Annotated in this window: 44 protein-coding genes (1 of these 44 running past the window's edge); 27 read left to right on the top strand and 17 right to left on the bottom strand. The window is 64.8% G+C overall.

Annotated features, from left to right (window positions below):
• Positions 1-777, top strand: the 3' portion of a protein-coding gene (gene purM / locus ZAL01S_RS07865) for a phosphoribosylformylglycinamidine cyclo-ligase (RefSeq protein WP_110467155.1). The gene continues 339 nt to the left of window position 1, outside the view; only the last 777 of its 1,116 coding nucleotides appear in the window; its start codon lies off the left edge, out of view; its stop codon occupies positions 775-777.
• Between the two features lie 399 nt (positions 778-1,176).
• Here purM and ZAL01S_RS07860 read toward each other — a convergent pair whose 3' ends face one another.
• Together ZAL01S_RS07860 and ZAL01S_RS07855 are read right to left on the bottom strand one after the other, a co-directional pair.
• Entirely contained in the window at positions 1,177-1,551 is a 375-nt protein-coding gene (locus ZAL01S_RS07860; RefSeq protein WP_066081985.1) for an SdpI family protein, read from the bottom strand.
• Positions 1,552-1,562: 11 nt separating this feature from the next.
• Entirely contained in the window at positions 1,563-1,778 is a 216-nt protein-coding gene (locus ZAL01S_RS07855; RefSeq protein WP_066081984.1) for a DUF3073 domain-containing protein, read from the bottom strand.
• Positions 1,779-2,108: 330 nt separating this feature from the next.
• On the opposite strand from ZAL01S_RS07855, the gene ZAL01S_RS07850 reads away from it, so the two are divergent.
• Positions 2,109-3,314, top strand: coding sequence for an NAD(P)-binding domain-containing protein (locus tag ZAL01S_RS07850; protein WP_066081982.1), 1,206 nt, complete (start codon positions 2,109-2,111; stop codon positions 3,312-3,314).
• Between the two features lie 33 nt (positions 3,315-3,347).
• On the opposite strand, the gene ZAL01S_RS07845 is transcribed toward ZAL01S_RS07850, so the two are convergent.
• The 4 genes from ZAL01S_RS07845 to ZAL01S_RS07830 all read right to left on the bottom strand — a co-directional run bounded on the left by ZAL01S_RS07845 (position 3,348) and on the right by ZAL01S_RS07830 (position 5,966).
• Positions 3,348-3,800, bottom strand: coding sequence for a fluoride efflux transporter FluC (locus ZAL01S_RS07845; RefSeq protein WP_066081980.1), 453 nt, complete (start codon positions 3,798-3,800; stop codon positions 3,348-3,350).
• Entirely contained in the window at positions 3,797-4,249 is a 453-nt protein-coding gene (locus tag ZAL01S_RS07840) for a fluoride efflux transporter FluC (RefSeq protein WP_066081979.1), read from the bottom strand. Before ZAL01S_RS07840 ends, ZAL01S_RS07845 begins: the two co-directional genes overlap by 4 nt.
• Before the next feature lie 127 nt (positions 4,250-4,376).
• On the bottom strand, positions 4,377-5,015 hold the full coding sequence (locus tag ZAL01S_RS07835) for a PadR family transcriptional regulator (protein ID WP_066081977.1): 639 nt from the start codon (positions 5,013-5,015) through the stop codon (positions 4,377-4,379).
• Between the two features lie 3 nt (positions 5,016-5,018).
• Entirely contained in the window at positions 5,019-5,966 is a 948-nt protein-coding gene (locus ZAL01S_RS07830; protein WP_066081976.1) for a DUF4097 family beta strand repeat-containing protein, read from the bottom strand.
• Positions 5,967-6,113: 147 nt separating this feature from the next.
• Here ZAL01S_RS07830 and ZAL01S_RS07825 point away from each other — a divergent pair, with 147 nt between their 5' ends.
• The 9 genes from ZAL01S_RS07825 to ypfJ all read left to right on the top strand — a co-directional run bounded on the left by ZAL01S_RS07825 (position 6,114) and on the right by ypfJ (position 20,395).
• Entirely contained in the window at positions 6,114-9,935 is a 3,822-nt protein-coding gene (locus tag ZAL01S_RS07825; protein ID WP_066081974.1) for an efflux RND transporter permease subunit, read from the top strand.
• A 197-nt stretch (positions 9,936-10,132) separates the two neighbouring features.
• Entirely contained in the window at positions 10,133-12,166 is a 2,034-nt protein-coding gene (locus ZAL01S_RS07820) for a DEAD/DEAH box helicase (protein ID WP_083523192.1), read from the top strand.
• A gap of 222 nt (positions 12,167-12,388) precedes the next feature.
• Positions 12,389-13,927, top strand: a complete 1,539-nt coding sequence (locus ZAL01S_RS07815; RefSeq protein ID WP_066081972.1) for a sensor histidine kinase — start codon at positions 12,389-12,391, stop codon at positions 13,925-13,927.
• A gap of 35 nt (positions 13,928-13,962) precedes the next feature.
• A complete protein-coding gene (locus ZAL01S_RS10730; protein WP_306301600.1) occupies positions 13,963-14,307 on the top strand; it encodes a response regulator in 345 nt (114 codons plus the stop codon).
• Positions 14,308-14,364: 57 nt separating this feature from the next.
• Positions 14,365-14,730 (top strand): response regulator transcription factor, encoded by a 366-nt coding sequence (locus ZAL01S_RS10725; protein WP_306301599.1) that lies wholly within the window; start codon positions 14,365-14,367, stop codon positions 14,728-14,730.
• A gap of 185 nt (positions 14,731-14,915) precedes the next feature.
• On the top strand, positions 14,916-15,800 hold the full coding sequence (locus ZAL01S_RS07805) for an ABC transporter ATP-binding protein (RefSeq protein WP_066081970.1): 885 nt from the start codon (positions 14,916-14,918) through the stop codon (positions 15,798-15,800).
• Complete coding sequence (locus tag ZAL01S_RS07800) at positions 15,797-16,984, top strand: ABC transporter permease (RefSeq protein ID WP_066081968.1); 1,188 nt, start codon at positions 15,797-15,799, stop codon at positions 16,982-16,984. The genes ZAL01S_RS07805 and ZAL01S_RS07800 overlap by 4 nt, the downstream gene beginning before the upstream one ends.
• Before the next feature lie 272 nt (positions 16,985-17,256).
• Positions 17,257-19,353: an acyl-CoA dehydrogenase family protein gene (locus ZAL01S_RS07795; protein ID WP_066081966.1), complete on the top strand. Its 2,097-nt coding sequence runs from the start codon at positions 17,257-17,259 to the stop codon at positions 19,351-19,353.
• 163 nt (positions 19,354-19,516) lie between these two features.
• A complete protein-coding gene (gene ypfJ / locus ZAL01S_RS07790; protein ID WP_066081964.1) occupies positions 19,517-20,395 on the top strand; it encodes a KPN_02809 family neutral zinc metallopeptidase in 879 nt (292 codons plus the stop codon).
• An 850-nt stretch (positions 20,396-21,245) separates the two neighbouring features.
• On the opposite strand, the gene recQ is transcribed toward ypfJ, so the two are convergent.
• Positions 21,246-23,321: a DNA helicase RecQ gene (gene recQ, locus ZAL01S_RS07785; RefSeq protein WP_083523198.1), complete on the bottom strand. Its 2,076-nt coding sequence runs from the start codon at positions 23,319-23,321 to the stop codon at positions 21,246-21,248.
• A 170-nt stretch (positions 23,322-23,491) separates the two neighbouring features.
• Here recQ and ZAL01S_RS07780 point away from each other — a divergent pair, with 170 nt between their 5' ends.
• Genes ZAL01S_RS07780 through ZAL01S_RS07770 form a run of 3 tightly spaced genes read left to right on the top strand, consistent with a single transcriptional unit; the run spans position 23,492 to position 26,177 of the window.
• Positions 23,492-24,451: a metal ABC transporter substrate-binding protein gene (locus tag ZAL01S_RS07780; RefSeq protein WP_066081962.1), complete on the top strand. Its 960-nt coding sequence runs from the start codon at positions 23,492-23,494 to the stop codon at positions 24,449-24,451.
• Positions 24,448-25,344, top strand: coding sequence for a metal ABC transporter ATP-binding protein (locus ZAL01S_RS07775; protein ID WP_066081960.1), 897 nt, complete (start codon positions 24,448-24,450; stop codon positions 25,342-25,344). Before ZAL01S_RS07780 ends, ZAL01S_RS07775 begins: the two co-directional genes overlap by 4 nt.
• On the top strand, positions 25,341-26,177 hold the full coding sequence (locus ZAL01S_RS07770; RefSeq protein WP_066081957.1) for a metal ABC transporter permease: 837 nt from the start codon (positions 25,341-25,343) through the stop codon (positions 26,175-26,177). Before ZAL01S_RS07775 ends, ZAL01S_RS07770 begins: the two co-directional genes overlap by 4 nt.
• A gap of 51 nt (positions 26,178-26,228) precedes the next feature.
• Here the strand turns inward: ZAL01S_RS07770 and ZAL01S_RS07765 are convergent, their stop codons facing one another.
• The 3 genes from ZAL01S_RS07765 to ZAL01S_RS07755 form a co-directional block, all read right to left on the bottom strand.
• Positions 26,229-27,149 carry an endonuclease domain-containing protein gene (locus tag ZAL01S_RS07765; protein ID WP_066081955.1) on the bottom strand — a complete coding sequence of 307 codons (921 nt, stop codon included), beginning with the start codon at positions 27,147-27,149 and terminating at the stop codon, positions 26,229-26,231.
• A 234-nt stretch (positions 27,150-27,383) separates the two neighbouring features.
• Positions 27,384-28,052 (bottom strand): metal-dependent transcriptional regulator, encoded by a 669-nt coding sequence (locus ZAL01S_RS07760; protein WP_083523197.1) that lies wholly within the window; start codon positions 28,050-28,052, stop codon positions 27,384-27,386.
• A 250-nt stretch (positions 28,053-28,302) separates the two neighbouring features.
• Positions 28,303-30,933 carry a hypothetical protein gene (locus ZAL01S_RS07755; RefSeq protein ID WP_066081950.1) on the bottom strand — a complete coding sequence of 877 codons (2,631 nt, stop codon included), beginning with the start codon at positions 30,931-30,933 and terminating at the stop codon, positions 28,303-28,305.
• Positions 30,934-31,112: 179 nt separating this feature from the next.
• Here ZAL01S_RS07755 and ZAL01S_RS07750 point away from each other — a divergent pair, with 179 nt between their 5' ends.
• From ZAL01S_RS07750 to ZAL01S_RS07740, 3 genes are all read left to right on the top strand, one after another.
• Positions 31,113-31,403 (top strand): rhodanese-like domain-containing protein, encoded by a 291-nt coding sequence (locus ZAL01S_RS07750; RefSeq protein ID WP_174519462.1) that lies wholly within the window; start codon positions 31,113-31,115, stop codon positions 31,401-31,403.
• 139 nt (positions 31,404-31,542) lie between these two features.
• Positions 31,543-32,607 (top strand): LCP family protein, encoded by a 1,065-nt coding sequence (locus ZAL01S_RS07745; protein WP_066081947.1) that lies wholly within the window; start codon positions 31,543-31,545, stop codon positions 32,605-32,607.
• 23 nt (positions 32,608-32,630) lie between these two features.
• The gene (locus tag ZAL01S_RS07740; RefSeq protein ID WP_066081944.1) at positions 32,631-33,881 is read left to right on the top strand and encodes a glycosyltransferase family 4 protein; all 1,251 of its coding nucleotides are present in this window, start codon (positions 32,631-32,633) and stop codon (positions 33,879-33,881) included.
• Positions 33,882-33,995: 114 nt separating this feature from the next.
• Here ZAL01S_RS07740 and ZAL01S_RS07735 read toward each other — a convergent pair whose 3' ends face one another.
• On the bottom strand, positions 33,996-35,690 hold the full coding sequence (locus ZAL01S_RS07735) for a glycosyltransferase family 4 protein (RefSeq protein ID WP_066081943.1): 1,695 nt from the start codon (positions 35,688-35,690) through the stop codon (positions 33,996-33,998).
• 105 nt (positions 35,691-35,795) lie between these two features.
• Here ZAL01S_RS07735 and ZAL01S_RS07730 point away from each other — a divergent pair, with 105 nt between their 5' ends.
• Positions 35,796-36,794 (top strand): DUF6270 domain-containing protein, encoded by a 999-nt coding sequence (locus tag ZAL01S_RS07730; RefSeq protein WP_066081940.1) that lies wholly within the window; start codon positions 35,796-35,798, stop codon positions 36,792-36,794.
• Between the two features lie 93 nt (positions 36,795-36,887).
• Complete coding sequence (locus ZAL01S_RS07725; RefSeq protein WP_306301598.1) at positions 36,888-38,780, top strand: glycosyltransferase family protein; 1,893 nt, start codon at positions 36,888-36,890, stop codon at positions 38,778-38,780.
• Positions 38,781-38,869: 89 nt separating this feature from the next.
• On the opposite strand, the gene ZAL01S_RS10345 is transcribed toward ZAL01S_RS07725, so the two are convergent.
• Both ZAL01S_RS10345 and galE read right to left on the bottom strand, forming a co-directional pair.
• On the bottom strand, positions 38,870-39,373 hold the full coding sequence (locus ZAL01S_RS10345; RefSeq protein ID WP_159421648.1) for an endonuclease domain-containing protein: 504 nt from the start codon (positions 39,371-39,373) through the stop codon (positions 38,870-38,872).
• 589 nt (positions 39,374-39,962) lie between these two features.
• On the bottom strand, positions 39,963-40,973 hold the full coding sequence (galE, locus tag ZAL01S_RS07715; protein WP_066081937.1) for a UDP-glucose 4-epimerase GalE: 1,011 nt from the start codon (positions 40,971-40,973) through the stop codon (positions 39,963-39,965).
• Between the two features lie 295 nt (positions 40,974-41,268).
• On the opposite strand from galE, the gene ZAL01S_RS07710 reads away from it, so the two are divergent.
• The 6 genes from ZAL01S_RS07710 (at position 41,269) to ZAL01S_RS07685 (ending at position 49,448) form a co-directional block, all read left to right on the top strand.
• On the top strand, positions 41,269-42,768 hold the full coding sequence (locus tag ZAL01S_RS07710) for a hypothetical protein (RefSeq protein WP_159421647.1): 1,500 nt from the start codon (positions 41,269-41,271) through the stop codon (positions 42,766-42,768).
• Positions 42,769-42,905: 137 nt separating this feature from the next.
• Positions 42,906-44,171, top strand: a complete 1,266-nt coding sequence (wecC, locus tag ZAL01S_RS07705) for a UDP-N-acetyl-D-mannosamine dehydrogenase (protein WP_066081932.1) — start codon at positions 42,906-42,908, stop codon at positions 44,169-44,171.
• 123 nt (positions 44,172-44,294) lie between these two features.
• Positions 44,295-46,169 carry a glycosyltransferase family protein gene (locus tag ZAL01S_RS07700; protein ID WP_159421646.1) on the top strand — a complete coding sequence of 625 codons (1,875 nt, stop codon included), beginning with the start codon at positions 44,295-44,297 and terminating at the stop codon, positions 46,167-46,169.
• Between the two features lie 44 nt (positions 46,170-46,213).
• Positions 46,214-47,143: a glycosyltransferase gene (locus tag ZAL01S_RS07695; RefSeq protein WP_159421645.1), complete on the top strand. Its 930-nt coding sequence runs from the start codon at positions 46,214-46,216 to the stop codon at positions 47,141-47,143.
• A 47-nt stretch (positions 47,144-47,190) separates the two neighbouring features.
• Complete coding sequence (locus ZAL01S_RS07690; protein ID WP_159421644.1) at positions 47,191-47,991, top strand: ATP-grasp fold amidoligase family protein; 801 nt, start codon at positions 47,191-47,193, stop codon at positions 47,989-47,991.
• The gene (locus ZAL01S_RS07685; protein WP_306301597.1) at positions 47,988-49,448 is read left to right on the top strand and encodes an APC family permease; all 1,461 of its coding nucleotides are present in this window, start codon (positions 47,988-47,990) and stop codon (positions 49,446-49,448) included. Before ZAL01S_RS07690 ends, ZAL01S_RS07685 begins: the two co-directional genes overlap by 4 nt.
• A 468-nt stretch (positions 49,449-49,916) precedes the next feature.
• Here ZAL01S_RS07685 and wecB read toward each other — a convergent pair whose 3' ends face one another.
• From wecB to fabG, 4 genes are all read right to left on the bottom strand, one after another.
• On the bottom strand, positions 49,917-51,110 hold the full coding sequence (wecB, locus tag ZAL01S_RS07680; RefSeq protein WP_066081924.1) for a non-hydrolyzing UDP-N-acetylglucosamine 2-epimerase: 1,194 nt from the start codon (positions 51,108-51,110) through the stop codon (positions 49,917-49,919).
• Between the two features lie 69 nt (positions 51,111-51,179).
• On the bottom strand, positions 51,180-52,088 hold the full coding sequence (locus ZAL01S_RS07675) for an ABC transporter ATP-binding protein (RefSeq protein ID WP_083523189.1): 909 nt from the start codon (positions 52,086-52,088) through the stop codon (positions 51,180-51,182).
• Positions 52,075-52,812 carry an ABC transporter permease gene (locus ZAL01S_RS07670; RefSeq protein ID WP_159421643.1) on the bottom strand — a complete coding sequence of 246 codons (738 nt, stop codon included), beginning with the start codon at positions 52,810-52,812 and terminating at the stop codon, positions 52,075-52,077. The genes ZAL01S_RS07675 and ZAL01S_RS07670 overlap by 14 nt, the downstream gene beginning before the upstream one ends.
• A gap of 385 nt (positions 52,813-53,197) precedes the next feature.
• Entirely contained in the window at positions 53,198-53,962 is a 765-nt protein-coding gene (gene fabG / locus ZAL01S_RS07665) for a 3-oxoacyl-ACP reductase FabG (protein ID WP_066081920.1), read from the bottom strand.
• A gap of 276 nt (positions 53,963-54,238) precedes the next feature.
• Here fabG and ZAL01S_RS07660 point away from each other — a divergent pair, with 276 nt between their 5' ends.
• The gene (locus tag ZAL01S_RS07660) at positions 54,239-56,185 is read left to right on the top strand and encodes an FAD-dependent monooxygenase (RefSeq protein ID WP_066081918.1); all 1,947 of its coding nucleotides are present in this window, start codon (positions 54,239-54,241) and stop codon (positions 56,183-56,185) included.
• 547 nt (positions 56,186-56,732) lie between these two features.
• On the top strand, positions 56,733-57,671 hold a 939-nt coding region (locus tag ZAL01S_RS07655), incomplete at its 3' end, for a thioester-forming surface-anchored protein (RefSeq protein WP_159421642.1).

Genomic DNA, 57,671 nt, shown 5'->3' with positions numbered 1-57,671 from the left:
TGCGGCAAGGTCGTCCCCGAGCGCATTGCCGACATTGTTCGCGGTATCGCGGAGGCCTGCGAGGCGACCGGCACGGCCCTCACCGGTGGTGAGACCGCGGAACACCCCGGCCTCCTTGGCCCCGACGACTACGACGTGGCTGGCGCGGCGACCGGTGTTGTGGAAGCCGACCGCGTGCTCGGCGCTGAGCGCGTCCAGCACGGAGATGTCGTCATTGCGATGGAGTCGTCGGGCCCCCACTCGAACGGCTACTCGCTCATCCGCCGCATCCTCGCTGACCGCGGCATTTCGTACACGGACCACTCGGCTGAGCTCGGCGCGAGCTGGGGTGAGGCTCTCCTCGAGCCGACCCGCCTCTACACGGGTCCGCTCGTGAAGCTCCTCGCCGACGAGACGCTCGGCGGCGCCTTCCACGCCATGAGCCACGTCACCGGTGGCGGTATCGCCGCGAACCTCGCCCGCGTCCTCCCGCAGGGCGCGTGGGTTGAGCTTGACCGCGGTGCCTGGTCGCCGGCTCCGGTGTTCCGTGTGCTTGCCGACATGGCTGGTGCGGAGCTCACCTCGACCGAGGGCACCTGGAACCTTGGTATCGGCATGTTCGCGATCGTGGATGCTGCGCAGGCTTCCCAGGTCACCTCGGCGCTCAACGCTGCGGGCATCCGCTCGTGGGAGGCCGGTGCGATCTCGACCGAGGCGCGCGACTTCACCGGCTTCGAGCAGGGCGCGAAGGGCGTCGACGGCGGCGCCGTCCGCCTCGTCGGCAACTACGCGGCGTAGCGCGCGGGGCTGCCCGCCGGAGACGTGTCGGGTTTCGGCTATATGTGGCGTATCCCGCGTGGGGAGCGGGATAGCCGCCATATGACGAAAACCGGACAGGCGAACTTGCGCCGGTGGTCTCGATACACGCGCTTCGCGCGCACCGCCGGATCGAGTGCGGGCCGCAGGCCCGTGTATCGAGATCTCGACCACCTCACCCCTGAGCTGCGTGCGCCTGTGGCGGGCCGACCTTAGCAGCGTTTGCCATCGAAACGGACGTTCGCCATCGAAACGGACGCTCGCCATCGAAACGGACGTTCGCCATCGAATAAACGGTGGCAGATGTCCGAAACGGTGGCGGACACCGTGACGTTTCGAGGTAAGGCAGCGGTCACGGACGCCGGGATGCCGCGCTGCGGGCTAGCGGAGGGTGCGCTTTGCGGCGCGGTGCGCGAGGATCATGGCGCCGACCGTGCCGACGAGGGAGGCCAGCACGGCAAGGCCAATCACGATGAGGTAGCTCAGCGGCGTCTCGCGCACGACGAGCGTCGCGGCGGCGGAAACGACGGCGATACCATTCACGACAAGCGACCACGGGAACGCGGCCTCATGGCCCGCCTCCCACGCATCCTGGGAACGATTCGTTGCGGGCGTGCGCAAGCCAGCGAATCCACCCACGGGCAAGACTCCGCGCTTCGCGAGCCAGATCTGCAGGATGACGAGGCTATTCCCGATCACCAAAATCGCAGCGGTGACCACCGCCGACATGACGGGCGGAGCCTGCAAGCCGTCCATGCGAGCGGAAACTAGGCGAGCTTCTGCTGAGCAGAACCCTCGTAGTCGTCGTAATCGTCCTCGTCGAGGTACTCAGCCCACTTCGAGATCTCGTCGGCGGGAGCATCCTGCTGCTGACGAGCACCGGCCAGCTCACGCTCGAGCTGGTCGTAGTTCGTCTCCGGAACGGAGTACTTCAGCTCGCGAGCGACCTTGGTGTGCTTCGCCTTCTGACGGCCACGCCCCATGCGTAACCCCCTTATGACTCGAAGATGACCCACGCGATCTCAACATCAAGCGGCAGGTCCGGCTATGGACAAAAATTCTCGAGATAGCCTACCATGACCCACCCCTCCGGTGGGGTGCAGGATGCCAGATGGGCGGCACTTCTCCCGCTCTGAGCGAACACGGCCCAGCCGCCGCGATGGCTCACAGCACGCCGTGCCACGAGGTCATCCAGCGCCTCGCATCCGGAATCTCAAAGCCCCCGCTCCGTAGACTGAACATGCCTACAGCGTGTCCCCGGTGCTCCCACGAGTCCATGGCATGCAACCGCCCAGCTCAATGAAGGAGTCCCCGTGCGAGACGAAATCGACATCGTCGTCATCGGGGCTGGCACCGCGGGTCTGACGGCGGCCTACACGCTCAAGGCGCTCGGGCTCGCCCCCTTCGAAGACTTCATCGTGCTGGATGCTGAAACGGCGCCCGGCGGCAGCTGGCAACGCGGCTGGGACTTCGCCACGATCGGCCGCTCGGCCGAAGTCATCGAGCTTCCCGGGATGGCCGAGCTCGGCCTCGAATACCGCCGCCTCGACCCCGACACTCCCACGCGCGAAGCGGTCCCCATGTTCCGGCGCCGCTACGAGGACGCCTACGAACTCTTCGTTATGCGTCCCGCCAAGGTCGAGCGCGTCGAATCGGTGCCGCGTGAGCAGGCGCTGCGAGTGCACTATCGACTCGGCGCCGGCGAGCTTGCCCACGAACGATCCATCCGAGCTCGCATTGTCGTGAACGCGACCGGCCACTGGGCGAGCCCTTTCGTGCCGTGGGTTCCCGGCACGCGCGACTTCGGTGGCCCGCAGCGACACGTGGCAACGCTCGAAAGCCTCGACGAGTTCCGCGGGATGCGGCCGCTCGTTGTTGGCGGTGGACGGAGTGCCCTCGCGGTGCTGCGTCGCCTCGAGCGGATCGCGCCCGAGACGCTCTGGTCGACGCGACGGGCGCCCGACTTCATCGAGCCTCCCCGCATGGGCCTGCGTGCGGACCGCGCCGTGCCTGCGAACGAGGAGGCGCGGGCGCGCGCGGAAGAGCTCCTTGAGCGGGGCGCGGCGTTCCCTTCGGATGTGAGCCTCGTCGGCATCCCGCTCACTCGCGGCATCCACGACCTCGTTCGCAGCGGGTTCCTGGCCTCGCGCGGCCCCATCGAGCGACTGATCCCCGGCGGTGTTCGCTTCGCCAATGGCAGCGAAGAACGCATCGATGCAGTGCTCTGGGCAACGGGATTCCGTGAAACTGTGCGGCATCTCGCTCCGCTCCACCTGCGCGAAGCAGGCGGAACTGCTCGCGTGCAGGAGGGGTGGTCGCGCAAGGATCGCCGCATTGCCTTCGTCGGCTACGGCCCCGGACGCACGCCCCACGAAGCGCTTGAGGATGCCGTTCGCCTTGCCGAGCAGCTCATTGAACGACTCGGTGAGCTCCCGCCCGTACGTGCCGAGCAACCGAGCTGGGAGCGTGCGGAGTGGGTACGCGGCGCGAACGTCGAATCGACGAGTGACCGGCGCTAGGGCATCCACGCACCGCTCGCCTGATGTTGTCGCCTAGCTGGTGATGAGGTCGCCGAGGCGGAGGCCGATCGCTGCGGCCACGAGCGCGAGCGCGAGCGTCAGCACGATACAGCTCACGGCGCGCACATAACGTTGCGCTTCGATGTGTTTGCGGGTGTCGTTCATGAGCGTCGACCAGGTGCTGAATCCGCCGCAGAAGCCGATGACCGCGAGGGCGCGCAGCTCGCCCGTGAGGCTTGTCGCGGCGAGCCCGGCCAAGAACGACGCGAGGATGTTCACGATGCCGAGACGCACATCCGCCATCGCCCACCAGAGGCCAACACGGCGCGTGATTCGGCTCGCGGGTGTTGAAGATGGCGTTGCGGACGTCGTCCCCTCGGCTTCCGTGATCGGGCGCTCACGGCTCACACCACTGTGGATGACAAAGCGCAGGACCGAGCCAAGTCCGCCGAGCGCTACGAGCCCCGCGATCATGAGCGGGCTCATGCCTCAGCCTCCGTGCGTGCCGCTGCGTGTTCCTCGGCCGCAGCGCGTGCCCGTGCCTCTGCTGCGCGCTCACCAGGCCGAGGCACGAAGCAGCTCCCTGCCCAGCTCGCGACAAGCCCACCCGCAACCGCCAGGACGAGCAATCCAAAGCCCATCATCGGATCCACGGCCGGAAAGCTTGCGCTCGCCGGGGCAATGGCGAGGACAACTGCCGAGAGGGTCGTGAATCCACCACAGAAGCCCGTGCCGACGCCCAGGCGAAGCAGCGGCTTCTCGATGATCGGACTCAGGCCGAGCAGGAACGAGCCGATGAGGTTGCAGGCAACCATGGCCCCGAATCCGACGTTCGGGTGGGCGGTCGCGAAGGGCAGGCCGACGAGCCAGCGGGCGAGTGTTCCGAGCGCGCCGCCGACAAAGACGGCGATGAGCTCGAGCCCGAAGCGTGGCATGCGCGGTCCTTCCTGTGTGCGCATGCAGGTTAGCGCGCTCGGGGGAGCACGCGGTGTTGATCGGGCCTGCTCGAAGCGGCGCAGGCTGCAGTGATGGCTGCCGGACGGGGCGGTGCTCGCCTGCAAACTATTGGCGTGGGCGGTGTCCCAGCGCGGTGAGCACGGTCGACTCGAGATTGCTCAATTCGTGGTCGAGGAGCGAGAGGATGGCGGGGGAGAGACGCTCCTCGCGGGCAGCCTGTCGCAGCTCCTGCGTGAGCAGGTGCATGCTCGTCTGGACGCGCTCGTGGGCTTCGGCAATGAGCGGTCGTGGCTGACCCTCCCGGGTTGTGCTGCGAGTCTCGGGTGGGACGGGGTTCGCCTGCGGCTGCGGTTCTGGCATCCGCCCGCTGTCGCCCCAGCGCACGCCGCTGAACTCGCGCTTGAGCTGTTCGCCAGCGCTCTGCACGCCGTCCCGAAGCTGCTCTGCAACCTTTCGAAGCGAGTCTTCAATGCCCTCGTCGATGTGCTGGAACTCGTGCTGGCGGGTGTGAAGTTCCGCGCGGCCGCGCTCCGTGATGGCGTAAATCGTTTTACGTCCGTCCGGTGTCTTCGTGACGAGTCCTTCTGCTTCAAGCTTCGCGAGGCGCGGGTAAATCGTTCCAGCACTCGGCGCGTAGCTGCCGTCGAAGCGGTCGCTCAGGGCACGGATGAGTTCGTAGCCGTGGCGTGGCTGCTCGTTGAGCAGGTGCAGGAGGTAGAGGCGGAGGTGTCCGTGCTGGAACATCGCTTACGCCTCGCTCTCGGTGTCGTACTGGGTCTCGGTGACGCCGAGGCGTTCGGAGAGTTCGGTGACGCGCGCCGACATCTCTGCGGAGAGCGCTGCCTCGGCGGGGCTCTGCGGTGCGGTCGGGCCCTCAAGCTCACGCGGCTGGGCGGACGGTCCGCGAACCACGCCGATCCGCCCCGAAACGGTGCCGAGACGGATGTCGCTGAACTCGGCCTCATGCTCGGCATGCGGTGATCGCCAGCTTGTGCCTCGCGTTGCGGGGAACTGCTGCCCATCGAGCTGGTACGGGTGGACAGCGGACGTGATCGCATACATCGGATGCGCGTCACTCGGCAGACGCAGCGTGATCTTGCCCGTCGTGCTGCGGAGGGACACGTGGTCGGGGAGAACTCGACGCACATCGATGAGTGTCTCGCCGGAGACCGTCATGGTCTCGGCGTGGTCGATGCGTCCGCTGGCGATGATGTCGCCCGATCCGGTGCGGGCCGTGAAGGTGCCCTCGTGATTGCGGGCATAGACGTCACCCGAGACACTCTTCGCGCGAACGGGGCTGTTGACGGCGTCAAAGAGGAGGCGCCCGCCGGTTGTTGCGAAGTCGAGCGGCGCGCGAAGGCCGGACACGAAGAGATCGGCGTTCACTGAACTTGCGTGGATGCGGGTCGTGCGCGGGAGGACGATCGACACCTCTGCCTCGGCACCCTCGATGAGGGAGCGAAGCGAGGAGCCGAAGCCGCGGTGGCGCACCTGCGGGTGGTCGACGATGAGGCGATTACCGTCCATCGCGATGCGGAGCGGTGCGCCGGAGGTGACACGGGCTTCGACGCGGGTGTGCGGCGCATCGTGGGTGAGGACATTGAGGCTGCCGCCGATGAGCGTCACCTGCAGTTCGTGGACGTGCTCAATGTCGAGCGTCTTGGGGCTCGTGACGAGCCACTGTTCGATGGCCACGCGGTCCGCCTTTCCGTCGGGTGCTCGGCGTGGAGGTCTGGCATCCGAGCTGCACTCACGATATATCGCGAGTTGTGTGTGGGGAAGGGGTGCCACATCCGGAGGGCTGACAATCTCCTGTAAAGCAAAGGTGAGAGACTTCGCACTGTGGACCGTCTTACCGCGCTCAGCCTCAAGAACCGCGCCCTCATCGCGCTTGTGACGCTCGCGATTGGCTTCTTTGGCCTCGTCTCGATGTCGTCCCTCAAGCAAGAACTCTTCCCGGAGCTCTCCCTCCCGGTCGTGTCCGTCACCGCCGAATATCGCGGCGCGGCACCGGACGTCGTCGATCGCGAGGTCGCGCAGCCCATCGAGGCAGCGCTCCAAGGTCTCGAAGGGCTCAAGGGCACACAGTCCACCTCCCGCTCCGGCTCCGCAAGCGTCATGGTGGAGCTCGACTACGGCACCGACCTCGTCTACGCCGAGCAGCGCATCCAGCAGGCCATCTCGCGTATTGACGACCGCCTCCCGGACGGTATCCAAACGACCGTCATGTCGGGCTCGATCAGCGACTTCCCGATCATGCAGCTCGCGGCAACCGGTGGCGACCAGGAAGCGCTCGCGTCGAAGCTCCGCACCCAGACGATCCCCGAACTGCTCAAGCTCGAGGGAGTGCGTGACGCGCAGCTCTCGGGTGCACCCGAACAGCGCATCGCGATCCGACCCAACACCGCGGCGCTGCAGGAGCGTGGCCTGACGACTCAGGCCATCCGCGACACCCTCGACAACGCCGGCGTGCTCGTCCCGATCGGTGAAGTGACCGACGGCGACTCCGCGCTCACCGTGCAGGCGGGCGACCTCCTCACCTCGGCAGACGCCATCGCGAAGCTCCCCATCGCTGCGGGTGCTAGCGCCGCTCAAGGAACGGCCGGGCAGGGCACCGGTACAACGACGCAGACCACCACCAACGGCACCACGACGATCGGCGATGTTGCCGAGGTGAAGCTCGAAACGGCGCCGGTCGAAACGATTTCGCGCGTGAATGGCGAGGACGCTCTGACGATCGCGATCACCAAGGTGCCCGCTGAGAACACCGTGGATGTCTCGCGCACGGTCCGGGATGCGATGCCCGAGCTCGGTGCCGAGCTCGGCGACGGCGTCACGCTGCAGTCCGTGTTTGACCAGGCGCCCTACGTCGAGCGCTCCATCCACACGCTCCTGGTTGAGGGTCTTCTCGGCCTCCTCTTCGCGGTCATCGTGATCTTCGTCTTCCTCCGTTCGGTGCGCTCGACGCTCGTCACCGCGATCTCGATTCCGGCGTCTCTCCTCGTCACCTTCATCGCGCTGCAGGGCGCGAAGTACTCGCTCAACATGCTCACGCTCGGTGCGCTCACGATCGCGATCGGTCGCGTCGTGGACGACTCGATCGTCGTCATCGAGAACATCAAGCGGCACCTTGGCAAGGACGGTGAAGCCGATCCGGCCCGTCGTCGCGAGCGCATCACCCGCGCCGTGCGCGAGGTCGCGGGTGCGGTCACCTCATCCACGATCGCAACCGTCGCCGTCTATCTGCCGATTGCCTTCGTGGGTGACATCGCGGGCGAGATGTTCCGGCCCTTCGCGCTAACGAGCGTGATTGCGCTCCTCGCGTCCCTCGTCGTCTCGCTCACGATTGTGCCGGTGCTTGCGTACTGGTTCCTCGGGGCAGGACGCCGTGCTCGCCGCCGCGGCGCTGCTCAGGATGCTCCGGCGCCGTCGGCCGCGCCGGTCGAGGTGGCGCCCGAACCCGTGCTCGTCGGCGCCCCTGGCGAGGCAGCGGCTGCTAGCGATGTGCTGCGCCGCAAGCGTCCGAAGGAGCTGCGCGCTGAGCGTGACCGTGCCTACTTCGCCCCGCTCGCCCTCCGCGACGGAGACGACACAGGCGGGGATGCCGCGGAACTGCGCGCCGACGAGCCCATCCAGGCGCCCGCCGGATTCGCGTCTGACGATGCCCCCGAGGAAGTGCTCACCAACACCTCACCGCGTCGCACCCGCAGCGCCCGCTTCGACCAGGCCCTTGACCCCGAACAGCTCGCGCTCGAGTTCGCCGCGAACGGGGAACAGCCCGATGTGGCCTCCCTGGAAGTAAGTCTCACCCCGCACCAGCGGCAGCTGCTCGACGCCGACGCGGCATCACTCACGCGCCGCGAACGTCGTGAACGCGACCGCCTCGTGAAGCGTCTCGCCGAGGAAGAGGCCGAGCGCGCCGCCGCCCACGAAGTGATCGACGCTGATGAAGCCCACGCGCCCATGAGTGCGCGTGATCACGGGGTGGGTCTGAACGGTGAGCCGATGCTCGGCGACCGCGTCGTCGCACCGGAGCCCGATGGCGGCACCGCCCCGACGGCATCCACGTCGGCACCCGCCACGCATGACGTCACCACTGAACGCGAGGGCTTCCACGCGCACGACGAGCGCCCCGACGGCCTCCTGCAGCGCCTCTACCTGCCGATCCTCAACTGGACGCTCGCGAAGCCCCTCATCACCCTCGGCGTGGCAGCCCTCATCCTCGTCCTCACCGGTGCGCTCGCGCCGCTCATGAAGACGAACTTCCTCGGCAGCTCCGGCGAAGACACGATCTCCATCCAGCAGACCTTCGCCGACAACGCCACCCTGGCCGTCGCTGACCAGCAGGCTGCCAAGGTCGAAGAGGCGATCATGGCCGAGGCTGGCGTGAAGACCGTCCAGCTCACCTACGGTGGCAACTCGCTCATGAGCATGTTCACCGGCAGCCAGGGGCGTGCAAGCTACTCGGTCACGCTCGAGCCGGGCGCGAAGGCGGACGACATCCGGGCCCGCCTGCAGGAAAAGCTCGGCGCCATGCAGGACGTCGGCAAGGTCGTCGTCGGCGCTCGCGGCGGCAGCGGCTTCTCGACCGACCTCGAAGTTGAACTCGATGCCCCGACCACGGATGCGCTCAAGGACACGAGCGCTGCGGTCATCGCCGCGCTGGAAGGCCGCGAGGGGATCCGCGAAGTGCGCTCGAGTCTCAACGAGACCCGCCCCTACATTCAGATCGACATCAACCGTCAGACCGCAGCAGACCTCGGCCTCTCCGAGTTCGCGGTTGGTGCGATGGTCGCCGAACAGGTCGGCGAGCAGCCGATCGGTGAAGTCATCATCGAGGGCGAATCGGTGCAGGTGAAGCTTGTGCCGTCGAAGCCTGTCGAAACCCTCGACGAGCTCAAGAAGCTCAAGATTCAGACGATGCAGGGCGAGCGCTCGCTCGTGAACATTGCGCGGATCAACGAGGTAGATGCCCCGACCGCCGTCACCTCGGTGCGTGGCACTCCGACCGCCACCGTGACGGTCGTTCCGGAGGGCGACGACCTTGGTGCCTCGAACCGCATCGTGAGCGAGGCGCTCGCGGCGGTGGATCTTCCGGACGGCTCGCACGCTGAACTCGGCGGCGTTTCGCGGGACCAGCAGGAGTCGTTCACGCAGCTCGGTTTCGCACTCCTCGCTGCGATCCTCATCGTCTACATCATCATGGTGGCGACGTTCCGTTCGCTCCGGCAGCCGCTGCTCCTGCTCATCTCGGTGCCGTTCGCGGCAACGGGCGCGATCCTGCTGCTCATCGTGTCGCAGGTGCCGCTCGGACTGCCGTCGCTCATCGGTGTGCTCATGCTCATTGGCATCGTCGTGACGAACGCGATCGTGCTCATCGACCTCGTGAACCAGTTCCGGGATGAGGGCTTCTCGGTGCGGGATGCGCTCATTGAAGGTGGTGCGCGACGTGTCCGCCCGATCATCATGACGGCGCTTGCCACGATCCTCGCGCTCACGCCGATGGCGCTCGGTATTACGGGTGAGGGCGGCTTCATTTCGCAGCCGCTCGCGATCGTTGTGATCGGTGGTCTGCTCTCGTCGACGCTGCTCACGCTTGTCGTCCTGCCAGCGCTCTTTTACTTCGTCGAGGGTCGCAAGGAGCGCCGCGCCGCCCGCCGCTGATCGCGTCGACTGCACGGTTTTGCAGATATTTCACTCATCCACCGCATAACGGGGCATGCGGAACATATCTGCACATCTGTTCGCCGCGGTTGCAGGCGACGCGCCGCAGCGAGGGTGTGGGGCGTAGTGTGGACCCCACGTAGGTGTGCGCCGTTTCCAGTGTGGGCAATGCATGCCGTCAATCTGGAGAAGAAGCCATGCCAAAGGGCAAGGGCGGGTTTAAGCCTGCCAAGAATTATGTTCCCCGCAACGGAAAGGGACGCTCGTACCGTCCCGCCCGTCCCGGTGATGCATCGCGTCGCGCACGTCCCATCGAGGATGGCGGCACCCCGCGCGAAGGTTTCGACCGGGCTGATCGCGGCGGTTACGCACGCCAGGGTCGTCCCGAGCGTGACGGATTCCGCGGCGGCAACGACCGCGGCGGCTACCGTGGCGGTCGCGATGGCCGTCGCGGCGAGCGCGGTGGCTACCAGCGCGACGAGCGTCGTGGCTTTGGTCGCGACGACCGCTTCTCGCGTGATGACCGCGGCTTCGACCGCGGCCGTGGCGGCTTCCAGAGCCGCCGCGATGACCGGGACGACCGCCGGAACGACTCGCGTGGCTACGGCCGCCGGGATGACCGCGGCTTCAACCGCGATGGCCGGCGCGAGCGTCCCGCACGTTGCAACCGCGGCGAGCGCTTCGAGCGCAACAACCGTCCGGAACGCGGCGAACGCTTCGAGCGTGGCAACCGCTTCGACCGAGCTGAGCGCCCGGATCGATTCGACCGTGCCGAGCGCCCGGAGCGCGCACCTCGCGAAGACCGTCCCGAGCGCGCCCCGCGCCGCGACGAGGACTTCCAAGCAACGCGTGAACGCATCCGCGAAGAGCGCCGCGACCGGGGTCCGCGCCGGCAGTCGAACCGTCGTGACGACCGCCGCGACCGCGCCGAACAGGCCCGCCAGCTGACTGAGGACCAGGTCCTCGCCCGCTTCCAGGCCACCCAGATTTCGAAGGAAGACGCCGAGGGCGTCGAGTTCGAAGACCTCGGTCTCGGCCGGAACATTGTGGGCGCGCTTGCCGATCTCGGCGCTGCGCACCCCTTCCCGATCCAGGTTGCGACGATCCCGGACGTGCTCGGCGGACGCGATGTGCTCGGCCGTGGCCGCACCGGCTCCGGCAAGACGATCGCCTTCGGCGCGCCGCTGGTTGAGCGCCTGCTCCTCATGCGTGGGGATGACCGCAACGCTCGTCGCCGCATCGGCCGCTCGCCCCGTGCGCTCATCGTCGCCCCGACCCGCGAGCTCGCGCTCCAGATCGACCGCACCATCCAGCCGATCGCCCGCTCGGTGGGCCTGTTCACGACGCAGGTTTACGGCGGCGTCCCGCAGCAGCGTCAGGTGACCGCGCTTCGTCGCGGCGTCGACATCGTCATCGGCACGCCGGGCCGTATCGAAGACCTCGAGCGTCAGGGCCACCTCGATCTCTCCGACATCCGCATCACCGTCCTCGATGAGGCCGACCAGATGTGCGACCTCGGCTTCCTCGAGCCCGTGCAGCGCATCCTTCGCATGACGAAGGAGGGCGGCCAGAAGCTGCTCTTCTCGGCAACCCTTGACCAGGCCGTGTTGCAGCTCGTCGACGAGTTCCTCGTGGATGCTGCCGTGCACGAAGTCGCCGGTGAGGAAGAGCAGCACGCCGACATCGACCACCGCGTCCTCGTGGTGGAACGCGGCGACCGTGACCCGATCATCGAGCAGCTTGCCCGCTCGGGCGGCCGCGTGCTCGTGTTCACCCGCACCCGCCTCGGCGCCGAACGTGTGGCGATGGACCTTGAGGATGCCGGCGTGCGCGCCGTCGCCCTCCACGGTGACCTCAACCAGGCGAAGCGCCAGCGCAACCTCAGGCAGCTCGAATCGGGCCGCGTCGATGTGCTCGTGGCGACGGACGTCGCGGCTCGCGGCATCCACGTCGATGACATCCGTCTGGTGCTCCAGGCCGACATGCCGGAGGAGTACAAGACCTACCTGCACCGCGCTGGCCGTACGGGCCGTGCCGGTCAGCGAGGCACCGTCATCACCTTCATCGCGCCGAGCCGTCGCCGCAAGATGGCGGCACTGCTCGACCGTGCCGGTGTGGATGCCCCGATGATGCCCGCACGCCCGGGTGGTCCGGAGCTCGACGAGTTCATGCACGACTCGCTCATGGCATCCGCTGCCGCGCTCGCCACCGACGCCGCCACCACCGCGTAGCCGCCGCCCCATCCGCGCCCGTCCGCGCAAGAAATAGGTCGCAAACTGTTCGTCCGGTCGCAACATTTGGCGTCCAACGAACAGTTTGCGACCTATTTCCCGTGGGGCCGGGGATCTGGGACCGGGGCCGGGAGGAGGGATGCAGGGGGACGGATGCAGTCGGTCGCGCGGCTCGGCTGCGCGGATGATGCCAGCGGGTGCTGCAACGGATAGCGTTGCGGGGTGAGCATCCCGACGCCAGCAGACGAGCGCACCCCGGATCACGCCGGGACAAGCGCTCAAGCCACGACGACCGATGGGGACTCGCGCGCGAACGCCTCCACTGCGGACACCCACAGCGCAACCATCCCCACCGGCATCACGAGCGAAGACCTCATCGGCACCCCCATCGGGACCCGACTCTGGCGCAACATCGCGGGCATCCCGGAACCTGCCCCGGAAGGCTGGGTTCGCCGGAAGCCCACGCGCGCCGAACGCCGCACCGACGTCGTCCTCGGTCTCATCCTCGCGATCGCGATGGCGCTCAGCGAATGGTCTGCCAATGCGGCAGGGGTCTACGGCGACCTCGGCGAGAGCGCTCTCTGGGTGCGCATCGCCTACCCGAGCATGGCGCTCATCATCGTCTCCTTTCGTCGACGCACCCCGATCATTGCCCTGCTCGTCGCCACCGTGGTGTTCATCGGCGGGTTCTTCATCCCGTATCACGAACTGTTCTTCACGCAGATGCTCTACTTCGTGGTCTTCTATTCCGCGGGGGCTTGGAGCCGACACCGGAACGCCTCCGCATGGGTCCGCCTCACCGTTGCGGGCGGCACCATCTCGTGGGTCATGCTCGGCATCGTCGTCTCCTTTGTGATGAACGAGCCAATCGACCTTCCCACGCCGACCGCTAACACGGGTGCGTACGCGGTCTTCACCATCCTCGCGAACTTCACCTACTACGTCGGTGCGTACGTCCTCGGCAATATCGACTATGTCCGCACCGGGCATGCAGCCCTCGCGACGGAGCAGGCGCGTGTCCTCCGTGAGCAGCGCACGAAACTCGCTGATCAGGCAGTGAAACTTGACCGCGTCCGCATCGCCCGCGAGCTCCACGATGCGGTCGCGCACCACGTCTCGCTCATGGGCCTGCAGGCTGCTGTCGCACGCCGATCGTTGCCGGCGGGGGAAGAGAGTGCCCGCGCCCGCGAGCAACTCGAAGCAGTCGAAGCGAATGCCCGCGAAGCCATCGAGGAGCTCCAGGGCATCCTCGCGACGCTCCGCGCTTCGGAGTCGGACACCGGCATGGTTCCGGTCGTGGGTGCTGAGCCGGACCATCGCACCGTGTCGCCGTCAACGCGCGGTGTCGCGCAGCTTCCGGAGCTTGTTGAGCAGCTTCGCCAGGCGGGGATGTCGCTGAGCTTTGCCACCGTCGGTGATCCGCAGCCGCTCACGCAGAGTGCGGACCTTTCGGCTTACCGCATCGTGCAGGAAGCGCTCACGAACGTCCGAAAGCACGCGGGCGCCAGCGCAACGGCCGAGGTGCGTCTTCGCTACGGCAGGGAACGCCTTGAGATCGACGTCACGGATGACGGTTTCGGCCCGATCGGCGGCGCCACTGCATCGACGCAAGTCGAACTGGCGAGTGGTGGTCGCGGCATCCTCGGCATGCGCGAACGCGCGAGCGCAGTCGGGGGCACCCTCGAAGCAGGGCCTCGATCGGACGGTGGATTCCGTGTCCGCGCAAGCTTGCCGCTCAAGGGCAGCCGCGGTCTCAGCTAGCCTCGAAGCACTCGCGCACCACGATGGGGGATGACATGGCCGACACAGCGATCCGCGTGCTGCTCGTGGACGATCAGCAGCTCGTGCGGACGGGATTTCGCCTGCTACTCGAAACCGAAGACGGCATCGAGGTGGTTGGCGATGCGGTGAATGGCGAACAGGCAATCGAGCGGGTGCGCGAACTGCATCCCGATGTTGTCTGCATGGACCTGCAAATGCCGGTCATGGATGGTGTGGATGCCACTTGCGCGATTACGAGCGACCCGGAGCTTGCCGCCAGCCGCGTGCTCGTGCTCACGACCTTCCGCGATGACGAATCGGTGCGTGCCGCCCTCGCGGCGGGCGCGAGTGGATTCCTCGTCAAGAACGCGCCGCCGTAGACGCTCATCGAGGCGATCCGGGTCATCCACGCGGGCGAGGCTCTCCTTGACCCTGCCGTGACGAAGTCCGTCATTGCGCAGATGCGCGATGGATCGGGCGGATGGGTGCCGCAGGATGGCAGTCTGAGTGAAGCGGCACATGCGGGCGATTTGGCGGCCCGTGCCGCTGTGCCTGCCGCTGCATCCGAGCCGTCCCCTCAGGCGATGCCCGCCGAGTACGAGCGGCTCTCCGAGCGAGAACGCGAAGTGCTCCTTGGGCTTGCCGAAGGCCTCTCGAACGCAGCGATTGCGAAGCGGCTGTGGGTGTCAGACGCGACCGTGAAGACACACGTGTCGAATGTGCTCGGCAAGCTGGGCCTGCGTGACCGCATCCAGGCCGTTATCTACGCCTACGAACACGGCATCGTCGAGCCTCAGGCCTGACCAGATTTGGGAATATAGCGGCTATCCCGTCCCCAGCGAGGGATACGAGTTATATGACCAAATTCGGTCACGCATCCTGCTGAACGAATCCCCCGCACGGACCGGCCGCCCGGGCGATCCCATCCGCCGCGCGGATCTCTAGCGTTGAAGACAACGCCGGAGGACCCGGCACGGAAGGGGACACAATGCTCGAGATCCAGGGCATTACGAAGACATACGGCGACCGCCGCGTGCTCGACGGTGTGAGTTTCACCGTCAAGCCCGGCCGCCTCACCGGCTTCGTCGGCGCAAACGGCGCCGGCAAGACGACGACGATGCGGTCGATCCTCGGCCTCGTCGAGCCGGAAGCAGGCCAGGTGCTCGTCGACGGCAAGCCCATCGGTCCGCGCGACCGCGCGCGCTTCGGCTACATGCCCGAAGAGCGCGGCCTCTACGCCAAGATGCGCATCCTCGAGCAGGTTGCATACTTCGGCGAACTCCACGGCCTCCCCACCGCGAAGGCCACGAAGAACGCGAAGAGCCTCCTCACTGAGCTTGGCCTCGGTGAACGCCTGAACGACAAGCTCCAGGACCTCTCCCTCGGTAACCAGCAGCGCGTGCAGATCGCCGCAACGCTCGTCCACGAGCCCCAGTACCTCATGCTCGACGAGCCGTTCTCGGGCCTCGACCCGGTCGCCGTCGATGTCGTCCTGTCGGTCCTGCAGCGCTTCGCGGCCGCCGGCGTCCCGGTCCTCTTCTCGAGCCACCAGCTCGATGTCGTTGAGCGTCTCGCGGATGATCTCGTCATCATCGCGAACGGCCAGATCCGCGCCAGCGGCGCCCGCCTCGAACTGCAGGCCGAACACTCGCGCGGCCTCTACGACATCGCCACCGACGGGGATGCCGGTTGGATGCGCGAAGCCGCCGGCATCGAGGTCATCGACTTCGACCGCGGCAAGGCGACCGTCCGCGCCACCGACGAGCACAGCATCCAGGCGCTCCTCCGCGAGGCCATGAACCGCGGCCAGGTCCTCTCCTTCGGCCCCCGCATCGAAAAGCTCTCCACGATCTACAAGGAGGTCGTCCGATGACCACCACGACTACTCCCGCCACGGAGCGCAGCTACGGCGTCTCCACCATGCAGGGCGTGTGGCTCGTCGCGAAACGCGAAGTGCTCACCGAGGTGCGTCAGAAGTCGTTCCTGTGGAGCCTCGGCATCACGGTCGCGCTTGTCGTTGGCATAGTGCTCCTCACGAATTTCATGAGCAATGGCGGATTCGGCGGCGGCCCGCAGAACGTCGCCGTCACGAACGCCGCAAACGCGCTCCTCCCGAGCGAGCTGCCCACCGAGAAGTTCACGGTGCAGAACGTCGAGAGCGCCGCAACTGGTGCCGACCTCGTCACGAGCGAACAGGCGGATGCCCTGCTCGTTACCCGCGAGGAAGCCGCTGGCCTCACCCTCTTCGACAGCACGGCCCAGCCCGCGCAGCTCGGCGACTCGAGCGAGCTCGTTATCGTCACCGCGAACGGCACGAACGACGGCCTCAGCTCGGCGGTGAGCGTGAAGCCCGACACCTTCCAGCTCGGCAACGAGCCGGACGACACGGGCCTGCGTTACGGCCTCGGCTTCCTCTTCGGCATCACCTTCTTCATGGGTGCCCTCGGCTATTGCATGCGCATCGCCCAGTCGGTCGTGGAGGAGAAGTCGTCCCGCGTCGTTGAGATCCTCCTTGCAACGGTCTCGCCGAAGGTCATCATGGCTGGCAAGATCATCGGCAACTCGGCCCTCGCCTTCGGCCAGATGGCGGTCATCGGCCTCGCCGGTAGCCTCGCCATGGTCGCGGTCGGGCAGTCGGAGGCACTCCTCATGATTCTCCCCGCGATCCTCGCCTTCATCGGCTACTTCGTGCTCGGCTTCCTCATGCTCGCCACGCTCTACGCGGGTGCCGCTGCGCTCGTCTCGCGTCAGGAAGAGGTTGCGACGGTGACGACCCCGCTCATGATGCTCATCATGCTCCCGTACTTCGCGATCATCTTCTTCAACGATAACGACGCGGTGCTGCGTGCCATGAGCTACATCCCGTTCTCCTCGCCGATCGCGATGCCGATCCGCCTCATCATCGGGGATGCCATGTGGTGGGAGGCGCTCCTCGCCCTCGTCATCCTTGTGCTCACCACCCTCGTGTGCATTTGGATCGGTGGTCGCATCTACGAGAACTCCATCCTCCGCACGGGTGGACGCGTGAAGCTCTCGGAAGCGATGAAGCGCCAGTAGCCGCCATCGCCCGCACGAATTTGCAGATAGTTGGCGCATCCTCCACATGGGTGGACATGCGTCAACGATCTGCAGACGTGTACGGGGGTCTTTTCTCAGCACTTTGTGTGACTCCTGCAAGGCCGCCCGGGTTCGTCTCGGGCGGCCTTGTTGGCTCTCGACCGCATCCAGGTGCTCCGACGCATCCCCGCTTACCGTGATCCGCGACACCGGCCAGCGCTGCCCGAGTGCCCGGCCGCGACGTACCCGAATATTGCTCCGCCCTGCAAAGGATGCACCACGTGACCGACCCCAACTTCACTGACTCCACGCTCAACGACCCCGAGCTTGATGCGCCGCTCGCGCTCGATCCCGCCCGCATCGATGTCGCCGAACTTGGCGAACAACTCCTCGGTGCCTGGGGCGAGTACCGCAAGCGCAGCCGCAAGAACGCCTCCCGGCCGGAGCTCCACCGCGACGACACGCTGCCCTACACGGAGCACCGCGAACGCGTCCTCAAGCAGCTCCACCTCCTCGCCGAAGAGGGTGCCACGAACCTCGCCTTCCCGAAGCGCGTCGGCGGTGGCGAGAACCCCGGCGCAAACATTGCCGCCTTCGAAGAACTCGTCCTCGCCGATCCGTCGCTGCAGATCAAGGCGGGCGTGCAGTGGGGCCTCTTCGGTTCGGCGATCACGCAGCTCGGCACTGAAGAGCACCACGACAAGTGGCTGCCGGACGTCATGTCGCTGAAGCTTCCGGGCGCCTTCGCCATGACCGAGCAGACCCACGGTTCCGACGTGGCATCGATCGGTACGACCGCCACCTATGACGAAGCCACCCAGGAGTGGGTCATCAATACGCCCTTCCGCGGCGCGTGGAAGGACTACCTTGGCAACGCTGCCCTTCACGGCAAGGCCGCGGTCGTGTTCGCGCAGCTCATCACGAAGGGCATGAACCACGGCGTGCACGCGTTCTTCGTCCCGATCCGCACGGATGACGGTGAGCTGCTGCCGGGTGTCCAGTCGGAGGACGACGGCGTCAAGGGTGGTCTCAACGGCATCGACAACGGTCGCCTCGCCTTCGACCACGTCCGCATCCCGCGCACGAACCTCCTCAACCGGTACGGGGACGTCGCTGAGGATGGCACCTACTCGAGCCCGATCGAGAACCCGGCCCGCCGCTTCTTCACGATGCTCGGCACGCTCGTGCAGGGGCGCGTCTCCCTCGACGGTGCCAGCACGAACGCGGCGAAGGCGGCGCTCGCGATCGCCGTCCGCTACGGCAACGAACGCCGACAGTTCAACTCCGCGACACCGGGGGAGGAGACGGTTCTTCTCGACTATCAGCTGCACCAGCGCCGTCTCATCCCGCACATTGCGACCGTGTACGCGCAGTCGTTCGCGCACGAGACGCTCCTCAAGCAGTTCCACGGCGTCTTCTCGGGCGAGCTCGACACCCCCGAGAATCGTGAAGACCTCGAGACGCTCGCTGCTGCGCTCAAGCCCATGTCGACCTGGAAGGCGCTCGAGGTGCTGCAGGAGTGCCGCGAGGCCTGCGGTGGCGCGGGCTTCCTCGCCGAGAACCGCATCCCGCTGCTCCGCCACGACCTCGACGTGTACGCGACGTTTGAGGGCGACAACCACATCCTGCTGCAGCTCGTCGGCAAGCGCCTCCTCGGCGACTATGCGAAGCAGTTCAAGGGGCTCGACCAGCGGCAAATGGCGGGACGGATCGCCGGGCAGGTTGCCTCGCGCATCTACTCCGGGTCGGGGCTTCGTCGCGTCGGACAGACGATTGTCGACTTCGGCCAGCCGGCCCGCTCGGTCGGGTGGCTGAGGAACCCGGCGACGCAGCACGAACTGCTCTCGGGTCGTGTCGAGACGATGATCGCCGACATCGCGGGGGCCCTCCGCAACGCTTCGAAGCTGCCGAAGGCGGAAGCTGCGGCGCTCTTCAACGAGCACCAGCACGAGCTCATCGAGGCGGCTCGCGCGCATACCGAACTCCTGCAGTGGGAGGCGTTCTCGGACGCTCTCGAGGACGTCCGCGACATCCCGACGAAGCGCGTGCTCACCTGGCTGCGCGACCTCTTCGGGCTCTCGCTGATCGAGCAGCACCTCGCCTGGTACCTCTACACGGGCCGCATGTCACCGCAGCGCGGTGCGCTCGTCGGCAAGTACGTGAACCGTCTCGTGTCGCGGCTGCGCACGCACGCGCAAGATCTCGTCGACGCCTTCGGCTACGACGATCCGCTGCTGCGCGCGAAGATCGCGACCGGCGCCGAGGCTGAGCGTCAGGCGGAGTCGCGTGAGTATTACCGCGCGCTGCGCGAGTCGGGCGAGGCTCCGAAGAGTGAGCACGAGGAGTTCAAGAAGCGTCGCAAGCGCTAGTTGCGGCCTTCGTTGAGCGGGCTGGTCTCGTGAGGTTGTGCAGAAATGGCAATATTTGGGGCTTCAAGGCGTGGTGCGCCTCGAAGCCCCAAATATTGCCATTTCTGTACACCGTCGGCTGGCGGTTCAGAGGTTCTTCCAGCGCGGCCGCTAGGTTTGCGGCATGACCTTCAACGAAAACGCCTCGATTGACACGAGCGGGATTCAGAAGCGCAGCGGCGGAGCCAAGGGCGCTGCCGTGGGTGGTGGCAGCCTCGTCGCGCTCATCATCGCCTTCCTCATCTCCCAGTTCCTTGGCGTTGACGTGACCGGCCTCGTGACCGGCCAGCAGGCGGGTGGCAACGAGACCACGGAGCAGCTCAGCTGCTCTGGCTCCGACGCCAACAACTCGAGCGAGTGCCGCCTCGCGGGCGCCCAGAACTCGATCAACCAGTACTGGTCGAACGAGGCACCGAACGTGGGCATCAAGTACCAGACCCCGACGCTCGTGCTCTACGAGGGCTCGACTTCCTCGGCGTGCGGCACGGCCTCGAACCAGGTCGGCCCCTTCTACTGCCCGGGCGATGAGGGCATCTACATTGATGCGGACTTCTTCCAGATGCTCGAGTCGCAGTTCGGCGCGAAGGACGGCCCGATGGCTGAGATGTACATCCTTGCGCACGAGTGGGGCCATCACATCCAGCAGGAGGCTGGCATTCTTCAGCAGGTCGACCACCGCGATGTGGGTGCCACCTCGGACATGGTGCGTCTCGAGCTGCAGGCCGACTGCTTCGCGGGTGCCTGGGCCGGTGCGGCAGAGGGCACGACGGATGCCAATGGGCAGAAGCTGTTCTCATCGATCACCCAGGACGACATTGACAACGCGATGAATGCTGCCGGCGCGGTCGGCGACGACCGCATCCAGGAGTCGCAGGGTGGACGCGCGCAGCCGGACACCTTCACGCACGGTACGGCTGAGCAGCGTGCGAACTGGTTCGCGACGGGCCTCAAGGGCGGATGGCAGTCCTGCGACACGTTCTCGGTGGACGCAACGCAGCTGTAGACCGCGACACTGAGCTGATCGAGACCTCCCGACACTGAGCTGGTCGAGTAGCCGCGTAGCGGCGTATCGAGATCACACGGGGTGGCAATGCTGTCGGCCCGTGGTCTCGATACACGCGCTTCGCGCGGCGCTGCCGGACCGAGTAGAGCAAAGCCCGTATCGAGATCTCGGCCACCTCTCATGGCAGAGGGAAGGCCCCCGATTCCCTGCGAATCGGGGGCCTTCAGCATCCGTTGCTCGGCGGTTGCGCTGCGCGCTCGTGCGAAGCGCGCTATCCCTGCGTGTGCGCGTCCGTCCCGTGGAACCCCGTGCGTGGCATCGCTCGCCCTGAGGGTGCGAGGCACCTGAAACCTCGGACCCGGGCTGATGAGCTGATGGAGCGTTCGGATGTGGAGATGGCGCCGCTGCTGCCCGTGCTGCTGACGCCAGTGGCGGTCAAAACCGCCGAGGTGGTCCAGCGGTGACGTGCCCGGGAGCTGTGACTGCTGCGGACGGCCGCCGTGGACCGAGGAGCCACGACCAGGTGCGCCGCGAACATCGGACGGGGAGCGCGGCTGAGTGCGCATCCGTTCGTGTTCATGATGCTCCTGATCGAGGGGAGTTTTGTGTTCGTGCAACCTCTCTGATCCCGAGAGCGCCTCCAGCCTTGGGCTTGGAGAGGGCTTTCGTGATCAGTGGGGTTGCTATTGAAAGAGACTGTACGCCAAACGGAAGCAAAATGTGCAACTTTGTTTCCAGTTCACAGTTTGCAACGTGGAGTTGCGTACAAATACGCGCAAATCGTGCCGATATTGTCTCGATATCAAGCCAAAAGCATGCGGATTGTGAAGTTGTCTTGATGTCGAGGCATTTATTTTGTGCTCTGTTGGTGTTCAGCTACGAGCGTGAGCACGGCCTCGCCGTAGCGCTCAAGCTTTGCAGCGCCGACACCTGACACCGTGGCGAGCTCGTCGAGGGTGCTCGGCGAGAGGGAAGCGATCCCACGGAGGGTTGCGTCGTTGAAGACGACATAGGCGGGCAGCTTCTGAGCCTTGGCCTCGCTGATGCGCCACGCACGGAGTGCCTCGAAGAGGGATGCGGCGCCAGTGTCCAGTTCATCGGCGGCAGCGCTCGAGCCGCCCGAGCGGCCGCCCGCGCTGGATCCTCCACGCGAGCGGCCAGAGGAGGACCCGCCCCGCGCCTGCTTGAGCTCTTCACGCAGCCGCACCTGGCGCTCGCCGCGGAGCACGCTCCACCCCGCTTCGCTCACCTTGAGCACGCCATATTCGCCTCGGACCGCGAGCAAGCCCTGGGCGAGCAGCTGCCGCACCACGCCTCGCCAGGCGGACTCGTTGAGCTCGGTGCCGATACCGAAGGTCGAGAGCGTCTCGTGATGGAACCGCTTGGACTGCTCGGTCGTCTTGCCGAGGAGGATGTCGATGATGCGCCCAGCGCCAAAGCGTTGCCCGCGCTCGCGGTCGAGGCGCACGACCGTCGACAAGAGCTTCTGGCTTGGGATCGTGCCATCCCACGAGGTGGGTGGGGTGAGGCAGGTGTCGCAATTCCCGCACGGCTCGGAAGCCTGGCCGAAGTACTGCAAGAGCTGGACACGGCGGCATCCGATCGTCTCGCACAGCGCCAGCATCGCGTCGAGGTGGAGGCTCTGCGCGCGTTTGCGTTGGGCATCCCCCTCGCCCTCATCGATCATGCGGCGCTGCTGCACGACATCCTGCAGCCCGTACCAGAGCACCGCCGTGGCCGGTTCACCGTCGCGGCCGGCGCGGCCCGTCTCTTGGTAGTAGCCCTCAATGGATTTGGGGAGGTCGAGGTGGGCGACGAAGCGGACGTCCGGCTTGTCGATGCCCATGCCGAAGGCGATTGTCGCGCACATGACGATGCCCTCTTCGCGGAGGAAGCGGAACTGGTGTTCGCTGCGCATGCTCGCTGAGAGGCCCGCGTGGTACGGGAGGGCGGGGATACCCTCGCTCTGGAGCCACTCGGTCGTCTGCTCAACCGACTTTCTCGAGAGGCAGTAGACGATGCCCGCGTCGCCGGGATGCTCGTCACGGATGAGGCGCAGCAGGCGCCGCTTCGCATCCTGTTTGGGCTCGATCCGGTACTGGATGTTCGGGCGGTCGAAGCTTGAGACGAAGACGCGAGCGCTGTCGAGGCGGAGGTTTCGGACGATCTCCTCGCGCGTCTCGACGGTGGCAGTTGCCGTGAGCGCGATGCGGGGAACCTCAGGCCACTCCTCGGCAAGGACCGAGAGCCCGAGATAGTCGGGGCGGAAGTCGTGACCCCACTGCGCGACACAGTGCGCTTCGTCGATTGCGAAGAGCGAAATTGGTGCGCTGCGGAGGAGCGCGCGTGCGGAACTCAGGCGCTCTGGTGCGAGATAGCAGAGCTTGAGCTCACCCGCGAGGAGCGCGGCCTCAACGGCGCGACGCTCCTCGGGCGACTGGGAGGAGTTGAGGTAGCCGGCCCGCACACCGAGCTGCTCGAGTGCCTGCACCTGATCGTGCATGAGTGCGATGAGTGGCGAGATGACGATCGTGACGCCGGAGGTCATGAGCGCTGGCACTTGGTAGCAGAGGCTCTTGCCACCGCCCGTCGGCATGAGGACGAGTGCGTCGCCCCCGGTGCTCACGTGCTCGATGATTGCGCGCTGTTGACCGCGGAACTCGGGGTATCCCCACACGGTGCGGAGCACCTCGTCGGCGCTGCGGGGGTGTTCGGCGACTGCCGGTTGCGGGTTGTGTCGGCTGCCGTACTCGGTGCCGCACGCGGCCCCGAGCTGCCCGTCGTCCTTCCCCGCGAGGTGTTCCCCGCTGCCGCCGACGGGCGACCCGATCGTGTTCGCGAAGCCAGCGAATTCGGGCGGCACGAAGTCGTCCTCGGGCGGCGGCTCGAAGTCGTCGAAGGCGTCGAATGGGGTACGCGGGCACATGCCCATGAGCCTAGGCGGATCCACTGACATCCCGTGCTGAACCGGGTGAGGCCTGTGGATTGAGGGCGGTGTTTCGGCATGTGGATGGAACGACATCCGCGCAGGCCAGTGCGCTAAATGAGACACGCCACACTTGCAAGTTAGATAGCTCTAACTCTAAGGTGAATCGCATGTTCGCACGACTCCACCACCGCGCCACACCAGAGTGGCTGCGCGCACTCACCGCCCTCCTCATCGGCAGCCTCGCCCTCGCAACACTCACCGCCTGCCACGCCGCAACACAGACGGCCGAACCCGAAGACGATCGGCCCCTCGTCCTCACCACCTTCACCGTGCTCGAAGACCTCGCCCGCGAAGTCGCGGGAGACCGCCTCCGCGTCGAATCCATCACGAAGCCAGGTGCTGAAATCCACCACTACGAACCCACTCCGCACGACCTCGCCCACGCGGGCGAAGCCGCGCTCATCGTTGACAACGGGCTCGGTCTTGAAGCCTGGTTCGAACAGTTCGTCGACGGCCTCAACGTGCCGCACGCCACCCTGAGCGACGGCGTCGAACCCATGAACATCGCTGACGGCGAAGCCGCCGGAACCGTCAATCCGCATGCATGGATGTCGCCCGATAACGCAAAGATCTACGTCGATAACCTCGTCGACGCCCTCAGCGACATCGACCCCGAAGGGCACGCCACCTATCAATCCAACGGCGAGAACTACAAGGCGCAGCTCGACGAGGTCAAACACGAGCTCGTTGACGGGCTGGCAGAACTCCCGGCACGCCACCGCATGCTCGTCACCTGCGAAGGCGCCTTCTCCTACCTCGCACGCGACGCCGAACTTGACGAGGCCTACCTGTGGCCAGTCAACGCCGACGGCGAAGGCACGCCGCAACAAATCGCGGCCCTCTCCACGAAGGTCGCTGCGGCACAGGTCCCCGCCGTGTTCTGCGAATCCACCGTCAACGATTCCGCCATGCGCCAACTCGCAGAAGAGACCGGAACCACCCTCGCCGGAACGCTCTACGTCGACTCCCTCTCCGAAGCAGACGGACCGGTCCCGAGCTACCTCGAACTCCTCCGCTACGACGTGCGCACGATCGTTGCCGGACTCAGTGGGAAGGCCACGCGGTGAAGAACCGGCAACATTTCGTTGAGCACGAGGGAGGCGTCCTTGCCCTCGAGCTCGACACGGTGAGTGTGCACTTCGGCGAGCGGACCGCGCTCGACAAGGTCTCACTCACCCTGCAACGCGGCGAGCTTCTCGCTCTCCTCGGCCAGAACGGGGCCGGGAAATCCACGCTCGCGCGCACCGTGACCGGGGCCGTCTCCGCCAGCGCGGGGACGGTCCGGGTCCTCGGCACCAGCCCGGCGCGGGCGCGACGCCGCGGACACATCGCCGTCGTCCCGCAGCGAGACGCCATCCCCTCCGACGCCCCAATGAGCCTGGTGCAGCTTGTTGCGAGCGGACTCGCGCGACACCTGGGCCCCTTCCGTCGCCTCGCGCCGCGCCACCGCGACGTCATCGACCGCGAACTCGCGCGACTCGAACTCACGGGGCTCGAGCGCCGACTTGTCGGTGAACTCTCCGGCGGGCAACTGCGGCGGGCACTCCTCGCCCGCGCACTCGTGCAAGACGCGCCGCTCATTCTGCTCGACGAACCCTTCGCGGGAGTCGACACCCACTCCGCCGACGTCATTCGCGGACGCCTTGCCGAACTTCGCCGCACTGGCTGCGCGATCCTCCTCATCACGCACGGGACCGACGGCCTCGAAGGACTCGCGGATGAACTCGTGCTCCTGCGTGGGCACGTGATCGACCGGGGGCCGGTGAAGGAACTCGCCACGCCCGAATCGCTCGCGCGCCTGTTCGACTCCGAGTCGACGGTGCCGACGAACGCGCAGCAGAGCGTGACTCATCACCCAACCCCGCTCGAACCGCGAACCGCCGATGTCGACGCAGGCCCGAGGGAGCACACCGCTCGCGGTGCCGAGGCATCCCAACCCCACAACACTCCCTTCTCATGAACCCGCTTGACCTCATCCTCACCCCACTCGGCTACCCCTTCGTAGCCCGGGCCGTCATCGCGGCTGTGCTCATCGGCGCGACCTGCGGGGTCCTCTCTTGCTTTCTCGCCACCGCACGCTGGTCGCTCATGAGCGACGCGGTCGCCCACTCCGTCCTCCCCGGCGTCGTCATTGCGGCGGCGCTCGGAGCGATGCTCCCGCTCGGAGCGTTCCTCGCAGGGTTGTTCACGGTGCTCGTGATCGGTCTCGTGCGGAGCAGGACCCGTTTGCGCAGCGACGCCGCGATCGGCGTCGTCTTCACGACGATGTTTGCGGCGGGGCTCGTCGGCATCTCGAAGATTCCGAGCCAGCTCGACCTCCAACACATCATTTTCGGCAACATCCTCGGCGTCGGAACCGACGAACTCGGAGTGGCCGCGGTTCTTGCGCCGCTGGTCATCGCGGTGTTGCTCGCGAAGCGCCGCGACCTGCTGCATTGGGCGGTCGACCCTGAGCATGCCCGTGTCCTCGGGTTGCGTGTCGACGCACTCCAGTTGCTGTTGCTCGTCGCCCTCGCGGCAACCGTGGTCCTCGCAACCCAACTCGTCGGTGTGGTCTTGGTGACGGCCATGACGATCACCCCCGGCGCGATCGCGACCGTTTTGAGCAGGCGCTTTGAGCGACGCCTCGTGCTGGCCCCCGTGGCGGCCATTGCTGCTGCGTTTCTCGGTGTGCTCGCGAGCTTCTGGCTCGACGTCTCGACTGCCGGCGCGATTGTCTGCACGCTTGGCCTCGAATTCGCGCTCGCTGCCGGGCTCCGCTGCGTGAATTTGCAACATATGGGCAAGCGATGAACATGGCATCGTGCTTGCCCATATGTTGCAAATCTGCGCACACACTCGTGATCACTGAATCGCAAACCACCGCTGAACCGCCTCAGATCGGTACTCCCCGAGCACCGGATCGGGAAGCCCCATCCGCTGCCACAGGCAGTTGCGCGCGCTCCAGCGGTGCTCGCGCGCACGAAGTGCAGCGCGAATCGTGGCCTTCACCTCATCCTGCTGCGACAGGATCTGGCAGTAGCTGAACCGGAAGACGAGGAAGCCGAGCTGGTGGAGGCGCATGTCCCGCCGTCGGTCAGCCGATGCATGCTCGCCGCTGTGATATTCCATGCCGTCTGCTTCGACCACGAGGCGGTCGCCGATGAGGGTGTCGGTGCGCCCCACATCCCGGATCATGACTTGCGTGCGGTGGCGAATCCCGAGCGAGCGCAACATGACCCGAAGGTGGCTTTCGATCCCGGAATCTGCGCTCGGATCAATGGCAGGTTTCACCCGGGCTCCGGGTTTTCCCGCGAGGCGGAGCGCGTCCATCACCTCGTGCGGCTCGAGCACGTGCAGGCGCAACACCGAGTCGCAGACGGCAACGGCGTCCGCCATCGGCAGGCATTTGATGGCGCACGCGAGTGCCGTGACCGGCAGGTCGACCGCTGACACAAGCGGCTGTCGTGGGCCGGGGATGCGGTGATCGATGACGTGCGGAGGGAGAGGCTGGGCGCGAAGAAAGCGGACGTGAAGCCCCTGCACGTTCGGGGGATGCCAGACCCCATCCGAAGAGAGTGCCTGGATGCAGCTCAGCGTCCCACCCGCGGCGACGGCGGCGACGGCGGCAGCATCAGCACCTGGGCCCGCGTACCAGCCGGGTCGAATCAGGCGGAAACCTAAGCGGAGCAGATGCCGTCGGGTGCGCTCGCGTTCCTCGCGTGGAACGGTGCGTAGCGGGATGACGCCGCGGCCAGCCTCGAAGGCGTGATGGAAGTCGTTCATGGCATAACTTGAGCGCATTGTCGGGCGGCGTGCGAAAAGTTATCCACAGGTGGGGGTGTGAATTGATCCTGTCGCGGGGCTCGGGCCGGGTGCGTGAATTTGCAATATGTGGGCAAGCGAAGCAGATGGAGCGGTACTTGCCCGCATCTTGCAGATTTGCGCGGGCGGGGAGGGGCTAGGGCAGGGGGGACCGGGATGCGCAGAGGGGCGGCTGGGGAGGTGCTAGGGCAGGGGTTAGGCGGGGAGGACTCGGACGGAGTGGGCGGCGGCGGGACCGAGGGTGAAGGATTCGCGCGCGTCGGCCACCTTGACGATGACGCCATCCGCGAAGGGGTCGGGGGCTGCGAGTTCGATGGTCGCACCTGGCACGAGGCCGCGCTCCGCGAAATACCGCAGGAGCTCGGCATCGTCGTCACTAATGCGCACCACGCGAGCACGCCCGGGAGCCTTCACCTCGACAAGCGGAAGACTCGACTCATGCTCCAACTCGCCTGCCCGGCTCGGGATCGGATCGCCGTGCGGGTCCCGTTCCGGGTGGCCAAGCAGCTCATCGATGCGGTCCAAGAAGCGATCCGACACGGCGTGCTCAAGGATCTCCGCCTCGTCGTGCACCTCGTCCCAGCCGTAGCCGAGCGACTCGACAAGAAACGTCTCGATGAGACGGTGTCGACGCACCATCCGCACCGCGTGCCGACGACCAGCCTCGGTGAGCGAGATGCCGCCAAAGCGAGGGTGCTCAAGCAGGCCCTGCTCCGTGAGTCGGCGCACCGTGATCGACACGGTCGCAGCCGTCACCCCGAGCCGCTTGGCGAGAGCCTTTGTGGTGATCTTCTCGGTGCCGAGTTCCTCGAAGGACCACACCACTTTGAGGTAGTCCTCGACGGTCGACGTGAGCTCGGTCATGCGCATCAGGCTACTTGGCGAGGATGACAGGAAGCGTCACGGGACCCGCCATGACCTTCCCCATCACAGCTCGATCGAACGGCGGGTTTGGGTTCGGTGGGTGTTGGTGGCAGGTGGGTCTTGGGCCGGCAGCCCTCGAGCCGGCGGTCCGGTGCGTTGGCTCTAGCACGGTGCCCACAACGGATGCAGCCACAACGCATGCAGTCAGCATGCCCGAACCACCCCGCGCAGCCCGGGCGCACCGATCCCGCTACGGTGTCGGCTGCGGGGCTCCGTCAGTCTCGCCGGCTCCGTCCGTCTCGCCGGCCCCGTCCGGGTTGTCGATGACGCCGTCGCCGTCAAGGTCGACCGCACCTCCATCGTCGGGCGTCTCGCTTGGCACCGCCGTCGGCACGCCATCCGGGCCAATCGTCGTCTGTGCGTTCGGATCCGGCTTGTTCGGGTCGGCGTATGGCGTTTCGGGCGCGACCGGCACCGGCGGAAGTTCCTGGCCAGCGGGCGGCGTCCCGTCCTCCTGCAGCCCAAACGACTCGGTGCGGACGACCTCGTACACCGCGTGCGTGCGGAAGTTCGTCGCTTGCGTCACCGCGAAGCCTTCGTTACGGAACGCCTCAAGGTCGGGGTCGGTCGACAGTAGCGGGTCGTCGAGTTCGCGCACGAGCCACACGCGGTTGATGCCGTCGAGGCGAAGACCCGCCATGCTCGAGCTCAGTGTCTCGTCCCACAGCTCGTCCATGTACTCCGCGGGCTGCGCAATCGCGACATCCGTGAGGCCCTCAAAGTTGCTCGGGTACGCCTCGAGCATCGTCCGCGGGTCAGTGAGCGGGGCTTCGCCGATGAAAAGCATGCCGTCGCCCGGGGCTGCGTGCGCGGCGACAAAGCTCGACACTTCACGGCCGTCAGTGTCGTGGAGGCCGCCCGGCATGCGCTGGCTGCCGTAGCTCGGCACGGCGGCGAGCACGATCGCGCCCGCAAGCGCCCACATGATCCAGCGGCGGGATGCGGCGAGCGAGAGGCCGACGAGAAGGGCGAGTGCGGGTGCGGATGCGCTCAGATAGTCCGGGTGAATCGGCATGCCGAGGAGTGCGAGCCCGCCGAGCAGCAGCATCGGAGTGATAAACCACGCGACCGAGAGCTCGAGGAGGGTACGGCCGAAACGGTCGGTAATCTCGCGCAGATTCACGATGCCAGCGATGAGGGCCAGCGCGATCGGGATGAGCGGGATCCAGCCGAAGGGGCCCGCACCGTAGATTGACAGCAGCCACGGGCCGATGCCGCCGACCTTGGCTTCGGCACGCCAGTCGAGGCCGCCCTGCAACACCGTCACGATGAGGAGCGGTGCGATGATGACGAGGCAGCACATCGCGGCGATGAACCACTCGCGGAAAGCATGGCGGCGTGCGCCGGCGACGAGGAGGACGGCGGGATGCACGATGAGCATCGTCGCGCCCGTCGGGAACGCGTACGCGGCGAGGATGACGAGGAGTGCGTAGACGGCCCAGCGGCCAGCGCAGCGGCGAAGCGCGGCTGCCCGCTGCTGGCGAAGGTGCGGCGGCACGAGTGAACGCGGCACTTCAAAGCTCAAGACCGGGTCGTGTGCGACGGCGCCGACCGCCCACAGGAGCGCCACCGTCGACCAGCTCGCGGCGGCGAGCTCAAGCGCGAAGCCTTCGGCGGTCATGCCCACATCGGTCGTGCGCGGCAGCACCATCATGACGATGCCCGAGATGACGCCAATCGTGAGCGATCCGGCCCGCTGGCCAACGAGCACGACGGCACTCACCGCAAGGCCAGCGCACACTGCCGAGGGGAGGCGCACCATGAACTCGGAGCCGCCGACAAGGTTCGCCCAGAGCCACATGAACGCGGTCCAGAGGCCGTGCGTGGCGTGTCCGTTCGCGATGAGGTCGATGACGTCCGGGAAGCTCCGGTGGGCGCCCGAGAGCACGCTCGATTCGCCATAGGTGAAGGACGGGAACCAGCTGCCGAGCGCGATGAGCACGGTTGCGAGCGTGCCAAGGAGGAACGCGGGGCTGGTGAGCGTGTTGCGGGCGATCGTGGCAACGCCCGGGCGCTCGCGGCGAGTGCGGGCTGCGGTCTGGGGCGTCGCTGCCGGAGTCGGGTCGAGTGGGGCGACGGTCGTGATCGTGCCCGTGTTCGTGCGTTCACGCTCGACGACCGCGGTCGCGGTGTGGGTGCCGAAGTGGGGTTCCTCGGCGCTTGCCTGCGGGTAGGCGTTGGCGTTGGACGTGTTGCTGGTGGCTGCGCCGCCGAATCCGCTGTTCGTGGCCGGTGCCTGTGCGTTCTGGACGACGGTGGGGCCCGTGTTCGTTGCGCGGAGTCCGCCGCGGCCGTAGACGAGGGCGATGCCGCCGGTGGGCGGGTTGGACCCGTTGGAGAGCGGTGTAGATGCGGGCGCGACGCTCTGCGGGGTGGCACCGAAACCTCCGGCGGGGGCGCCGGTCGCGCGCGCGTTCGTGCCAGCATCCTGAGCTGGCCAGCCCGCGGGGCGTGCGCCAGGAATGCGGGGCCCGCGCACGATGTCCTGGGCTCCGGTATTGGTCGAAGTCCACGGTGCCGCCGGGGCCTGCGTGCCCGCGGCTAGCTGCGCTTGTACCTGCTCGCGCGGTGTCGTTTCGGGTGCAGAACCAGCCGGGTAGGGAGGACGGTTCGGGTTCGGGTAGGGCGGCGTCGGCGTCGGATTCACGCCGCGAAGATCGATTTGTCCGGTGCGGGGGTAGTAGCGGTAGGCCGACTCGACATTGAGTTCTGGTGCTTCTTGGGCAGCGAGTTCGGCCGCCTTCGCGAGAGCGATCTGGCGAAGTTCACGGCGCGACAACGGCTGCTGTCGTGCCTGGTCTTGCTCGTTTCCCTCGCCCATAATCCCCTTCGTCGTCCCCCTGAAGCGGCCTTGCTTCAGCAACAACGCTACCGATGAGCGCAGGATTCCGGAGTGGGGACTTCTCCCCATTGCACAGGGCGGCTTCGCTAGGCTGAGGGTGCCGGAAGCCTGAAAGTGGGCCTTCAGGACCGCGACCCCGAGGAGTTCCCGTGGAACAGATGACGACGTCTGAGTTGGCCGCGCAGGGGAGTGTTCGTCCCCTCATCGATGTGCGTGAAGCGGATGAATTTGCGAGCGGGCACGTGCCGTGGGCGGTGAATGTGCCGCTGAGTGAGCTGGTCGCTCGCGTCCACGAGATTCCGGACGGTCCGGTCAACATTATTTGCCAGTCGGGCGGACGCTCCGCTCGTGCTGCGGAATACCTCGAGCAGCAGCACGGTCGCCAGGCGACGAACGTGACCGGTGGCACTGGGCAGTGGATTGCTGAGGGGCGCGAGACGGCGCAGTAGCTGCGTGCTGGGCGCCGGGAAATCGAATGTCGGTGGTCCCCGATAATGTGAAACACACCCACTGAATCGTAGATACTCGATCTAGATCGATCGTGCCATTGGCTGAGGAACAGGCCGAGCCGAACCGGAGGAACACAAGATGACCGCGAGTGACGAACACGACGCCGGTTCGCTCATCGAGCGCGATGCGTCGGGGCGCATGAAGCGTGACCGCTCCGAGCGGCGGCCGCGCACGTGGCGCACGGGTCTCTGGTGGAAGGCGCTCCTGGGCGTCCTTGTTCTTGGGCTGGTCACCGTCGGCGTGTACGCCTTCACACTCAATCAGCGCCTCAACGACATCGAGCGTGTCGATGAGGGGCAAGTCCTCCCCGACTACGACGGTCGGCCAGAAGCCGTCTCGGACGGCCCGATCAATGTGCTCCTCCTCGGCAGCGACACGCGCGAGAAGGGCACCTCCATCCTTGCGTCGAGCGGCAGTCGCTCCGACGCGATCATGATCGCCAACATTTCGGGCGATCGTCAGCACGTCTCGATCATGTCGGTCATGCGTGACTCCTACGTCGACATCCCCGGCTACGGCACCGACAAGGTGAATGCGGCCTTCGCCTACGGCGGTGTTCCGCTCCTCGTGCAGACCCTTGAACAGCTCATCGGTCAGCGCATCGACCACGTTGTCGGCGTCGACTTCGAAGGTTTCAAGGGACTCACTGAGGCGGTTGGTGGGGTCACGCTCAACAACCAGATCCCCTTCACCTCATCCCCGCCCGGAAACACCACCTTCGAGCAGGGCGAAATCACGATCACTGACGGCAATAAGGCCCTCCAGTACGTGCGCGAGCGCAAGGCTTTTGACGATGGTGACTACCAGCGCGTGCGCAACCAGCAGGCCTTCCTGAAGGGGCTCGTTGGGCGCATCCTTTCGAAGGAAACGCTCTCAAACCCGGTGACGATACAGCAGCTTGTGGGTTCCCTCGGCGGCTATGTGGCCATGGACTCCGGGCTCGACAACGCGACCCTCGCGACGCTCGGCGCGCAGCTGTCGGGCGTCCGCTCAAGCGACCTCCACATGTTCACCCTGCCGTCGACCGGCACGGGCATGGAAGGCGGCCAGTCCGTGGTGTACGTCGACGAGGCAGCCCTCGCCGACGTCCAGCAGGCCTTCGCCAATGACACCGTCGCACAGTACGAACCGCCCGCCTCGTAACTCGACATCTAGGTTTCGTCCCCATGCGCATCCTTCTCATCACGCACTACTTCGCCCCCGAGAACGCGGCACCTCAGCGACGTTGGGATGGCATCGGTGCCGAGCTTGTGAAGGCGGGCCACGAACTTCACGTGCTCTGCCCACCGCCGCACTACCCAAGCGGTCGCGTGTGGGAGGGGTATCGCAAGCGTTACCGTCCCGGCAGCTGGCAGACCACGTGCTACGGGGCGACGGTGCATCGCGTCGCCTACCTGCCGCACGGACTCAGCATGGTGTCGCGAGCCATCGACCACCTCGTAGCTGGTGTCGACTCGATCCGTCGCGCGCTCAAGCTCTTCTCTCGCCGCAAGCCTGATGTCATCATCACCACCGCGCCCGGCATCCCGAGCATTTTCGTCGGTCGCGTGCTCGGCAAGCTGTGGAAGCGGCCCGTCATTGTCGAGATGCGGGATGCCTGGCCTGACCTTGTGACGCACGTGCCCGGGCTCGTTCAAGAGGGTGGCCCACGTGCAGTCGTCAAGCGACTCATCCACGAACTCATCACTGGCGGGCAGCGGGGTAGCTCAGGCATCGTCACAACGACGTCTCGCTTCGCCGATGTCTTGGCCCAACGCGGGCTCCATCAGCCGACCGTGATCCGTAACGGTGCCTCGCTTGCGCTCCACCGGGCGATTCCACCGCGCGAGATCCCGCAGGGAGATGAGCCACGTGAGTTGCGGGCCGTGTACGTCGGCAATCTCGGTCGCAGCCAAGGACTCGACGTTGTCCTTATGGCGGCAGCCAAGCTTCGCGACGAAGGCCTCCCGGTTCGTGTGCGGCTCGTCGGGCGCGGAGCCGAGGCGGCACGTCTTGCGAAGCTCAATACCTTGCTTGGGTCACCCGCTGAACTCGTCGGCCCCGTGCCCGCCTCACAGGTCGGCATCCACTACGCCTGGGCCGACACGACGATCGTGTCCCTCAAAGATTGGGAGCCCTTCGAGTGGACGGTTCCCTCCAAGCTCTATGAGCTGCTGGCGGTGGGGCGTCACATCACGTGCCTTCTCGGTGGCGAGGGTGCGCAGATCGTCCGCGAAACGAACGCGGGTGATGTCGTCACGCCGGGCGATGTCGACGGCCTGGTGACTCTTTGGCGAGGTCTCTTCGAAGAGCCGGAGCGGCTCGCACGTTCAGAGGAAGGCCGCCGGTGGGTGTCTGAACATGTCGAGTTTGAGCGGCTTGGCGCGAAATACCTCGAACTCATCGAGCAGGTCGCCGCGGAGACCAAGGTTTCGTAGCTGCGCCCTAGCCGGTGATGCCAGCGGGTTGATCCAGCGGATCGGTGGCTTGCCGGGTTGGGAATGCCCGCAGGCTGCAGCTCTCATCACGCGTCCTGCGTTACGAGTCGCGCGTCATGCCAGACGTGCGTACAACTCCGCGTACCGCTCGCCGGCGCGCTGCCAGGTGCGCTCCGCAGCAAAGGCGTACGCAGCGGTGCAACGTGCGTCATTCGGTTGTGCAGCCCGAATGATTGCCTCCGCGAGCGAGGCAGGGTTACCCGGCGCGGCAAGCGTCGCAAGCTGTGCGCCGTGTTCGTCGCGCGCCAATTCGGCAAGCGCCGGGATGTCGCTCAGCACGACCGAGCGGCCGAGTGCCATCGCTTCGACCGGCTTGAGCGGCGTCACCGACCGCGTCACCGGAAGATCGAGCCGCGGCACCGTCACTACGTCGAGCGCGTGCAGGTGCTGGATGGCATCCGCATGCGTGAGCTTCCCCGGAAAGTGCGCGGCCCCCGCATCCGTGAGGCCGAGCTCAGCTGCCCGACGCTCGAGCGACACCGCCGCCGCGCCGTGCCCGCCGATGAGAGCGCGCACATCGTGGCCCCTCGCTCGAAGTTGCGCGACCGCCTCCAGCAGCACGTCGAAGCCCTCATAGTCCACGAGCGACGACACCGCCCCGACCCAGAGTCCCTTGCGCGGTAGACCCAGACGCGTCCGCCCCGACGGCGGGCACACCTCGGGCTCCCGCAGGAGGCTGGCATCCACCGAATTCGGGATGACCGTGATGCGCTCCTCGGGGACGCCCCGGGCAACAAGTTCCGCACGCATCGTCGCAGAAAGTGTCACGACATGGTCGGCGCGACAGGCAAGCTCGATTTCGCGCGCGGATGCGAGACGGTAGCGCTCACTCGATGCAGCAGCCGCGCGCGCCTCCGGGGTGCGCTTGGCAGCAGCCCACGTCTTCTCGAGCATCCCGCGCACCTCGTACACCCACGGAATCCCGAGGCTCGCGGCGGCGGCCTCCACGCTCAAGGCGTTCTGGTGGTGCGTGGTGGTGTGGAGGACGCTCGCGCCGTGCTCGTTCGCGATGTTGGCGAGAGCGCGCGCTTGTCGTGCGAGGCGCGCGGGCATGGAGGCCTCGAGCCGCCACGGGATGAGGCGGCGGTATTCGATGTCGTCCACGACATCGCGGCCGGACGCCGTGAGCGAGCCGACCATGACGGGGTAGCCGAGGCGCGTGACGGCGAGGGGTTCAAGCCCCGCATCCTGCTGGGCGCGGAGGACCGCGTGCGAGCGCCGCGCGTAGCCGGAGCTTGTATGCGGGCGGGAGTTCGTGAGGAAGTGCACGACCCGGCCGGGCTTCGCCGTGTGTGGCTTGCTCGGCGGTGGCACGAGTCGCCTGCCCGGGAGGAGGATGTCGCGCTCGCCGCGGAGCGTGCGCGCGTACGGGTGCCGGGGTGAGAGCTCGTCAAGCGCGTCGCTCACGGCGCCTTCATTCCAGAGCTTCCGCGCGCGCAGCTCGTTCGACGCGGCGATCGGGCCGGGAGCGAGGCGCGGCTCGTCGAGAGCGATCGCGAGTTCGCCGGCCATACGGTCGTGGCTGAGGGGTGGATGCTCTCGCAGCAACGTCCGTGCCTGCTCAGGATCGTCGGCGAGGAACGCGGCGAGCGCCTGCGCGGCGGGTGCGGGCTTGTGGGAGAGCACCCGGGTGAAGAGTGTGCGCGCCGGGGTGAAGCGGCGAGTCACAAGCAGCAAGAATCCTGCCGGTGATGCCGTGAGCTGGCGCAGCGAGGCGCTCGCTACCAGTGACAGGTTTCGTGCACGCATGGGTGGCTCCTGAAGCGGCGAGGGAAACGCGGGAGATATCTGAAATTGTGGATGAAGCTGATGCAGCTACCACCATACCCAGGGTTGACGGCCTACGATCGACGCATGAGCAGCGCTGATGTGACCCCCGACGCGCCCGCGCCAGCCGCAGCCGCGGAGGCTGCTCCTGCTGAACCAGCTCCAGCTGCTCGAGTAGCGCCGGATGCGCGTATCGAGAGCATCCCCGCCGGCCCCGCCGCCCCTGCCGAGCCTGCCCCCACGGCATCTGTCACTCCAGAACCAGCTCCGGCTCCGCCCGTCGAGCCCGCCCGCACCCCACTCAAGGTCGCAATCCTCGGCAGCTGCGTGAGCCGCGACGCCATCGCGCACCACGAAGAGGACTACGAGGTCACCGGCTACCTCGCCCGCACCTCCCTCCTCTCCGCGGGAACGAACGCGCGGCACCACCTGCCGCAGGAGTTCGACATGTCGAGCCCCTTCCAGCAGCGCAACCTCCTGCGCGATGTGGAGGGCGGTCTCCTTGCCAACCTCAAGTCCTTCGCGGATGCGAGCGACGTCCTCATGTGGGACCTCGTGGACGAGCGGCATGGCGTATGCGTGTTTCCAGACGGCAGCATCCTCACCCGCAGCATCGATCTCCTGTCCGTCCCCGAACTCGTCGAAGCGTGCGAGGCGGGCGAGATCCTTGCCTTCGGTTCGGACGAACACTTCGCCCGCTGGTGTGGTGCCGCGACGATGTTCGCTGATGCGCTCGACGTGCTTGGCCTCAAAGCGAAGACGATCGTGATCGCCGCCGACTGGGCGGTGCTTGACACTGCCGGGAACCCGACCCCGTGGTCGATGGGTGTGCGGGCGAAGGAAGCGAACACGCGCTACGCGCCGTACTACCGTCACCTCGAATCCCTCGGCTTCACGATCGTGCGGATTGCGGATACGGTCGGCGACCCCGAACACAAGTGGGGCCTTGCCGCCTTCCACTTTGTGTCAGAGGTGTACGAGACGATCCTCGCGGCCATCGAGGACTTCGCCTGGCCGGAACCGTCGGTGAATACCCTGCCTGAACCTGCAGCCGATCAGGGGAGTTCCGAAGGCGACGCAACATAGACACACGACGATCTAGTAAAGTGAAGCATCAAATGCTGGCCACGTCGTCCCCCACGAGGCTGGACCGGCAGTCGTTCGACTGAGGAATGATTCGTGTCACCACTCTCGATCCGAGACCTCCGCACCGGTTTGTGGCATGTGCGGAAGGGCGGGTTCCGCCAACTCGCAGAGTGGCGCCGACGTCGTGCGAACGACACCTGCCCGAACGCGTCAGCACAGAGGCCGTCTGACGGCACCTTCGACCCGATGGCCATGCCGGCCTACGAGCCCACACTCAAGCCCAGAAGCTTCCCGGGGCTGCGTGTCGGTGTCATCATGGATGACTTCTCGCTCCAGGCCTGGGCCTACGAGTTCGACACGGTCGAGCTCACGCCCTCGAACTGGTCGAGTGAGCTGCGACGCGGCCTCGACCTCCTCTTCGTTGAGTCGGCGTGGAATGGCAACCACGGCGCGTGGCAGTACCAACTCACTGGTTCGAAGGCCCCGACCGCGGCGCTGCGCGACCTCGTGGCAGCCTGCCGAGAGCAGGGCATCCCGAGCGTGTTCTGGAACAAGGAAGACCCGCCCCACTTTGAGGACTTCCTCGAGACGGCCAAGCTCTTCGACGCGGTATTCACGACCGACGTTCGCCTCATCCCCGAGTACCGCAAGCGGCTCGGACACGACCGCGTCGACGTCCTGCGGTTTGCGGCGCAGCCCGCCATCCACAACCCCGTTCGGATGCCCGCGATTCACCAGCGTGGCGACCTCGCCTTCGGCGGCATGTACTTTGCGCACAAGTACCCCGAGCGGCGCGAGCAGATGGAGCTTCTCCTCGGCGCGGCCCACCGGGTGAGTGGTCGCATGGAGCACGGGCTCACGATCTACTCGCGCTTTGCGGGCGGGGATGCCAACTACCAGTTCCCGGCGCCGCTGGATAAGCATGTCGTCGGGTCGCTGCCGTATGAGCAGATGCTGTCGGCGTACCGCGCGCACAAGGTGTTCCTCAACGTGAACTCGGTCGTCGACAGCCCGAGCATGTGCTCCCGGCGCGTGTTCGAGATCCTTGCCTCGGGGACGCCGTGCGTGAGTACCGAGAGCGCCGCGATCCCGGAGATTTTCCCGAGCAACGAAGTGCCGATCGTATGCGATCCGCAGGAAGCCGAGCACGTGCTGCGCGCGCTTGTGCGCTCGCACCGGCTGCGTGACCGGATGGTGCATCGCGCGCAGCGCCGGATTTGGCAGGAGCACACCTACGCGCACCGGGCCGTGCAGCTGCTCGAAGCTGTCGGGCTTGACGCCAGCACGCCCATGGTCGGCGCGCCCAAGGTGACCGCGATCTGCTCCACCAACCGGCCGCAGCAGCTGCAGCACGTCCTCGAGCAGATGGGCCGCCAGCAGGGCGTAGAGCTCCAGCTCGCACTCCTCACCCACGGCTTCACCGCTGATGAGCGGGCGCTGCGCACCCAGGCAGAAGCGTGCGGGATCACTGACTTCGTGCTCTTGGCGCAGCCCGACGATGTGTCGCTCGGCGCGTGCCTCAACGCGCTGGTCGCCGCGGCCGACGGCGACATCCTCGCGAAGATCGACGATGACGACCTCTACGGGCCGAACTACCTTCTCGACCAGGCGCACGCGCTTCGCTACACGGGTGCGGATCTGGTGGGGAAGCAGGCGGTGTATGCGTACCTCGAGCAGCGAGACGAGCTCGTCCTGCGCTCGCCCGAACGGGAGCACCGCTACACGACGTTTGTGGCCGGGCCGACGCTTGTGGCCCCCAGGCGCACGCTCGTCGAGGTGCCCTTCGAAGACCGTACGCGCGGCGAAGACTCGACCTTGCTGCGAAACATCACCGCGCAGGGCGGCCGCGTCTACAGCACCGACCGCTTCAACTTCGTTCAGCGCCGCGCAGGCCACGGCCACACCTGGGACGTCTCGGACCGCGAGTTCCTCGCGAACGGCGTCGTCGAGACCTTCGGGTTCAACGAGCAGCACGTCTTCTGCTGACCCGGACTGTCTGGTTTTCGTCATATAGCGCTTATCGGCGCCCACGGGAGAGATAGCAGCTATATAGCGAAAACCGGACAGAGTTTTGGCTACTGAATCGCGCGCCACCGTTCGGTAACGGCTCGCACCTGGACTCCAATTACCGGTTCGGGAGCGCCAAGGCGACGCCAGTGGGCATTTGACTTGCGCCATTTGTGGCGCCCCGCTGCCATCGCGGCCAGAACTGTATCGACCACGTGACGAGGTCGATTCATGACCTGGTTGTACGAGAACCGGATCACGGTGAAGCCAAGTTGGTGAAGTATCGCGTCTCGACTGCGGTCGTGCTCGAATGCGTCTTTGCTGTGAAACTCATAGCCATCAACTTCGATGACGAGACAATCTCCGACAAGGAAGTCCACGCGGCCTACGTCCCGAATAATGACCTGCACTTCAAACTTGATGCGGGCAGAGACGAGCAGGGAGCGCATGTGGCTCTCTAGCCCAGAGTCGACGCTTGGGTTAACCAATGGCAAGAGATTTCTCCCCGCTGATCCTGCAGCAAGCAGCGCGCTCTTTGCCTCGTGCGGCTCCAGGACGGTGGTAGCGAGCATGGTGTCGACGATTGCGATTGTGTCGTGGCGAGGTAGGCACTTCACTGCACATGTGACGGCGACGGACGGGTCATCAGTGGCGCGGAGTACAGGCACGCGAGGGCCTGGCAGCACATGATGCCTGATGCCTGCAGCCGGAGGTTTCGGATCGCGCAGACGTACGTGGAGATGGCCATCGCCTCGTGGCACCCACACTGACGGCAACGTGCTCAGCAGACTGACGCAGGTGAGAGAACCACCTGACTTCACGGCAGCGACAGCTCCCGCATCTGCCCCCGGTGCGGCGTACCACCCTGGTCGAATGCGCCGGTATCCGGCGCGCAAGAGTGAGCGCTTCACGGCCTTTCGTGCAGTGTCATTGGGTGCGAGCTGTCGTAGGGCCACGACTCCGCGGCCCCGCTGCGTCAGTTCGTCGAGAGCGTCCATGCTGCCACTAGAGCGCATGTGAGCAACATCTGCAGAAAGTTATCCACAGGCTGCCCATTCGGGGGTGGGTGTCTGGTTTTCGTTCTCTAGCGACTATGCCGTCTGGGAGCGCAGATAGCCGCTATATAGCGAAAACCGGACACGAACTCACGACGGTCAGGGGCTAGGCCTCGTAGCCGCGGGGGTTTTGGCGCTGCCAATTCCAGGCGTCGCTGCAGGCCTCCTCGAAGGTGCGCTTGGCACGCCAGTCGAGGCGTTCGGCGGCGAGGGCTGGGTTTGCGGTGGCGATGGCGGCGTCGCCGGGGCGGCGCTCGACGATCTCGTAGGGGAGTTCGTGCCCGACAGCCTGCTCGAAGGCGCGGAGCGCCTCGAGCACGCTCGTGCCGCGGCCGGTGCCGATGTTCGTGGTGAAGACGCCCGGCGTCAGGTGCTCGAGCGCCGCGACGTGCGCTTCGGCGAGGTCCATGACGTGGATGTAGTCGCGGATGCCCGTGCCATCGACCGTCGGATAGTCGTTGCCGAAGACGCGCAGGCGCTCGCGGGTGCCGGTCGCGACTTGCGCGATGTAGGGGAGGAGGTTGTTGGGGATGCCGACCGGGTCTTCGCCGATGCGGCCACTCGAGTGGGCACCGACGGGATTGAAGTAGCGGAGGATGCCGACCTCGAGCGCGGCGTCTGCGGCGGCAGCGTCGCGGAGGATCCACTCACCCATGGCCTTTGTGCGGCCGTAGGGGTTCTCGAGGTTCGTGCCGACCGGGTCGGACTCCACGAGGTCGGAGCCTGGCTGCTCGTACACGGTTGCCGAGGAGGAGAAGACGATCTTGTGGATGCCAGCTTCCGCCATCGCCTCGAGGACGGCGAGGGTGGAGCCGAGGTTCACGCGGTAGTAGTTGAGTGGCTCTCGGACGGATTCCGACACGGACTTGAGACCAGCGAAGTGGATGACGGCGTCGGGGCGGTGTTCTTCGAAGACGCGAGCGAGCACGGCGGGGTCGGTTGCGTCGCCTTCGATGAGCGGGAGGGCGCCGCCGGTGATCTCCCGCACACGGCGCACGGATTCGGGGCTGCTGTTTGCGAAGTTATCGAGGGCGATGGCTTCGTGTCCGCGTTCGATGAGGCAGACGGCGGTGTGGCTGGCGATGTAGCCGGCGCCGCCGGTGAGCAGCACGCGCATGGTTCCTCCGTGCGGTGGGTGGTCCGGGATGCTGGCCACGATACCCGCCCCGATGGTCGCGTATTCGCCGCGCTAGGCCGAATTGGAGGATCGTCGTTCAAGAATGTTGTGAGCCGTGGGCGGCGGAGGGATCGAGATGGTGTGGAAGCGCGGGACGCGCGGTCGGCGATCGCGACGCTGGCGGGCTGCGCTTCTGGCGCTGCCCCTCGTGCTCAGTGCGTGTTCGACACCGCCGGTTCCAGACGAGCAGGCGAAACCTGCCCCGACGCAGGAGGCCGACTCTTGGGCTGAGCTCATGCGGTACGTCCCGGGCCTCGAGGCGCAGGGGCAGCCGTTTTCGCAGCCGGTGGCATCCGTGCAGACTGCTGGCGCGAACCTGACGATCACTCCGGACGCGACCGCTTACGCTGCAGCGTCGACCCTCGCGACGGGTTCTCCTGCGCCGGGCAGTGATCCCTCCCAAGCGAGTGTGTCGACGCCCGCCTGGCATCACACGAACGTTGGTCTCTCGTTCGAGATGAGTGACCTGGCGGATCCGCGTTGGGAACCTGGGGCCTCGAGCCTTGACATCCTGATGAGCCACCTTGACGGGCCGGTGCTGCGTTTTGGCGGCAATTCGGTCGATCGGCGGGTGTGGTTTACCGGCTCGGATGAGCCCGCACCGGAGTGGGCGAAGGCGACGGTGACGCCGGAGGACTTTGCGCGGCTCGCACGTTTCGCTGAGGCGACAAACGCGACGGTCGTCCTTGATCTCGATCTTGGCCACAAGGATGCGGAGCGGGCCGCCTCGATGGCGGAAGCCGCGAGTTTGAGCCTCGGCGAGAGGCTCCTGGGCGTCACGCTCGGGAACGAGCCGAACGGTTTCTTCCTTGAGTCGCAGCCGCAGTATGCGATCCGCGACGCGTCCTGGAGTACCGAGGAGTATCAGGCGGAAATTGCCGAGTATGAACGGGTGATCCACGCGCGCGTGCCGGATCTTCCGATCTCTGGTCCGGGCACCTTCGACGCGAAGTGGTGGCGCGCGTTCGTCGCGGCGGGGCTGTCGAACACGGTGTCGTTGAATTCGCACTGGTATCCGCTCTGGTCGTGTCCGGGGCGCCAGGGGACGACGGATGCCGCCTTCGAGCCGACGGTGGCAAATCTTGTGGCGCCGTCGATGCATGAGAAGGCGGAGAGGATCGTCGGCATGGCTGCGGATGAGGCGTCGAAGTCGGAGCTGCCGCTGTGGATGACGGAGACGGGTTCGACCTCGTGTGTTGGCTCGAATGAGAGTTCGCGTACGCACGCGCAGGCGCTGTGGACGGTGGATTACGCGGTGCATGCGGCAGAGCTTGGGGTGTCGATGATGGCGTTCCACTCGATGCTTGGGGCGTGCAGCGGGGGAGCGCCGATGAGTGTCGTGTGCGATACCGGCAAGCAGGGGCAGCCCGCGACGCCTGATCTCAACGGTCAGGCGAACTACTTGGCGCTGCTCTTTCTCGCGCAGCTGAGGGAAGGCGCCGTGGTGCCGGTCGAGGTGTCGGGCGGTGGGGATGTCTACGCCTATGGCGTGGCAGCGGCAGAGGGTCTGGATGTTGTGGTCGTGAACATGGCTGATCCGGCTGCGGTGGGGTCGTCGCCGGTTGAGGTTGTGACGCCGGCGGGCCTAGAACTCCGGGAGGCATCGCAGCTCTCGGGGCCTTCGTTGGATGCGAGGAATGAGTCCCGGCTGCTGCCGCTTGGGCCAGCGGATGTGTCGTCGGTGTCCGAGCTTGCCCCCGGATCGGCGACCCTGCTGCGGTTCGACAGTGCCTAGCGGCGGAGCTTGAACCCAATCCAATTGCCAAATTGAATCAAAAAATCTCGATTAGGTTGCGGTAGGATAAACGACGCGACATGTTGCCTACCGCAGCGTGTGCGCTCAGTTGCTTCACGAAGGGTTCCCCCACTCTCATGTCTGCTGCTCCTGTTGTGGAATCTCCGTTCGAAACGGTTTGTGTTATTGGTCTCGGCTACATCGGCCTTCCGACTGCCGCGTTCATGGCCTCGAAAGGCATTAACGTCATCGGCGTAGATGTCAATGAGCGTTACGTTGAGCAGATCAACGCTGGCCAGGTGCCGTTCTTCGAGCCTGACTTTGAGTCGATGCTCGCTGGTGTTGTGGCGCAGGGGCGTCTTCGCGCCCAGACGACGACGCCTCACTCGGACGCGTACATTGTGGCGGTTCCGACGCCCTTTACCGACGACCACGACGTCGACATCAAGTACATCCGTGCGGCCGCGGAGGGTATCGCCCCGCAGCTGCAGGGTGGCGAGCTCATCGTCCTTGAGTCGACGTCGCCTCCTGGAACGACTGAGCGCATGGCTCAGTTCATCCTTGACGTGCGCCCCGACCTTACGCTGGACGAGGGTAAGTCGAACAGCGTCTACTTCGCGCACTGCCCCGAGCGGGTGCTGCCGGGCCGCATCGTCGTTGAAATGGCTGAGAACGACCGCGTAATCGGCGGTATTGGCGAGAAGGCGGCAGAGCTTGCGCGTGCCTTGTACGCCACGTTTTGTAATGGTGAGCTGCTGCTCACGACGGCGACGACGGCTGAGATGGCGAAGCTCACCGAGAATTCGTTCCGTGACGTGAACATCGCGTTCGCGAACGAGCTGTCGATCATTTGCGACAAGCTTGCGATCGACGTGTGGGAGCTCATTGAGCTTGCGAACCATCACCCGCGCGTGAACATCCTGCAGCCTGGCCCTGGTGTTGGTGGCCACTGCATCGCGGTGGACCCGTGGTTCATTGTGTCGTCGTGCCCCGAGGAGTCCCGCCTCATCCGCACCGCACGCGAGGTGAACGACTCGAAGCCCGAGATCGTCATCCAGAAGGTGCTCGAAAAGGCAGACCGTTTCAAGGCTCCGAAGATCGCGATGCTTGGTATTGCGTTCAAGCCGGACATTGACGACCTCCGCGAGTCGCCCTCGCTGAACATTGTTGAGCGCATCGCCGGCGAGCTGCAGGACGCTTCGATCCTTGTTGCGGAGCCGAACGTCGAAGAGCTCCCCGAGAAGCTCACGCGCTTCGAGAACCTCAAGCAAATGCCAGCGCTCGAGGCGATCGAGGAAGCCGATATCGTCGTGCTCCTCGTCGACCACGCGCCGTTCAAGCAGATTGATCGTTCACTTCTTGCAGAGAAGATCGTGATCGACACGAAGGGTGTGTGGCGGTAGGCCTCACCCCCTGCGGGCAGAAAGGGCAACATGACGACTTTCCGATCGACCCTGTCGCGATCGATTCGCCGAAGCAAATCTCCCGGTAGCTCTCTCCCGAGGCGCATTCAGTGCGGAGACGAGGTGGTGTCAACTGAAGCGATTGAATCCGTCTCGCACTCGATGTCGGTGAGCGAGGGTCAAGTTCTTGATATCGCAGTTGAGTCCTTTTCCTCGGAAGAGGTAGAAGGGGCGGCACTTGTCGAAGTTCGTGCACTTGACGCCCAAGGCAAGCGTGTGCCGCTGCCGGAGTGGCCGACCTACTCGCGTCGTGTTGGCGAATACATGTACTTGACTCCCGGTGACCAGAACTCACCTTCCATCGACGAGTTCTCGGTAACGGTACCCAAAGGCGTTACGCTCATTAAGCTGCAGGGCCATCGTTGGAAGCAAGCTGTTGAGACACGGGTGCTCGAGGGGCTAATCGTCAATGTGCGAGGCGCTTCGAACAGTCGAACCAGTCTCCCCAGCGGCGCGCCGCTCCGATACTCGGCCCGAGACCTTGACCTGAAACAAGAGTTGCATTGCGGCACCGACCGGGTCAACATCTTCATTAATCACCTTGCACAAGAGGTTGACTCGAGCGGACCCGTCCAAATTTCGTTCTTCAATGAGAATGACCAGCTCATTACGCCGATCGGTGATTCGAAGCAGAACCCGAAGCTGGGCCCCATCTTCGTTCTTCAAGGCGTCGCTGAGACCCGAACGACTACCCAGGTTGAGGTCGAGGTTCCCCGCGAGGCTGCCTGGCTGAGGCTGAAAGGCCAGGACTGGGGCTCTAAGACAGCGCTCATTTCGGGAGCTGTCAAGGTTGAACAGCATTCAAATCAAGATGACAGCACCTTACGTGAATTCGTGCGGTCAATCCCTAGCGAGGTGCCGCTGATCATTATCGATACGACGGCACCCCCTCTTGGCCACGAAACTCTTGCGCTGCGGCCGAACAACCTCACCGCAGCCTACGCACGTCTTGGCGCATACGTGATCTTCATTCCGTTCGGCTCACTTCAGGGAATGCCGATGGTGCATGACGACCACGTGTTGCAGATCCCCCGCGAGGGCGTGGACGAGATGTTGAGCATTGTGCTTGCGGATCGAGGGGCTGACAACAGCACCTTCATCTGCAGCTCGTTCCCTTCGCTGCAGTCTGTCACTGTCGCGACCATGCTGAAGACGCAGGGATGGAAGGTAGTCTACGAAGCACGTGACGACATGGAGGAATTCAACCGAGTTGGATACTCGAAGTGGTACTCACCGCTTCTCGAGCGCCGAATGCTGGGCATCGCCGACTACGTCATGAGCGTGAGCACCGCGCTCGACGAGAAGCTCGTCTCTATGAAGCCCCAGCTTGAGGCTCATCGCGTCATCCCGAACGCCGTGAACCGTCACGTCATTGACAATGGTGAGTCGCTTCGCACCGAGTCCGCCGCGGTGCGTCGTGCGGACAGCACAACGGTGGGCTACGTAGGCCACCTGACGAGCTCATGGTTCGATTGGCCCCTCGTGGTTCAGGCTGCCCAGCGCATGCCCGACGTCCGGTTTGAAATCGTTGGTCACGGGATGCCCGCCGGGCTTGAGCTGCCTGAAAATGTGATCGCTCTTGGCCCGAAGACGCACGAAGAACTTCCTGAAATTGTTCAGAACTGGAAGGTCGGCCTAATCCCGTTTAAGGACATTCCTCTCACGCGATCGGTTGACCCCAACAAGATCTACGAGTACTTCGCGTGGGGACTCCGTTGTGTCACTGCTCCCATGGGGAAGGTTCATGAGTACCCCGCTACGTGGACTTACCACGGTGTCGACCAATTCGTGAAGGCATTGCGTGAAGCGGTTGATTCACCGGTGTTGAACGCAGAACGCGACGAGGTCGAGCGTTTCGTCCAGGGAGCGAGCTGGGACGACCGTGCTCGTGAATGCCTCGATTTCATTGACCTCACCGTCCCGAGCCAGGAGGCATAGCCGTGCGACATCTCATTGTCTACCCGAACTGCTCCAAGGGCGGCGTGACTTCGGTCATCCGTGGCCGTGCGCGCAAGAATCCAGAGGCTCACTATGACGTGGTCTTTTTCAATGATCGCGGTGGCCGTTTCGCATTCGAGGATCTGCCGAACGTGACCGTCCGGATCGTTCGTCAGGACCGCTCGACGTCATACTTCAACTACCTCATGGAGAACTTCTCCTATTCGAGCGTGTCGGTGCTGAGCTCACCAGCCACGTCGAATCAGCTAGTGAAGTTCGAGAATTGCCGTGTTACGTACGAGTTTCACTCCTCGGACATGTCGATCGTGAAAGAAGAGATCGACCAGCTCGAGGTTGATCGCATTGCACGATTCATCGCGCCGACTTCAGTCATGACTGAGCAGATTCGCGACCTTCTTCCGCTGCGAGTCCGGGATCGACTCGAGGTCGAATCTAACCTGGTGGACACGGCACTGTTCTCGACCGATGGCAGGGCCGAGTTCTTCGCCAATTCACGCTTTGAGCAGGACGCGAACGCCATTCCACTGATTTGGGTAGGACGATTCGATTCGGGTAAGGGATATCAGTACTTCATTCGAACGATCGCCCAACTGCCGGAGCAGTACGTGGGCCACGTCATTGTGAGCCTCGAAAGCGATCCGGATCGCGCGGACAAGTTTCTGTCTGAGTGCGCTGCCATGGGTGTAGAGGATCGTGTTCGCCTCTACCTGAACCTGTCGCAGGCACAAATCGCTGAGGCATACCGTAGCGTGCGTGATGCAGGCGGCTGGTGCGTCTCGACATCCCTGATGGAGTCGTTCGGCTACTCGGTGGCGGAAGCTACCCAATGTGGTCTGCGAGTCGCCGCCTTCGAGCTTCCCGTGTGGGATCGATACTTCGGGAAAGAAATGCTGGTCTCTGTGCCAGCAGGCTCTGTGCAGAAACTAGCCTCAGTCATTCTTGAAGAGAACTAAGCGGCACGATAACTGGATCGATAGAAGTGCAGAACATGAGACATCAAATGCAGCCCGACTACCTGACTCGCGTGCGGTGGCGCGGTTCAGGCAAGGAGCCTGGTTTGCCGGGGTACTTGCATGACAAAGTGAGGGGTGAGCAGTTTGTCAGATCGCTGGGAGTGGACTCGCCCCAGGTGTATAGCACGTTCAATTCTGTTGATGAAATCACTTTCCTTGATCTACCAGATGCTTTCGTTCTGAAGCCGACGTTTCTTTCTAGTTCGCTTGGCGTGATGGTTTTGCGTCGGCAAGGTGACGTTTACGTCGATAGTTTGTGGGGCAAGGCTTACACTATCGAAGAGGTGCGGAAGGAACAGTTCCGTCTCGCTGAGAAGTCCCAAGCCGGAAACAAGGCATGGATCGCTGAAGAGCTTGTCGAGGATGTGACGGGATCACTAGTGCCCGACGACTGGAAGTTCTACTGCTTTCAGGGGCGCATTGGTCTGATCCATCGGGTTGTTAGGGCGGAACCTCGGGTACGCCACGCATACTTCGATGGGGACTTTGTTCCACTCGCGGATGAATCTGGCGAATTTATTCGCGTCAATGAAAAATTGATTGAACGCATTTCGGTGGCCCCGCCGGCCGAATGGAAAAGCTTAATGAACGCTGCGCGTCGAATTTCTGTTGCCGTGCCTACTCCTTTTGTGCGCGTAGACATGTACAACTCCGCCCGGGGGCCACTATTTGGAGAATTTACCCTCGTCCCGGGTACATTCTATTATGAGGACCGCGAGCGGATGATGCCGCCGCTCTCCACCCGGCTGGGGCAGTTGTGGGAACAAGCTGAGACTGATCTGACTTGAATGAGAAAAAACAGACTGGTGGCTCCCTCCTAAAGGGCTTGAGTGAAGGTGCAGTCTTCGCGATTGCCTTGGGGGCTGCGGTCGGTTGGGGTGCATTCGTCCTTCCGTACTCCTGGTTGACGACCTCGGGTTGGCTTGGAGTGTTGGTGGGGTTTGCGATCGGTGGCGGTCTGATCGCCGTCATCGCTGTGAACTATGCGGTGGTGATCAAAGCTCTCCCTGTGGCGGGAGGTGGGGTTGCCTTTGCTTTGTCGGCGCTGGGGCGGGTGCATGGGTTCATTTCCGGGTGGTGTCTGGCTCTTGCCTACTCGGGAATTGCCGCGCTGAACGGATCGGCGATTGCGCTCGTATTTCGTCACGCATTTCCGAGTCTGATGATGCAGGGGGAGCTCTATGTCATTGCTGGCTGGTCGGTGTACTGGCCGGAGATCATAGTTTCTAGTTTTGCGATCGTTGTTTTCGGACTGATCAACATGAAGGGCATTCGTGTCTCGGGCGGTGTGCAACTTCTTGCTTGCATAGTCATGCTTGCTGCTGTTGTTGCGCTGTTCTTTGCGACCATATTTTGTGCCCTGCCGGGTGGGTTGCGACTAGCGCCACCAACTCCGACAGGTGTGGATATGTGGTCTGCTGTGGTGACGATCGTTGCGTTTGCCCCGTGGGCATACGTTGGCTTTGACACGGTCCCGCAAACTGCGGCAGAGTTTAACTTTTCGCCCCGGCGCGCATTCGCGTTGCTCATGTGGGGCATTGGCGCCGCTACAGCGATTTATGTCGCTATGGCCATGGCGACTGCGTTTGCTGCGGCCGATTCCTTGGAACCCTGGGCTCACGAAGTCTGGCCAACTGCCTCAGTCATCTCGCACCTCATTGGCCCTATTGGGGATATCATCATGATCATTGCCGTGGCCATGGGGGTCTTGACAGGGCTTAATGGTTTCTATGTTGCCGCAAGCCGGGTGCTGCTAGTAATGGGACGCGCTAAGATGGTCCCCGAGTTCTTTGCGTGGGTTAGTAGAAAGCAGGGTGTTCCCTACGTTGGCATCCTAGCTGTCATGTTTCTGTGCTTGATTGCTCCGTGGTTTGGTCGTCAGGCCCTGCTGTGGGTGGTTGACATGACAAGTGTGGGCATTGCTGTCACGTACTTTTATACGTCCTACTGTTCGTACAGAATTGGACGCTTCGGGTTTGTTCCCGGGATGGCTGAAAAGATCCCGGCTTCTATAGTGGCGGCTATCTTTGGCGTGATCGGGTGTATAAACTCTGTAGGGTTCCTGGCGTTGCTGTTGATACCTGCTTTTCCTGGTGCTCTGCGCGTGGAATCGTTAGTTGCGCTTTGTGTATGGTTTATAGCTGGGGTCGCGGTCTTGGGCTTTCGGTGGCGGAGTTTCTATGGCCAGCCTGGTGAGCAGTTGCACGACGCAGTTTTTGGTTCGTTGCAGTCTGGCGACGGGTAGGTCGGCCGATGTGGCATTCCAGCTCAGTGATGTGTTGACTCGAACTAGTCCACGGTGGTGAATGGCGTGGAGCATGGGAAGACTTGCCCAACCTCGGGGGTCGAGGTGATCGATGACTAACGAATTGATCTGGGATAGGCCCGAAGTCCCTGGTGTTCGGCGTTCATGGCGAAATGTGTCTACTGCTCTGTGCTGAGTTGTGAGCCGATTCAGTGTGACCTGGGTGTGAACTCGGACTACATGGCCAGCAAATGCTGTGCGGGTGCGAGGTCCATTGTCATCATCTGGTGTTGCGTATTGCGTGTTGTCGGGTTGGTGACGTTCTCTCGTCGAGCCAAGATTCTGAGGTCGACAAAGGTGAGTGCACAGCTCGGTAACCGGTCAGTGACTCGCATTGGAGGCGACTTCGCGATTGTGAGGAAAAGTGTCTCTTCGGTGCCTATCTTTTGACTGCACAAATGTGGAGGGTCACTGATCCACGTTGCTTCCTCGGTATTCAGGTTTGGGCATCATTGCGCCCGCTGCAAAATCAGCTAGGCGCGCTCCTTCGCCCGTAAGGGCGCTGACCGCCGCAACTGCACGCGCGGCGGCCTTACCGTCGCCGTACGGGTTCACGGCATTCGCCATGGCCGCGTAGGCCTCATGGTCATCGAGCAGCCTCGCGGCCTCGGCCACGATGCGATCCTCGTCAAGGCCCACAAGTCGCACCGTCCCCGCTTCAACCGCCTCCGGCCGCTCGGTGTTCTCGCGCATGACGAGCACCGGCTTTCCAAGCGCGGGAGCCTCCTCCTGAACCCCGCCCGAGTCAGTGAGGATGATCGTCGCACGAGCCATGAGCTTCGTGAACTCGTTGTAGGGGAGCGGCTCCGTCACGATCACGTTCTCGACGCCATCGATCTCCGGCAGCACAGCCGCGCGAACCTTCGGGTTGAGGTGAGCCGGCAGCACGACCGCCGCATCCGGGTAGCGTTCCGCGAGGCGCTTCATGGCTCGGCCGATTGCCGACATCGCGGTGAGGTTTTCGCGACGGTGCGTCGTGACCAGGATGACACGGCGGTCATCGTGTGCAAGCTGCTCGAGCTTCTCGTCGGTGAAGTGGGTGTCCCAGCCGCTTGCTTCAATGAGCGCGTCGATGACGGTGTTGCCGGTGACGACAATGGTTGCCTCGTCAGCGTTCTCGGCGAGCAGATTTCGCTTCGAGAGCGCTGTCGGAGCGAGATTGAGGGACGAGACGCGAGAGATGAGGCGGCGATTCGCCTCCTCAGGGAAGGGAGAGAAGAGAGTGTCCGTGCGAAGGCCAGCCTCAAGGTGCACGACCTTGATCTCGCGGTTGAACGCGGCAATTGCCGAGGCCATAGCCGTCGATGTGTCGCCGTGGACCACGACGGCATCCGGCTGCTCACGCTCAAGCACCTCATCGAGCGCGGCAATCACGCGCGAGACGATGCCGTTCAACGTCTGGCCCGGCTTCATGATCGCGAGGTCAACGTCGGGGACGATGCCGAACATGGAGTTGACCTGTTCGAGCATCTCGCGATGCTGGCCGGTCGACACGACAAGCGACTCGAAGCGGTCATCGGCGGCAAGCGCCTTCACGAGCGGTGCGACCTTGATCGCTTCCGGGCGCGTGCCATAGACGGTCATGATCTTGGGGCGGGTCATGGTGGGCTCCAGGCGCTCAAGAGGGGGGGGACTAGGGGTTGTACCAGCCGATGGTGTATCGGCAGAAACCTATGTTTGAAATTGTAGTGCGGCATCCGCCAGGAGTTGTTCGGCCTTGTCGTTGTTGCCCTGAGCCAGGTTGTGGGCAAACCACCGATAGGCTCGCGCAATGTCGCCCGCAGGCCCATCGGCGATAACGCGGCCACGGTCGAGCCACACGGCTCGCGTGCACATTTCTTCGATCTGTTGGGCGGCGTGGCTCACGAGGAACACGGTGCCCGCCGAGGCGATCATCTGGTCCATTGCTCGCCGTGATCGCTCCATGAAAGCGGCATCGCCTGTGGAGAGCGCCTCATCAATCATGAGGATCTCGGGCTTTGCGGCGACTGAAATCGCGAAACGGAGACGCGCGGCCATGCCAGACGAATAGGTTCGCATCGGCATTCGGAGTGCGTCATCCAGGTTTGAAAGTTCGGCAACCTCACTGCGCTTCTCTTCGACGACTTCAGGGCTGAACCCCATCGCCAAGAGGCCAAGCCGAATGTTTTCCTCTCCTGAAAGCTCAGGAAGCAGAGCGGCGCTCACGCCGAGAAGCTGTGGTTGAGCGGAAGTGAGGACGAGGCCCTCGCTCGGCGGCTCAAGGCCTGCCAGGACGCGCAGGAGCGAACTCTTGCCGGACCCATTTCGCCCAACTAGGCCAACAAACTCGCCTTCGCGAACCGCAAGCGAAACGCCACGTAGGGCTTTCACACTCCGGGTGCGGGGAAAACGGAAACCCTTCCGCTTCGATGCGCTCGCTCGGACTTGGTATCGCAGGTGAACATCGTCTGCAAAGACTGTGATGTTGTCGTTGGAGATGCGGCGGCCAGCGCGGGCAACTTCGTCAGCGTCGAAGGCGTATGCCTCAGTCTCGGTGACGCGGATCGGAGAGGTGTCCAGCGGCACGCTCTCGCTCGACTTGGGGTTACTCGCGGCCATAGGACTCCTCCTTCAGCCAGAACGTCAAGAACCCGACGACGAGAGTGCCGATCGACCACGCAAGCATCGTCATCCACCGCTCAAATGAAGGGAGTGCTCCCTGCATAAGGATCATGCGGTAGGAATCAATGAATTGATAGATCGGATTCAGTTCAACGATGAACAGCGCTAGCGGGTGGTTGACGAACCGGTCAATTGGGAAGATGACACCCGAGGCGTACAGCAAGATTCTGCCGACGAAACTCACGAACTGACCCAGGTCTGGAATTGCGTGGCCGCACCGGGCGAGCCCAAGTGCGATACCCAGGTTCAACAGAATTTGAATCCCAAGCAGCACCGGAAACAGGAGCCACAGCAGAGTTGGCTGTTCGTGCGGGGGGATTGCCCAGATGAGCACGAGCATGACAGCGAATCCGGGTGCTGCTTGGAGGAGTTGCCGGATGACCAGCGAAACAGGGATAGCGGCTCGCGGAAAACTGAACGCGCGAATGAGCGCGCGCTGTTGGCGAATGACGCCCGGGGACTGCGAAATTGCGGCATTCGTGAACTGAAACATGAAAATGCCGATGAGGATGAACGCGACAAAGTTTTCAGTACCGCGCCCCGCTTTGAGGACCAGCCCGAAGATGAGGCCGTAGAAGGCGGCGTCAAGAAGTGGCCGCAACACGAGCCACAGCGACCCCAGCCGCTCATTCGCGTTGCTCGTCCGAACCCGGCTCTTCACATCCCGCCAAATGAAGTGGCGCCGACACCACAGCGCCGCAAGGTACGGCCCGAGTGGAAGGCGTCCACCGGCAGGCTTCAAGCGGTCGAGCGCGCCGAACTGTGTCTCGACCTGCAGCGCGAATTCCGACTCCATGAGTTGGCTCCGCAGTCGCTCATAGCGTCGATCACCCTTCTTGCGGGCATGCATCACCTGGCCGGGGGTCAGGCCAAGCCCAAGATCAGCGTCCACGTTGAGGACATGGTCCGGGGTTTCCCGATGTCCCATCGTGTCTGCCTCACTGTGAGGGAGCGCGAGCCCCGGTCGAAATTGTGCTCGTCTCAGGATAGCGGTGAATTGCCCTCGCTATATCCAGTCCGAACGATCCAGTCGGGGTGTCGGCGAGTTAACGCAAATCTTCGAGTGCCTCCGGCGACTCCGGCAGCACCTGCCCGCCATCCACGATGATCGACTGGCCCGTCACGTAGCGCGCGCCATCCGACGCAAGGTACGCAACCGCCTCGCCGATGTCCTCCGGCTCGCCCAGGAAACCAAGCGGCACCGAACGCGCCATCCGCTCGAGATACGTCTCGCCCATGTCCTTGAGGCCTGGCGTGAGGATGTTGCCCGGCAGCACCGCGTTCACGGTGATGTTCTTCGGTGCGAGCTCAATCGCGGCCGAGCGCATGAACCCGAGCTGCGCAGCCTTCGTTGCCCCGTAGTGCGACCACTTCGGGAAGCCCGTGAGGTTACCCGTGATCGAGCTCGTGAGTACGATGCGGCCCTTGCCCGACTCCTCAAGCGCCGGCAGTGCAGCCTGAACCGCGTGCACCGTGCCCTTGACGTTGATGTCGAAAATGAAGTCGAGGTCTTCGTCACTCATCGTCGCGATCTCGGCCTGCGGGTACACGCCAGCGTTCGATGCGAGGATCGAGAGGCCGCCAAGCTCGGCAATGAGTTCCTGGAAGACCTCGCGGGTGCGGGCTGCATCGCGAACATCGAGCGCGGACGCCAGGAAGCCCGCCTCGCGCATCGGAGCGCACTCCTCCTCGGTGAGGCCCGTGACGGCAACCTTCGCGCCGTGTGCACGGAGCACCTCGGCGATGCCCCGGCCAATGCCGAGCGTTCCTCCCGTGACGATGGCGGTGCGGCCTTCAAGCAGTGCGGACATGACTCTCTCCACTTCTCGTAGCGGGCGCTCACGCGCCACGTTGCGGGTATTCGCCACCGTAGATGCCCCAGGTGAACGGTGGCTCAGGTGGGCCTACCCGACCAGCTCACCCAACTTTGCAGATTGTCAGGCATCCCGTGCGAAATCCTGCCGATGGGCTGAACGGCTGTGCGGTCTCCTCGCATTTCATCGCATTCTGTGAGTACACTGCCTTATGCAGGCAGCGCCGCCTGCAGCGAGTGCACGTCGGCAAGGACGCCGACAGGAGGAGTCACGATGCAGTTTCACCACCACGGCTACGTCTCGACCGACCCGCGCATCCAGCCCGCGGCCCGGAGCGGCAACATCTGGAGCCCCGAGTTCCCCGAAGAACTTGATGTCCTCATCGTCGGCGCAGGCCCCGCTGGCATGATCACCGCTGCCCAACTCTCCATGTTCGAGACCGTGCGCACCCGCATCGTCGACCTGCGCGCCGGACGACTCGAAATCGGTCGCGCGGATGGCCTGCAATCCCGCAGCCTCGAAACCTTCCAGGCCTTCGGCTTCGCCCACCGCGTCGCCCACGAGGCGTACCACATCCAGGCTATGAACTTTTGGTCGCCCGACCCCGACAACCCGGACAACATCATCCGCACCGCCCGCACCGAGGACGACCCGCAGGGCATCAGCGAGTTCCCGCACGTCATCATGAATCAGGCGCGCGTCATCGACTACTTCGACGAGTTCATGCGCTTCTCGCCCACGCGCCTGCAGCCCGACTACGGCATCGAGTTCGTCTCGCTCGAGGTCGACCGCAGCGAGACCGCAGGGGAATACCCGATCACCGTCACGCTCCGCCGTCGCGCTGAAGCGGGATCCGTTGTGGACGACGCGGACGCAGCCCACCGAGACGCAGGCGGCGGCACGGGTGACGACTTCGTCGTCCGCTGCAAGTATGTCGTCGGCGCGGACGGAGCCCGCTCAGGCGTCCGCAAGGCAATCGGTCGCAGCCTCTCCGGCGCGCAGGCGAACCATGCCTGGGGCGTTGTTGACATGATGGCCGTGACCGACTTCCCTGACATCCACACGAAGTGCGCGATCACCTCGAAGAACGGCTCGATCCTCCACATCCCCCGCGAGGGCGGCCACCTCTTCCGCTGCTACGTCGACCTCGGCGAAGTGCCCGAGGGAAGCCGCGGCGAAGTGCGCAAGACCACCGTGGATGAGGCGATCGCCCGCGCGAACGAGATCCTCCACCCCTACTCGCTCGACGTGAAGGAGGTCGCCTGGTACTCGGTGTACGAGGTCGGTCACCGGCTCACGGACGACTTCGACGACGTCGCCGACAACGACAACGCCTGCGACCCGCGCGTGTTCATCATGGGCGACGCCTGCCACACGCACTCCGCCAAGGCTGGCCAGGGCATGAACGTCTCGATGCAAGACGGCTTCAACCTCGCGTGGAAGCTCGGCCACGTCGTCGACGGGCGCGCACCGAAGGAACTCCTGCGCACCTACTCGAGCGAGCGCCAGGTGGCCGCGAAAAACCTCATCGACTTCGATCGCGAATGGTCGAGCCAGATGGCGAAGAAGCCCGAAGACTTCGGGAGCCCGCAGGAGCTCGCCGACTTCTACTGCGCGAAGCAGGAGTTCGCAGCCGGATTCCTCACCGACTATGACGAGTCGATGATCACCGGCAGCGACGAGCACCAGGCGCTCGCGGCAGGTTTCCCGATCGGCCGCCGTTTCAAGTCGGCCGAGGCGATTCGCATCGCGGATGACGTGACCCAGCACATCGGCCACCAGCACTCGGCCGACGGCCGCTGGCGCATCTACGTCTTCGCCGACGAAGCAGCGCCCGGTGTGGAAGGCTCGGCAGTTGAGCAGTGGGCAGCCTGGTGGGCTTCGGATGACTCACCCCGCCAGCGTCACCAGCTCCCCGGCGGCGATCAGGCGAGCATCTTCGATACGAAGGTCATCTACCGACAGGCCTTCGACACCTTCGACGTGCAGCGCGCGCCCGCAGCCTTCCGCCCGACCGTCGGCAAGTACGGCCTCCACGACATCGAATGCATCTACGGGACGGGGCGTGGAACGGACATTTTCACTGAGCGCGGCATCGCGCCACAGGGTGCGGTAGTCGTCGTCCGTCCCGACCAATATGTTGCTCATGTTGTGCCGCTTGAGGCCACGCAGGAGCTCGCCGAGTTCTTCGCTGGCACCCTCATCGAGCGTTCGGCCTAGCGGCGAGCGGGCACGAGGCGGGCACCCAGAGTTTGGGCGCCCGCCTCGTCGTTCCACGATAGAAGTGAGCACCTTTCGGTGCGGTCTGGGCGGACCCTCCGAAACGTTGTAGCAACGGGACCTTTTTCGGGAACCGTTCAGAATTTTATGGCCCTGACCTGAGGTTTCTTCGGATCGCGCAACTGGATCCAGCAGTTTCGCGGGTCGTGCAGGGTGGTAGTGACGTTTTTTATGCGCCGTCATTGAATCTTTTCGCCGTGTTCCAGCTTGATGTTTTGGGCCCGGTGTGGTGGCGGGGGTCGGGAAGCGCGCTCCCTTGGTCAGTGGGCGAAATCTATAATGGTTGATGAGTGGTGAAGAACCCTCGCTGCGAGTGTGCGCATTCGCTCGGGGTTGTGAACAGCGCCGTGGGGAGTGGGGCGTCTGTGGTGTTGCCGCTTGGATCCGCAGATACGAAATGTGAGGAACGTACATGCCACTGGCCAAACGAGTGAGGGCACTGCTGGCTCTTGCGCTCGGTGTGGTGATTGCCATTCCCGCGTTCGCAATGGGGTTTGCTAGCCCCGCGAACGCTGCATTTGGCGACACCTACATCGGTTATTCAACGGATGACGGTTGGGATGCCACCACGGGCGCCCTCGACAACATCTACATCTACGAGGGCACCACCGCGCCGATCCCCGGCTCGAACTCGGTGCTCGCGAACCTCGTCTACTGCTTCAATATGGGCCGGGCTCACCCGGTCACGACGCTCGACGACCCGAACGCCTCGGACTTCGAAACCTTTGTCCGTCAGATCGGTTCGGGCAACCTCCTTGGTTACACCGACCGCGCTGCCTCGCCCGTGTACACCCCGCTCGGGCTCGACGCGCACGTCGAAAGCGTCCTCTACAACGGTTACCCGAACGACAACGCTGGCATCCAGGCCCACTACGGCCTCACGGACGCGGAATTCCACGCCCTGACGCAGAGCGCCATCTGGGCCCTCACTGATGCCCACGGCGTCTCGCTCGCTGACAACCCCAACGGCGGCGACATGCGCTACGACATCGCGACCGCCCGCGTTGACGGCAACCTCTTCACGACGGACGCACAGAAGCAGGCGTACTACGCCCTCCTCGGCATCGCCGCTCCGGTCGATGGCACCGACATGACCGGTGCCCCGACGCTCGCACAGGTCCCTGCCGACGTCCGACTCGACATTTACGAGTCGAACAACCCGGGCTACCAGAACCTCCTCTCCGCCTCGTTCGTCCCCACGAACCCGACGCCGACGCCGACCCCGGTTCCGGTCAAGGTCTCGAAGGTTGACCTGGGCGGCAAGGAGCTCCCCGGCGCCGACATCGAGATTCACGACGCACAGGGTGCCGTCGTCGAGAGCTGGACTTCGGGCTCGACGCCGCAGCAGGTCACGCTCGCCGAAGGCACCTACACCTTCCACGAGGTTGCCGCACCGACCGGCTACAAGGCCGTCACCGAGATCACG

Origin of the sequence: [Zimmermannella] alba NBRC 15616 (assembly GCF_001570905.1) — a bacterium.
GTDB lineage: Bacteria > Actinomycetota > Actinomycetes > Actinomycetales > Microbacteriaceae > Pseudoclavibacter > Pseudoclavibacter albus.
The sequence above is the reverse complement of the archived record's forward strand: the minus strand, read 5'-3'. Positions and strand labels throughout refer to the sequence as shown.

Coding starts and splice junctions, on each gene's coding strand:
- wecC (WP_066081932.1), top strand. CDS start 42,906: ATGTCTGCTGCTCCTGTTGTGGAATCTCCGTTCGAAACGGTTTGTGTT.
- wecB (WP_066081924.1), bottom strand. CDS start 51,110: ATGACCCGCCCCAAGATCATGACCGTCTATGGCACGCGCCCGGAAGCG.
- ZAL01S_RS07675 (WP_083523189.1), bottom strand. CDS start 52,088: ATGGCCGCGAGTAACCCCAAGTCGAGCGAGAGCGTGCCGCTGGACACC.
- ZAL01S_RS07855 (WP_066081984.1), bottom strand. CDS start 1,778: ATGGGGCGTGGCCGTCAGAAGGCGAAGCACACCAAGGTCGCTCGCGAG.
- ZAL01S_RS10345 (WP_159421648.1), bottom strand. CDS start 39,373: ATGCTCGCTACCACCGTCCTGGAGCCGCACGAGGCAAAGAGCGCGCTG.
- galE (WP_066081937.1), bottom strand. CDS start 40,973: ATGCGCGTGCTGCTCACCGGCGGCGCCGGCTACATCGCCAGCCACACC.
- ZAL01S_RS07860 (WP_066081985.1), bottom strand. CDS start 1,551: ATGGACGGCTTGCAGGCTCCGCCCGTCATGTCGGCGGTGGTCACCGCT.
- ZAL01S_RS07740 (WP_066081944.1), top strand. CDS start 32,631: ATGCGCATCCTTCTCATCACGCACTACTTCGCCCCCGAGAACGCGGCA.
- ZAL01S_RS07730 (WP_066081940.1), top strand. CDS start 35,796: ATGAGCAGCGCTGATGTGACCCCCGACGCGCCCGCGCCAGCCGCAGCC.
- ZAL01S_RS07660 (WP_066081918.1), top strand. CDS start 54,239: ATGCAGTTTCACCACCACGGCTACGTCTCGACCGACCCGCGCATCCAG.
- ZAL01S_RS07840 (WP_066081979.1), bottom strand. CDS start 4,249: ATGCCACGCTTCGGGCTCGAGCTCATCGCCGTCTTTGTCGGCGGCGCG.
- ZAL01S_RS07760 (WP_083523197.1), bottom strand. CDS start 28,052: ATGACCGAGCTCACGTCGACCGTCGAGGACTACCTCAAAGTGGTGTGG.
- ZAL01S_RS07710 (WP_159421647.1), top strand. CDS start 41,269: ATGCGGTACGTCCCGGGCCTCGAGGCGCAGGGGCAGCCGTTTTCGCAG.
- ZAL01S_RS07735 (WP_066081943.1), bottom strand. CDS start 35,690: ATGCGTGCACGAAACCTGTCACTGGTAGCGAGCGCCTCGCTGCGCCAG.
- ZAL01S_RS07755 (WP_066081950.1), bottom strand. CDS start 30,933: ATGGGCGAGGGAAACGAGCAAGACCAGGCACGACAGCAGCCGTTGTCG.
- ZAL01S_RS07690 (WP_159421644.1), top strand. CDS start 47,191: ATGCAGCCCGACTACCTGACTCGCGTGCGGTGGCGCGGTTCAGGCAAG.
- ZAL01S_RS07820 (WP_083523192.1), top strand. CDS start 10,133: ATGCCAAAGGGCAAGGGCGGGTTTAAGCCTGCCAAGAATTATGTTCCC.
- ZAL01S_RS07745 (WP_066081947.1), top strand. CDS start 31,543: ATGACCGCGAGTGACGAACACGACGCCGGTTCGCTCATCGAGCGCGAT.
- recQ (WP_083523198.1), bottom strand. CDS start 23,321: ATGTGCCCGCGTACCCCATTCGACGCCTTCGACGACTTCGAGCCGCCG.
- ZAL01S_RS07800 (WP_066081968.1), top strand. CDS start 15,797: ATGACCACCACGACTACTCCCGCCACGGAGCGCAGCTACGGCGTCTCC.
- ZAL01S_RS07770 (WP_066081957.1), top strand. CDS start 25,341: ATGAACCCGCTTGACCTCATCCTCACCCCACTCGGCTACCCCTTCGTA.
- ZAL01S_RS07805 (WP_066081970.1), top strand. CDS start 14,916: ATGCTCGAGATCCAGGGCATTACGAAGACATACGGCGACCGCCGCGTG.
- fabG (WP_066081920.1), bottom strand. CDS start 53,962: ATGTCCGCACTGCTTGAAGGCCGCACCGCCATCGTCACGGGAGGAACG.
- ZAL01S_RS07845 (WP_066081980.1), bottom strand. CDS start 3,800: ATGAGCCCGCTCATGATCGCGGGGCTCGTAGCGCTCGGCGGACTTGGC.
- ZAL01S_RS10730 (WP_306301600.1), top strand. CDS start 13,963: ATGGCCGACACAGCGATCCGCGTGCTGCTCGTGGACGATCAGCAGCTC.
- ZAL01S_RS07780 (WP_066081962.1), top strand. CDS start 23,492: ATGTTCGCACGACTCCACCACCGCGCCACACCAGAGTGGCTGCGCGCA.
- ZAL01S_RS07765 (WP_066081955.1), bottom strand. CDS start 27,149: ATGAACGACTTCCATCACGCCTTCGAGGCTGGCCGCGGCGTCATCCCG.
- ZAL01S_RS07750 (WP_174519462.1), top strand. CDS start 31,113: ATGACGACGTCTGAGTTGGCCGCGCAGGGGAGTGTTCGTCCCCTCATC.
- ypfJ (WP_066081964.1), top strand. CDS start 19,517: ATGACCTTCAACGAAAACGCCTCGATTGACACGAGCGGGATTCAGAAG.
- ZAL01S_RS07795 (WP_066081966.1), top strand. CDS start 17,257: ATGCACCACGTGACCGACCCCAACTTCACTGACTCCACGCTCAACGAC.
- ZAL01S_RS07835 (WP_066081977.1), bottom strand. CDS start 5,015: ATGTTCCAGCACGGACACCTCCGCCTCTACCTCCTGCACCTGCTCAAC.